Genomic DNA, 41,087 nt, shown 5'->3' with positions numbered 1-41,087 from the left:
AACTGCCACCGGCACCGCTGAAGCCCCCGCCGCCGCCCCCGCCGCCAAATCCACCGCCACCAAAGCCGCCCCCTCCTCCGGAGCCGCCCCGGCCGGCGGGAAGGATACCGAGCATCTGGCAGACAAAAACAGTCAGGATGAACAACATCACCAGAAATACGAACAACGCCGGGTGCCGCGAGACGAAATCGTCCGCAGGATCGCCGGCCGATTCATACACCGTGGACGGCTCGTCCAGCGGATTGCCACCCAGCACCACCAGCATCGCCGCGACACCGTCGCTGATGCCCTTGCTGAAATTGCCGGCCTTGAACGACGGCGTGATCACCTGATGAATGATCACCGAGCTCTGGGCGTCGGTCAGCCGGTCCTCCAGCCCGTAGCCGACTTCGATGCGTAATTTGCGCTCGTCCCGGGCGACGATCAACAGGGCGCCGTTGTTCTTGTCCTTCTGGCCGATGCCCCAATGCCGGCCGAGTTCGACGCCATAGTCCTCGATGGTGGCGCCTTGCAGGTTCGGCAGTGTCACCACCACCAACTGTTCGCCGGTCGCCTGTTCGTGGGCTTGCAACTGCTGACTCAGTTGCGCGCGCACTGACGGCTCGATCATCTGCGCATCGTCCACCACCCGCCCGGTCAGCGCCGGAAAGGTCAACTCGGCCCGGGCGCTGACGGCAAACAGCCACAGCATCAGCACCAGGCCCATCTTCAACACACGCATGGGCATCCCCGGCTCAGAACTTCACTTCCGGGGCCTTGTCCGCGCCGGGGCTGGTGGCTTCGAAGGTCTCGCGTATCGGCAAATTGCTGTACATCACGCTGTGCCACAGACGACCGGGAAAGGTGCGGATCTCGGTGTTGTATTTCTGCACCGCCAGAATGAAATCCCGACGCGCCACGGCGATGCGGTTTTCCGTACCCTCAAGTTGCGATTGCAGGGCGAGGAAGTTCTGGTTGGCTTTCAGGTCCGGATAACGTTCGGACACCACCATCAACCGGCTCAATGCACCGGTCAGCTGATCCTGGGCCTGCTGGAACTGCTTGAGCTTTTCCGGGTTGTCGAGGGTGCTGGCATCGACCTGGATCGACGTCGCCTTGGCCCGGGCCTCGATCACGGCGGTCAGGGTTGCTTCCTCGTGTTTGGCATAGCCCTTCACGGTTTCCACCAGATTGGGGATCAGGTCGGCACGCCGTTGATACTGGTTCTGCACCTGGCCCCAGGCAGCCTTGGCCTGTTCGTCGAGGGTGGGGATGTTGTTGATGCCGCAGGCGGTCAACAACGTGGCCAGCACCAGCAGGGTGGCGACCTGCAAACGCGAGCGGTAGACAGGACTGACATTCATCGGACGGGTGCTCCCTTGCACATTTCATGAATAATGAATCGCGAAACATTCTCAGCCGACGGTTGGGGCATAATCGCCCCCGCCACTGGATTGCGGCGGGCCGATGGGCTAAAAAGAGGCCCTGCGCGATCACGTCGCCGAAACGTTCGACGTACATTCGGCTGTCGTTTTCTGAATCAGCACCCGAACAACAATAGTCGCTCCCTACATTTTGGCTGGCCGGTGTTGTAACGCCGTTTAGGCCCTTGAGAAAACTATTCATGAAGAAGCTGTGTTTGCTGGGCCTGTTCGTCAGCCTGGCCAGTCATCAAGTACTGGCCGCCACGACCCCGGTCCCCCTGGAAAACAAGGATGCGTTCATCAGTAATCTGATGAAACAGATGACCCTCGACGAGAAAATCGGCCAGTTGCGCCTGATCAGCATCGGCCCGGAAATGCCCCGCGAGCTGATCCGCAAAGAGATCGCCGCCGGCAACATCGGCGGCACCTTCAATTCGATCACCCGCCCGGAAAACCGTCCGATGCAGGACGCGGCCATGCGCAGCCGGCTGAAGATTCCGATGTTTTTCGCGTACGACGTGATCCACGGTCACCGTACGATTTTCCCGATTCCGCTGGCGCTGGCCTCTAGCTGGGACATGGACGCCATCGGCCAGTCCGGGCGCGTTGCCGCCAAGGAAGCCGCCGCCGACAGCCTCGACATCACCTTCGCGCCGATGGTCGACATCTCCCGCGACCCGCGCTGGGGCCGCAGTTCCGAAGGTTTCGGTGAAGACACCTACCTGACCTCACGCATCGCCAAAGTCATGGTCAAGGCCTATCAGGGCGACACGCCGAGCGCGGCCGACAGCATCATGGCCAGCGTCAAGCACTTCGCCCTGTACGGCGCGGTCGAGGGCGGTCGCGACTACAACACCGTCGACATGAGCCCGGTGAAGATGTACCAGGACTACCTGCCACCGTACCGCGCAGCCATCGACGCTGGCGCCGGCGGCGTGATGGTGGCGTTGAACTCGATCAACGGCATCCCGGCCACCGCCAACATCTGGCTGATGAACGATCTGCTGCGCAAGGACTGGGGCTTCAAGGGCCTGGCGGTCAGCGACCACGGCGCGATCTTCGAACTGATCAAGCACGGCGTGGCCCGCGACGGTCGGGAAGCGGCGAAGCTGGCGATCAAGGCCGGCATCGACATGAGCATGAACGACACCCTGTACGGCAAAGAGCTGCCGGGGCTGCTCAAGTCCGGCGAGATCGAACAGCAAGACATCGACAACGCCGTGCGTGAAGTCCTCGCCGCCAAGTACGACATGGGCCTGTTCAAGGACCCGTACCTGCGCATCGGCAAGGCTGAAGACGATCCGGCCGACACCTACGCCGAAAGTCGCCTGCACCGCGCCGACGCCCGTGAAGTGGCGCGTCGCAGCCTGGTGCTGCTGAAGAACCGGAACGAAACCCTGCCGCTCAAGAAAACCGCCAAAGTCGCGCTGGTCGGCCCGCTGGCCAAGGCCCCGATCGACATGATGGGCAGCTGGGCGGCCGCCGGTCGTCCGGCGCAATCGGTGACCCTGTTTGATGGCATGAGCAATGTGATCGGCGACAAGGCGAACCTGATCTACGCCCGTGGCGCCAACATCACCAGCGACAAGAAGGTGCTCGACTACCTGAACTTCCTCAATTTCGACGCGCCGGAAGTGGTCGATGACCCACGCCCGGCCAACGTGTTGATCGACGAAGCGGTGAAAGCCGCCAAGGACGCTGACGTGGTGGTCGCGGCCGTGGGCGAGTCCCGTGGCATGTCCCACGAATCGTCGAGCCGCACCGACCTGAACATCCCGGAAAACCAGCGCGAGCTGATCCGTGCCCTGAAAGCCACCGGCAAGCCGCTGGTGCTGGTGCTGATGAACGGTCGTCCGCTGACCATCCTCGAGGAGAAGGAACAGGCCGACGCGATTCTGGAAACCTGGTTCAGCGGCACCGAGGGCGGCAACGCCATCGCCGACGTGCTGTTCGGCGACTACAACCCGTCGGGCAAACTGCCGGTGACCTTCCCGCGTTCCGTGGGCCAGATCCCGACCTACTACAACCACCTGAGCATTGGCCGGCCGTTCACGCCGGGCAAACCGGGCAACTACACTTCGCAGTATTTCGATGACACCACCGGTCCCCTGTTCCCGTTTGGTTTCGGTCTGAGCTACACCGATTTCAGCCTGAGCGACATGGCGCTGTCCTCGACCACCCTGAACGCCACCGGCAAGCTCGACGCCAGTGTCATGGTCAAGAACACCGGCAAGCGTGACGGCGAAACCGTAGTGCAGCTGTATATCCAGGACGTCACCGGGTCGATGATCCGTCCGGTCAAGGAGCTGAAGAACTTCCAGAAAATCATGCTCAAGGCCGGCGAGCAGAAAGTCGTGCACTTCACCATCACCGAAGATGACCTGAAGTTCTACAACGCCCAGCTCAAGTACGCGGCCGAGCCTGGCAAGTTCAACGTGCAGATCGGCCTGGATTCCCAGGACGTGACGCAGCAGAGCTTTGAGTTGCTGTAAGTAACACTGCGTAAACAATGTGGGAGCCGCCCGGACCAAGCCCGCTCCCACATTAGACTTATGGAATGCTCGGAATCAGAGTTATCCGCGCCTGTCGAGCAAGTTGACCACCACCCGATCCACCCAGCCCCAGATCCGCTGCTTCACCCGCCGCCACAGTGGCCGTTTCCGCCATTCCTCCAGGCTCACCTGCTGACTCAGGCCGAAGTCCTTCTCGAAACTCGCCGCCACCGCTGCCGTCAATGACGGGTCCAGCGCTTCCAGATTCGCCTCAAGATTGAAGCGCAGATTCCAGTGATCGAAATTGCACGAACCGATGCTGACCCAGTCGTCCACCAGCACCATTTTCAGGTGCAGGAAACACGGCTGGTACTCGTAGATTTTCACCCCGGCCTTGAGCAGGCGCGGGTAGTAGCGATGCCCGGCATAACGCACCGACGGGTGATCGGTACGCGGCCCGGTCAGCAGCAGACGCACATCGAGGCCACGGGCGGCGGCCTTGCGCAGGGAACGGCGGATCTTCCAGGTCGGCAGGAAGTACGGCGTGGCCAGCCAGATCCGCTGCTGGCCGCTGTTCAGCGCGCGGAACAGCGATTGCAGAATGTCCCGATGCTGGCGGGCGTCGGCGTAGGCCACGCGGCCCATGCCCTCCCCCGTGTCCGGCACGCGCGGCAATCGTGGCAGACCAAAATGCGCGTTGGGCCGCCAGGCCCGGCGATGGCGGTTGGCGATCCATTGGCGGTCGAACAGTAATTGCCAGTCGAGCACCAGCGGGCCGGTGATCTGCACCATGACCTCGTGCCATTCGCTGGTGTCGTGGCCCGGCGTCCAGAACTCGTCGGTGACCCCGGTCCCGCCAACCACCGCCAGACGCTGGTCGACCAGCAACAGCTTGCGATGATCGCGATAGAAATTGCCGACCCAGCGCCGCCAGTTCAGCCGGTTGTAAAAACGCAGCTCGACCCCGGCTCCGGTCAGCCGCCGGCGCAACGTGAGGGTGAAGGCGAGGCTGCCGTAGTCGTCGAACAGGCAACGCACCCGCACGCCCCGCTCCGCCGCCAGCACCAGCGCCTGCACGATGGTTTCGGCACAGGCACCGGCCTCCACCAGATACAGCTCCAGTTCGATCTGCTCGCGGGCGCGGGCAATCTCGTCGAGCATGCGCGGGAAGAATTGCGGGCCGTCGATCAACAGCTCGAAGCGATTGCCATCACGCCACGGAAACACCGCGCCGCGCATGTCAGCGCGCCGTGAAGATCAGCACCGCACCCACCGGCACCGACAGACTGATGGCCGACAGGCCGGCCATGTTGCGCAGGCTTTCCAGCCCTGGCAGCAGATCGAAATCCTCGGCACTGATCACCAGCGGCTCCAGGGTCACCACCTGAAAGCGTCGGTCATCGAGGCGCGTGGCGAGCAGCTCGGCGGGGTATTCGTGCTGTTTGCCGTGCAGATTGACGGTCAGCGGCAGGCGCAATTCAAGCTGCGCGCCGGGGGCCAGATCGTTGATCGGGCGCAGGTCGATCTGGGTGGTGATGGTCGCTTCGGGGAATTGTTCGATCTGGAACAACTCCTTGCGCATGCGCTCGTCGCGCAGCGGGATGCCGCTGTTGATCGAGTCCAGTTCGACTTCGACCACGGCGCGGCCATCGGGATCGACCTTGCCGTGCAGCACCAGAAAACGCTGCACTTCGGACACGTTGGCGTTTTTCGTGCTGACGAACGACAGCCGCGACGACTCGCCGTCCAGATACCAATTGGCCTGGACCGGCAGCGCAGCGGCGCCCAGCAGCAGGCCGGCGAAGGCGTTGCACAGAGAACGGTTGAACATTGAAAACTCGTGGGGCCGATAAACGTGCACGAACCTTAACTGGCCTTGGCGTTATTGCAAACTGTCAGTCTGTGCAAACACTCAGGCCAATGCCTGCTGCACCTCGCCGATGGTCGACGCGAGGCTGTTGAGGTGCAGGCTCAGCACCCGTTCCACCGGCGCCTGATCCATTGGCCAGTGCAGCGCCATACTGCCGACCAGCCGCCCTTGCGCACGAATCGGCAACGCCACCGCGCGAATCAGGAACGGCAGGCGCACCGGGTATTCCCAATAACCTTCAGTGCGCTGGCCGAAGCCCTGATGCAAGGCTTGTTCGGTGGCCTGCAATACACCGTCATCCGCCAATTCGCGCTCGGCCAGACGTTTCACGTCCTGGCTGTCGAGTTCGCCAAGGCAGGCCCGGCCCATGGCCGAATGAAACAGGCTGGCGTGATGGCCAACGATCTGACAGTTGTTCGGATAGCGTTTGCGCAAGATCTGCGGAATCGCACTTTCCATCACTTCAACCCGTTCGCCGTCGAAGCACGACAGATCCGCCACCAGCCCGGTACGCTCGCTCAGCTCCAGCAGCATCGGCGCGGCGCTTTCCACCAGGTGGCGTTTGAAGCGTTGCTGTCGATCACCGAACAGCCGTTTGGCGCACAACCGGTAGCGGCGGTCGCTGAGGCCGCGATAGATCCAGCCCTGCTCCTGCAAGGTCGCGAGCATGCGCGACACCGTGGCCTTGGGCAGAGTCGTCAGGTAGTGCAACTCTTCCAGCCCCAACGCCTGATGCTCGCCGAGCAACTCGACGATGGCCAGCGCCCGTTCGACCGAGCGCACGCTGCCGGTGTCTGCCTTGCTGCCCATGTGTTCGACCTCCATGGATACGAATGAAAGATCACTTCGTGCAGCAAGATGCGGGCCGCTCAGGCCGATTGCAGGCATGCCGGCGGTCGCCGTTCGACCCAGCGGGTCAGCTGTTCATGAGCATAGGCCAGTTGCAGCACCGCCCGATCCGCCTGGGCCGGGCCGATGATTTGCAGGCCCATCGGCAACGCGGCCGGGTTGAAACCGACCGGCACGCTGATGCTCGGCAACCCCGCCAACGTCGGGCCTATTACCACTTCCATCCAGCGGTGATAGGTGTCCATGGTCTGCCCGCCGACGACTCGCGGCCACGCTTGCTGTGCATCAAAAGGGAACACCTGGGCGGTGGGCAGCAGCAGAAAATCGTAACGCTCGAACAACTCGCTCAACGCGCGATACCACTCGCTGCGCGCGACCGACGCCTGATAGACCTCGGCAGCGGTCAGACGCAGACCGCCCTCGATTTCCCATTGCGCTTCGGGTTTGAGCAGCGCGCGCTTTTGCGGGTCGGCATAGGCCGCGCCGAGGCTGCCCTGAACCAGAAAATGCCGGTGCGTGAGCCAGGTCTGCCACAAACGTTCCATGGAAAAGTCCGGCTGACAGGCCTCAACGTGACAACCCAGGGTGCTGAAATCCGCCAGCGCCGCTTCGCACAGGCTCAACACACCGTCGTCCATCGGCAGATAGCCGTTGTAATCGCCGAGCCAGCCGAGACGCAGGCCTCTGAAGTCCTGTTGCAGATCCAGGCTGAAGTCCCGTGGTTCATCGGCCAGCGACAGCGGCACGCGCGGATCGTAGCCGGCCTGGGTCGAGAGCAATCGCGCGACGTCGGTGACCGTGCGCCCCATCGGCCCTTCGGTGGCCAGTTGCTGGACGAACACTTCCGGCATCGGCCCATGGGGCACGCGGCCTTGGGACGGTCGGAAGCCGAACACGTTGTTGAACGCCGCCGGGTTGCGCAGCGAGCCCATCATGTCGCTGCCGTCGGCCACCGGTAGCAGGCGCAGGGCCAGCGCCACTGCCGCCCCGCCGCTGCTGCCGCCGGCGATCAGGCTCGGATCGTAGGCGTTGGTGGTGGTGCCGAACACGCTGTTGTAGGTCTGCGAACCGAGGCCGAACTCCGGGACGTTGCTCTTGCCGATGATGATCGCGCCGCAGTCGCGAACCCGCGCCACACTGATCGCATCGTGCTGCGGCACTTGCTCGGCGAACAGCGGCGAGCCGAGGGTCGTGCGCAACCCGGCGGTGGCCGCCAGGTCCTTGATCGCCTGGGGCATGCCGTGCATCCAGCCTCGGGATTCGCCGCGATCCAGTTGCCGATCACACTCATCGGCCTCGCGCAGCAGCACGTCTTGCTGACGCAGAGAAACCAGCGCATTGACCGCCGGATTGAAGCGATCAATGTGCGTCAGGTAGGCCTGCATTACCTCGCGGCACGACACCTTGCGGGCATGGATCACCCGGGACAGCGCATCGGCATCGAGGGCGACAATCGGATCAATGGCCAACGGACTCACGGTTTCACTCCCAGGTTGAGCGCAACGGATTTCTTCGCGCGTGGTGCCTCCTGCAAACAGTAAGTACCGAGCAGTGTCAGCAGGCAAGCGAACAAGACATAGAACGACGGCGCCACCGGGGTGTTCAGAACTTTACTCAGCCAGGTGACGATCAGCGGCGCGAAACCACCGAACACCATCACCGCCACGTTGTAGGCCACCGACACGCCGGTGGAGCGCACTTCAATCGGGAATTGCTCGGCCAGTACCGTCGGCGCCGGGCCGAAGAACCCGCCAATCGCCGCGCACAGCAGCAGTTGCATCACCAGCAGGCGCTCGATCGAAGGCGCCGCCGCCACCCACACATACAGCGGATAGACCATGACGAAAAACGCCAGGGTGAAGGCCATCAGCACCGGCCGCCGACCGAGGCGATCCGACAGCGCGCCGGACAATGGAATCACCACGGTCATCAGCGCTACCGCGAGCATTTGCACCAGCAACACCTGATCCAGCGGCAGGCCGAGGTTCTTGTGGGCGAAGGTCGGCATGTTCACCAGCACCACGTAGAACGACACCGTCGCCCCGCACGCCAGGCCCATTGACACCAACAGGCTGCGGCGATGTTCGCGCAGCACCCGCCACAGGCCCGGCGCTGCGCCTTTGGCTTTCTTGCGCGCTTCGAGAAATTCTTCCGGCTCTTCCATGTGCTTGCGAATCCACAAGCCCACCGGGCCGATCAACAGGCCGAGCACGAACGGAATCCGCCAGCCCCAACTGTCCAGCGCTTCTGGGGAAAACAGGTGCGTGACCAGCGCCACCATCGCTGCGCCGCTGAACACCGCCAGGCATTGCCCGACCAGTTGCCACGAACCGTACAAACCCTTGCGATGGGCCGGCGCGCTCTCCACCAGAAACGCCGTGGCGCTCGCATATTCGCCTCCCGTGGCAAAGCCCTGAAGCATCCGCGCCACCACGATCAGCAACGGCGCGCCCATGCCGATGGCGGCGTAGTTCGGCGCGAACGCGATCAGGGCGATGGACACGGTCATCAGGCGGATGATCATCTGCATCGCGGCTTTGCGCCCTTTGCGGTCGGAGTAGATGCCGAGCAGGATGCCGCCCACCGGGCGCATGAAAAAGCCGACGCCGAAGGTCGCCAGCGCCATCAGCAGCGAGGCGTAGTCGTCGTCGGACGGGAAAAATTGCCGGGCGATGATGCTCGCCAGAAAGCCATAAACGATGAAGTCGTACCATTCCAGGGCGTTGCCGATGACGGCGGCGACCACTTGCCGGGTGCGCGAAACGCCTGCGTTCGAAGTCTGCATGGGGACTCTCCAGAAGCTGTGGGTTGACCACGCAGGCGCGTGCGCACCTGCGTTCCAGCGGCAGCAAAAAGTGAAGAAATCAGGCCGGCTTGAGCCAGCTCTCGGTGAGCGCGCCCCAATACGCCGCGCCGGTCAGCAGAATGTCATCGTTAAAATCGTACGCCGGGTTATGCACCATCGGCCGCGCCACGCCGTTGCCGATGAACAGGTACGCGCCGGGGCAGCGCTGGAGCATCCAGGCGAAGTCTTCGCTGCCCATCAGTTTCGGAGTGTTGCCATCGACGGCATCGGCGCCCACCAGTTCGACGCCGACCTGACGAGCGAACTCGGTTTCGGCGGCGTGGTTGACCAGCACCGGGTAGGCCGGGCGGTGTTCGATGGTCGAGGTGCAGCCGAAGCTTTCGGCCTGGGACTCGATGATCGAGCGCACGCGGTCCAGTGTCTGAACGCGGACTTCGGCATTCAACGCACGCAGGCTCAGGCGCAGGATCGCCTGTTGCGGGATCACGTTCGCAGCCTCGCCGGCCTGTAGCGCGCCGACTGTCACTACCGCCGCCTGCTGCGCATCGATATTGCGCGCGACCACGGTTTGCAAAGCCATCACCACACTGGCTGCGGCCACCAACGGATCCACCGCCAGATGCGGCATCGAGCCGTGACCGCCAACGCCTTCGATGGTCACCGTGAGCAAGTCCTGCGAAGCCATCATTGGCCCTTCGCGAAAGCCCAGATGTCCCGCCGGCAGGCCCGGCATGTTGTGCATGCCGAACAGCGCATCACACGGGAAGCGTTCGAGCAGGCCATCGGCAAGCATCGCTTCGGCCCCGCCCTGGCCCTCTTCGGCGGGCTGGAAAATCAGCGTCAGGGTGCCGTCGAACTGACGGGTCGCGGCCAGATAACGCGCCGCGCCGAGCAGCATCGCGGTGTGCCCGTCGTGGCCGCAGGCGTGCATGCAGCCTTGATGCCGGCTGCTGTAGGCGACGCCAGTGTTCTCGATGATCGGCAGCGCATCCATGTCGGCCCGCAGCCCGAGTCTGCGTGTGCTGCTGCCGTTGCGCAGCACGCCGACCACGCCGGTCTTGCCGACCCCGGTGTGAACTTCATAACCCCACTCTTCCAGCGACCTGGCGACCAGCGCCGAGGTGCGGCTTTCCTCGAAACCGAGTTCAGGGTGGGCGTGAATGTCCTGGCGGGTGGCGTGCAGGTCGCCGGCCACATCGTTGAGCCAGGCCAGAATGTGCTGATGTCGGGGCATGACGGATCTCCTCGCGCGGGTGTTCCCGGTCTTGTTGTTCGGTGTTGTTTCACGACACGTGAACGGCAGGTCGTGCTCACCGCCAGATAACCGCGAGACACGCGAGAGGACAATCGAATGTGGTTCCACAGGGTGGAACCGGATCAGGGTTGCAGGCGACAGCCCTGCCGTTCGCCTAACCATTGGGCGCTGTTGCTGCGTCCCAGGCCGCTGGCGGTGACGATTTTTTGCGTGCGGTCATCGGTCAGTTCGCTGGGCAGCCACTGCTTCACGTAGCCCCGGCAATACTCGGCGTCGTTGTTCATGACGTAGCGGCACGAGCAATATTCCTTGGCGGTGTAGGCGCTGATGATGTCCGGGAAGGCCCACAGGTTTTCGCGCTCGTGCCAGCCCCAGCCCAACAGCACGATCAACAGCACCAGCAGGATGCGTCTGAACACTTTCATGGCCGCACCGCCCCGAGCACGCGCTTGAGCAATTCGTTGTGACGATAACTGCCGTCGCGGTCATCGGCGTAGCGCACGATCAGCAGTTTTTCGCTCGGGATCACGTACAGCGCCTGGCCCCAGTGGCCGAGGGCGGCGAAGGTGTCGGGCGGTGCGTCGGGCCATGGAGAGGGCGCGCCGTCTGCCGGGCGATTGAGCCACCACTGGCCGCCGGGCACGGCTTCGTCCTGATGAGCCTTGTAGCCGGCGAAGGGTTGGCGGTTGAAGGCGACCCAATCCTTGGGCAGCAACTGCCGGTCGTTCCAGCGTCCGTCCCGTTCCATCAGCAGGCCGATTCGCGCCAGATCCCGGGCCGTCATATAGGCATAGGAGGAGGCGACGAAGGTGCCCGTCGCGTCGGTTTCCCACGTGGCATGGCGGATGCCCAAGGGATCGAAAAGCGCTGTCCACGGATAGTCCGGATAACGTTGCGGACCGACGATGGTTTTCAGCGCCGCTGCCAACAGATTGCTGTCGCCGCTGGAGTAGCGGAACGCCTGGCCCGCTGGCGCGTAGCGGTCGTGATTGGCGGTGAAGGCGGCCATGTCGCGGTGGCCACGGGTGTAGAGCATCGCCACCACTGAGGATTTCAACGGGGCGTATTCATAGTCTTCCTGCCAGTCGATGCCGGAGGCCCAGTGCAGCAGATCCTTGATCGTGACGGCCGGGTGTTTTTCCAGCACCGGGTAATATTTCGCGGCCGGGTCATCGAGCTTGAACAGGCCTTCGCCGTACGCCACGCCGAGCACCGTGGCCATCAGGCTTTTGCTGATCGACCAGGTCAGGTGCGGCGTGTCGGCGGTGGCCGCAGCGGCGTAGCGTTCGTAGATGAGCTGGCCGTCGCGGATCACCAGCAAGGCGTCGGTGCGGATGCCTTTGCGGGTGCTGTCATCGCGGGTCGGGAAGGCATAGGCCTCCAGTGCCTCGACGGCTGGGCCGGTGAGTTTCGCGCCGGTCGGCCATTGCTCGCCCGGCCATTGTTCGGCCTGAACCGTGAAGCTGATCAGCAGCAGAAACAGGGACAGGCCTTTGAACATGGTGAGAGCTCTGGGGATGAACCTGAGAAGACTAGCCGGCGTTCATGACAGATGTGTTTTGGTTTGCCGCCAACGCCTTGGCCAGGCGTTTGGCCCGCGCACCCGCCGCCAGTTGCATGACCGACTGATCGCGCTGCCACATCGCCGCCCACTCAGGATCGCCGTTGCGCAGGGCCTGATCGACTTCCGTTTTAAGCCCGTCGAACTGCGCAAACAAACCACCGAGCAACACATGCCCGGCGGGATTGTTCGGCGGCTGGCGACTGACCTCCGCGCACCCGGCCAGCAGCGCCAGCAAGCGCAATTGCAGCGGCTGGGGCCAGCCGCTGTCCTGACCGACGCCGTACAACCACGCGGTCATTGCACTCAACACGTAAACGTCTTCAAGGGTGCGGAACGGCTTGACGTAAGCATCCCAGCCATCCCCCGCGAGCAACTCGCACAACGCATCGTCGAGATGCAGCCGGCCATGGCTGACGTCCGGCATCAACGGCAGCGCCGGGAGTTTTTCCACCCGCACGCCGGGTTCGCCGGGGTACACCACCGCCAGGCTCAGGCGCGGTGATTCGCCGGGTTGTTCACTGCGCGCGGCGATCAGCAGCCAGTCCGCCGCATCGCCGGCGGTGACGAAATCCTTTTGCCCGGTGAGGCGCAGATCCGTGAGCCGGGTCTGCATGTCCGCCGGGCGCAGGCTGCGCTGCTCGGTCGCACACATCGCGCCGAGGCTCGGCGGCGCGCTCGGCCAGAGCATGCGCAACGCCGCCTGATAACCCACCAGAAACGCCAGCCCCGGCGTCGCCATTCGCCGCCCTCCCGCCACCGCCAGTTCGAACGGCGTCACGCTGCCCAGTTGCTGCAGCAACGTGGCGAAGCCCTCGGCCAGGTCGGCAACGGCGGGCAGGCGTTCGCGACATTCAAGCAGGGTCGACCAGGTCATCAGAGGCTCCTCGTGGGCTGTCATATAAGCATCACCAAACATTCATGGCGATGACACCGGGGCTACATAGCCTGACTTTGCACAACACGGCTGCATAAAGAAAGTCGATCGGCTGCAACCCATGACGGGTTCAAGGCCCGTACGGAGATTCACATGACTCAGATCGCCCGCATCAGCGACACCGGCAATGAACGCCGCCTGCAAGCCGAACGCCTGATCGGCGCCGAGGCCTTGCAGCAAGCCCAGGCCTTGCGCTTCAACGTGTTCAGCGGCGAGTTCAACGCCAAGCTGAACGGCGCGGAGCTGGGTCTGGACATGGATGACTATGATGTTCACTGCAGCCACATCGGCGTGCGTGACCTGAACACCGGCCGCCTGGTGGCGACCACCCGTTTGCTCGATCACACCGCCGCCAGCAGCCTGGGCAAGTTCTACAGCGAAGAAGAATTCAGCCTGCACGGCCTCGCGCATCTACAAGGCCCGATCCTGGAAATCGGCCGCACCTGCGTCGACCCGGCCTACCGCAACGGCGGCACCATCGCCGTGCTCTGGGGCGAGCTGGCCGAAGTGCTGAATCAGGGCGGCTACAGCTATCTGATGGGTTGCGCGAGCATCCCGATGCAGGACGGCGGCATACAGGCCCACGCGATCATGCAGCGCCTGCGCGAACGCTATCTGTGCACCGAACATCTGCGCGCCGAGCCGAAGAATCCGCTGCCGAGCCTCGACATTCCGTCGAACGTGATCGCCGAAATGCCGCCGCTGCTCAAGGCCTACATGCGCCTGGGCGCGAAGATCTGCGGCGAGCCGTGCTGGGACGAAGACTTCCAGGTCGCCGACGTGTTCATCCTGCTCAAGCGCGACGAACTCTGCCCGCGCTACGCCAAGCACTTCAAGGCGGCCGTGTGATGAGCCGGCTGCGGGTGTACGCGCGGATCGCGCGAGTGCTGCTGGTGGTGACGCTGGGCTTGAGCATGGCCAGTGTCTTCGGAGTATTCGAACGTCTGGGGCTGGCCCATTCGATGGAGCGTCGGCAGCGCTGGTCGCGGTTTTTCATGGCGCGTCTGAGCAATGCCCTGCCCTTTCGCGTGACCGTCCACGGTGAGCTGCCGAAACAGCCGATGCTGTGGGTCAGCAACCATGTGTCGTGGACCGACATTCCGCTGCTCGGGATGCTCACGCCGCTGTCGTTTCTGTCCAAGGCCGAAGTGCGCACCTGGCCGGTGGCCGGCTGGCTAGCGGCGAAGGCCGGCAGCCTGTTCATCCGTCGCGGTTCGGGCGACAGCCAGTTGATCCGCAAACAGATGACCCGTCACCTGCAAACCGATCATCCGCTGCTGATGTTCCCGGAAGGCACCACCACCGATGGCCGTTCGCTGCGTACCTTTCATGGTCGTTTGCTGTCGGCCGCAATCGATTCCGAGGTGAAGCTGCAACCGGTGGCGATCCGTTACCTGCGCGACGGCAAGATCGATTCGCTGGCGCCGTTCATTGGTGACGATGATCTGCTTTCGCACCTGATGCGTCTGTTCAGCAATGACTGCGGCGATGTCGAAATCCATCTGCTCAAGCCGATTGCCTGCCAGGGCCGGGAGCGCGCGGCATTGGCGTACGAGGCCCAGCAAGCGGTGCAGAAAGCCTTGTTCGGTGATGTGGTCAAACCGGTCGAAGCGCAACACGCCCGCGATCTGATCGCTGCCTGATCGGCGACGTCTGCCTACAGCTGCCGGCCGGCAAAGTCCTGCAGCTGTGGGTAGAACAAGCGGAAGTCTTCGCTCAACGGTTCATACAACCGCCGCAACTCCTCCATCGCCCCCGCCAGTTCTTCAGGCCGGGTCAGGCGCCGGGAGATCCCTCGTAACACCTGCTCCAGCACTTCGAACTCCTGATACGAACCCAACCAGTCATTGGCCACCATGTGCGGGGCGATCTTCGCCAGGCGCTCGGGCAATTGCCGCTCGTTCGACAGCACGCGGTAAACGTCGGTGGTGAATTGGCCGAGCGGCCGATCGGCGTACTGCGTCCAGTCGCGGGCCAGGCAATGGTCGAAAAACACGTCGAGGACGATGCCCGCGTAACGGCGGCGAGTCGTTGAAAAGCGCGCCAGTGAGGCATCCACCAATGGGTGGCGATCGGTGAACACGTCGATTTGCCGATGCAGGGCAATCGCCGCTTCGATCTCCGGGTCGAACTGTCCTTGCAGCCGCCCTTTGACGAAATCGCCATACAGACTGCCGAGCAGTTGACCGGGGCGCTGGCCACCGAGGTGTAAATGTGCGAGATAGTTCATGGGCGCAGCTTAGCACCGCGCCCGCGGTTGTTTACACCTCACATATCGTTATAACCCGATATACCGATTTAAGCGGTCGTCAGATCAAATTCATATTGGTGTATCGCGAAGTACCGATATAAAGTTCGCCTCATCGCGATATAGCGCTACACACATCACGAGCACCCAGCCATGAACATTGACCTCGACGAAATAATAAAAGCCCTGGCACACCCAGTACGGCGAGACATCCTCAACTGGCTGAAAGACCCGAAGGCCCAGTTTCCGGAACAGATCCACAACCACGAGTACGGCATCTGCGCCGGGCAGATCGATCAACGCTGCGGCCTGTCGCAATCGACCGTCTCCGCCCACCTGGCCACCCTGCAACGGGCCGGGCTGATCAGCAGCCAGAAGGCCGGCCAGTGGCACTTTTTCAAACGTAACGAGGACGTGATCCAGGCGTTCCTCAGCACCCTCAGCAAAGAGCTCTGACCCTTAACGTCAGCCAGCCGAAAGGATTAAACGATGCCCCTCTCGCTACTCATACTCGCCTTGAGCGCCTTCGCCATCGGCACCACCGAGTTCGTCATCATGGGTCTGCTGCCCAATGTCGCGGCCGACCTCGGTGTGTCGATTCCCGGTGCCGGCTGGCTGGTGACCGGCTACGCCCTGGGCGTGGCGATTGGTGCGCCGTTCATGGCAATGGCCACTGCAAAACTGCCGCGCAAGGCTGCACTGGTTACGCTGATGGGCATCTTCATTATCGGCAACCTGCTCTGCGCCATCGCCACTGATTACAACGTGCTGATGTTCGCCCGAGTGGTTACCGCCCTCTGCCACGGTGCGTTCTTCGGCATCGGTTCGGTGGTCGCGGCCAATCTGGTGGCGCCGAACAAACGCGCCTCGGCCGTGGCCCTGATGTTCACCGGCCTGACCCTGGCCAACGTGCTGGGTGTACCGCTGGGCACCGCCCTCGGTCAGGAAGCCGGCTGGCGCTCGACCTTCTGGGCAGTGACCGTGATCGGTGTGATCGCGCTGATCGGCCTGATCCGCTTCCTGCCGGCCAAGCGTGACGAAGAAAAACTCGACATGCGCGCCGAACTGGCCGCGCTCAAGGGCGCCGGCATCTGGCTGTCGCTGAGCATGACCGCGCTGTTCGCCGCTTCAGTATTCACGCTGTTCACTTACGTCGCGCCGCTGTTGGGCGATGTCACCGGTGTCTCGCCCCGCGGCGTGACCTGGACCCTGATGCTCATCGGCCTGGGCCTGACTGTCGGCAACATCATCGGTGGCAAACTGGCCGACAAGGGCCTTGCCGCGACGCTGATCGGCGTGTTCATCGCCATGGCCGTGACCTCTACCGTCCTGACCTGGACCAGCATCGCGCTGATCCCCACCGAAATCACCCTGTTCCTCTGGGCTACCGCGTGTTTCGCCGCCGTGCCGGCCCTGCAAGTGAACGTCGTGACCTACGGCCAGGCCGCACCGAACCTGGTGTCGACCCTGAACATCGGCGCCTTCAACGTCGGCAACGCCCTCGGCGCCTGGGTCGGCGGCAGCGTCATCGCCCACGGCTACGGCCTGACCAGCGTGCCTCTCGCCGCTGCTGCGCTGGCTGTCCTGGCCCTGCTGGTGACCCTGATCACATTCCGCCAGAACGGCAATCCCGAGCTGGCCACCGCTAACTGATTCACTCACTTACCTCACGAGGGTTGTATCTCATGGCAACAATTTTCGATCCGATCAAACTGGGCGACCTCGAGCTGTCCAACCGCATCATCATGGCGCCGCTGACCCGCTGCCGCGCCGACGAAGGCCGCGTACCGAACGCGTTGATGGCCGAGTACTACGTACAACGCGCCTCGGCCGGCCTGATCCTCAGCGAAGCCACCTCGGTGACCCCGATGGGCGTCGGCTATCCGGACACCCCGGGCATCTGGTCCAACGACCAGGTGCGCGGCTGGACCAACGTGACCAAGGCCGTTCACGCGGCCGGCGGCAAGATCGTCCTGCAACTGTGGCACGTCGGCCGGGTCTCCCACCCGTCGTACCTGAACGGCGAAGCCCCGGTTGCCCCGAGCGCCATCCAGCCTAAAGGCCATGTCAGCCTGGTTCGCCCGCTGGCCGACTATCCAACCCCGCGTGCACTGGAAACCGCTGAAATCGCCGACATCGTCGACGCTTACCGCGTCGGTGCGGAAAACGCCAAGGCCGCCGGTTTCGACGGCGTGGAAATCCACGGTGCCAACGGCTACCTGCTCGACCAGTTCCTGCAAAGCAGCACCAACCAGCGCACCGATATCTACGGCGGCTCCCTGGAAAACCGTGCCCGTCTGCTGCTGGAAGTGACCGACGCCGCGATCGAAGTCTGGGGCGCCGGCCGTGTTGGTGTGCACCTGGCACCGCGCGCCGACTCCCATGACATGGGCGACGACAACCTGGCCGAGACCTTCACCTACGTCGCCCGCGAACTGGGCAAGCGTGGCATCGCCTTCATCTGCTCCCGCGAGAAAGAAGGTGCCGACAGCCTCGGCCCACAACTGAAAGAAGCCTTCGGCGGCGCCTACATTGCCAACGAGCGCTTCACCAAGGACAGCGCCAACGCCTGGCTGGCCGAGGGCAAGGCTGACGCCGTGGCATTCGGCATCCCGTTCATTGCCAACCCGGACCTGCCGGCCCGGCTGAAGGCCGATGCGCCGCTGAACGAGCCGCACCCGGAAACCTTCTACGGCAAAGGTGCGGTCGGTTACCTCGACTACCCAACGTTGTAATCACTACGCCTTGCAATTCAAAAGCCCCGGACTCGTAAGAGCCGGGGCTTTTTGTTTATCAGGGGGGGCGACTACTTGCGAAATAAACCATTACATAGCTCGCATGCACATCGATCTTGGTACTGTTATTTTCGCACCCTCCAACTAAACAAAAAGAGAAACCGTCATGAATGACACAACAAACAACACCGCTTCAAAAGACGAAAACAATCATGAAGAAACTCAAATCAAAACATTCGAAAACACTATTCCAACGTCCATTTTATCAAACTCAACCTATTTAATTAATCCAGTCGCCGCTGGTATTTTAGGCACTGTGCTTTCCAGCATCACCGACGACGAACACACCAAGACCACTAACCACTCAAAACCCGAAGATGAATTTAAAACCGTTATCAAAAAAGCTCAACAACACGAAGAAAAAACCTGGAATACGATTAAACACGAAGGCAATAACAGTATTCTGATCAATATCTACAATGGAACCTCGGAAAAATTTTCACTCACCCAATGCAGCTGGGATACCAGTGGATTCCAAGGAAAGGATTTGGTCATCCACCCTTGGACCTACATGCAGTTCATACTACGCAGCACGCCTCCAGCGATTTCTGGTGGGGCGAAACGGCGTAGATCCACCCCCGTCGGACATGCGTTTACTTACTCCGGTGAAAAACAGGCCTTTCATTTCACAACCTCAGTAAAGTTAACGGCCCCCTATGAACCGTTCGCCTTTGACACGAAAATAATCCCCAAACGCGAACATAACGTTCGTTCTATTGGCGAAAAACCACTCACCTGCGAATCTCATATAACCCGGCAACAGCCCGCTCGCCCTTATAGCTATGCCATAGTGATCAAATTAGGTTAAGTAAGACCGCCCGTATAACCAATTATTGGGCTGTCGTGAACTGAGACTGCATAGTTCGCAACCATTCAAGTAAAAAGATTCCTTTGATCGTAAAGCGGTATGCACTCAAGGATGCTCCACGATCGGCCACATCGACTACCCGACAGTATTCGTCAATTACAGAAACACGAAAAAAGCCCTGGACTCGAAAGAGTCGGGGCTTTTTGTTTATCGTAGGTCTGACGCAGCTCCAATAGGGGATCACGTCAGGATTGATTGTCTGGCACTTACCCTCTCTCACATTCCAGACACAAAATTCCTACAAAATACTGAGCTAGCAATCTGTCAATCAAGTGAACGTGCGTATATAAAAGCAACCCATTACCGCAGCGTGCGTGAAGCACCGTTCATTTTCAACATCACGGTTGACACCCACGGACCAATAACGAATTTTGTTTCATTTGCGCAGGCTGGGGCTCCAGCGCAGCATGTCCAGCCCCGTATCGACCCAACGCTCCGCCTCGGCGTACAGATCGAAGGCGTCCGGCGCCAGGAGCCATCCATAAAGGAGGCCGTCGATATAAGCGTGAATGCTGATGGCTGCCCGGGCGGTGTCGAGGTCCGCCGGCAACTGCCCACGATTGACCGCGTTACTCAGTGTCAGCGCGATCCGCACATTGCAATCGAGGCTGGCGCTCCGGCGCTGCTGACGCAGATCGCACATTTCATCGGTGAACTCGCACTTATGAAACAAAATTTCGTTGATACGCCGGGTCTTCGGATCCAGTGCAACTTTATGAAACAAATGAATCAGCAATTGGCGCATGCAGCCCAGTGGATCGGGTTCGTCCTCGCTTTCGCTGGCCTTGGCCAGTTCGTCCAACGGCTCATGCAGAGTATCGAGCATGGCTTGCAACAGATCGGCCTTGTTGCTGAAGTGCCAGTAGATGGCACCGCGCGTCACCCCGGCCAGGGTCGCGATATCCGACAACGTCGTGCGCGCCACGCCCCGCTCATAGAAGGCTTTCTCGGCCGCTTCGAGAATCTGGCTGCGCGTTTCCTGAGCTTCCTCTTTGGTACGACGGACCATGGCAGTAAAACCTCAAACAGGATGTTTCAGGGATGGCTGAATATCCGCTGAATAAAAAAGGGTCGATCTCTCGCGGATCGGCTCCCCGGCCTACAATTTCAGACCTTGCGACGACTTTTGTAACAGGATGGATACGACGCCAAGGTGTTTACAAACAACCATGAACGTAAGTATATTCATTAGCAAGCTACTTATCCACCCGATAACCCTTTTTTACCCTTCCACACTTCTTGTGCGCTTTTCGCGCGCCTGACCCGAGGATCTTCATGCAATTCAAGCCAGCTGTTACCGCTCTGGTCACTGCCGTCGCCCTGGCATCGCTGCTCAGCGGATGTAAAAAGGAAGAGGCGGCTCCCGCCGCACCACCTCCTCAGGTCGGCGTCGTCACCCTGCAACCACAAGCCTTTACTCTGACTTCCGAACTGCCGGGCCGCACCAGTGCATTCCGCATCGCCGAAGTTCGTCCGCAGGTCAACGGCATCATTCTCAAGCGTCTGTTCAAGGAAGGCGGCGATGTCAAAGCCGGCCAGCAGCTGTATCAGATCGATCCGTCGGTTTATGAAGCGACCCTGAAAAGCGCCGAAGCCAACCTGCGTTCGACCAAGTCGATCTCCGACCGCTACAAGCAACTGGTCGACGAGCAGGCCGTCAGCCGTCAGGAATACGACACCGCCGTGGCCAACCGCCTGCAATCGGAAGCGTCGTTGCAAAGCGCGCAGATCAACGTGCGTTACACCAAGGTCTACGCACCGATCTCCGGTCGCATCGGCCGTTCTTCGGTGACCGAAGGCGCGCTGGTCAGCAGCGGCCAGACCGACGCGATGGCCGTGATCCAGCAACTGGACCCGATCTACGTCGACGTTACCCAGTCCTCGGTCGAGTTGCTGGAATTGCGTCGCGAACTGGAAAGCGGTCGTCTGCAGAAGGCCGGCGACAACGCCGCTGCCGTCAAGCTGACCCTCGAAGACGGCAGCCAGTACAAGCTCGACGGTAAGCTGGAATTCTCCGAAGTGTCGGTCGACCAGACCACCGGTTCCGTGACCCTGCGCGCCGTGTTCCCGAACCCGGATCACACTCTGTTGCCGGGCATGTTCGTCCACGCGCAGTTGCAGGCCGGTGTGAACAGCGCCGCGATCCTCGCGCCGCAGCAAGGCGTGACCCGCGACCTCAAGGGCACCCCGACTGCGCTGGTCGTCGGTCCGGACAATAAGGTCGAGCTGCGTCAGCTCAAGGCCAGCCGCACCGTCGGCAGCCAGTGGCTGATCGAAGACGGCCTGAAGGCCGGAGATCGTCTGATCACCGAAGGGCTGCAATTCGTCAAACCGGGTGTTGAGGTCAAACCGACCGAAGCGACCAACGTCGGCAAAAAGAACCCGGCCCCCGCTCAGGCAGCTGACAAAGCCGCCGGCGGCAAAGGGGAGTAATCCATGTCAAAATTTTTCATCGACCGTCCGATTTTCGCCTGGGTAATTGCCTTGGTGATCATGCTGGTCGGGGCACTTTCGATCCTGAAACTGCCAATCAACCAGTACCCGAGCATTGCGCCACCGGCCATTGCAATCTCGGTGACCTACCCGGGTGCTTCGGCACAGACGGTTCAGGACACCGTGGTGCAAGTGATCGAGCAGCAGCTCAACGGTATCGACAACCTGCGTTATGTGTCCTCGGAAAGTAACTCCGACGGCAGCATGACCATCACCGCGACCTTCGAGCAAGGCACCAACTCCGACACCGCGCAGGTCCAGGTCCAGAACAAGCTGAACCTGGCCACCCCGCTGCTGCCGCAGGAAGTGCAGCAACAGGGTATCCGCGTGACCAAGGCAGTGAAGAACTTCCTGCTGGTGATCGGCGTGGTGTCGCGTGACGGCAGCATGACCAAGGACGACCTGTCCAACTACATCGTGTCGAACATGCAGGACCCGATCTCCCGGACCGCCGGTGTCGGTGACTTCCAGGTCTTCGGTGCCCAGTACGCGATGCGCATCTGGCTCGACCCGGCCAAGTTGAACAACTTCAACCTGACCCCGGTCGACGTGAAAACCGCGATTGCGGCGCAGAACGTCCAGGTTTCGTCCGGTCAGCTCGGCGGCTTGCCTGCCGTGCAGGGCCAGCAGCTGAACGCCACGATCATCGGCAAGACCCGTCTGCAGACTGCCGAGCAGTTCAAAGAAATTCTGCTCAAGGTCAACAAGGACGGCTCGCAGGTTCGCCTCAAAGACGTCGCCGACGTCGGCCTGGGTGGCGAGAACTATGCGATCAGCGCCCAGTTCAACGGCAGCCCGGCGTCCGGTCTGGCGGTGAAACTGGCCAACGGCGCCAACGCCCTCGACACCGCCAAGGCACTGCGCAAGACGATTGACGACCTCAAGCCGTTCTTCCCGCAAGGCATGGAAGTGGTGTTCCCGTACGACACCACCCCGGTGGTGACCGAGTCGATCAAAGGCGTGGTTCACACCCTGGTCGAAGCGATTGCGCTGGTGTTCCTGGTGATGTTCCTGTTCCTGCAGAACTTCCGCGCCACCGTCATCACCACGATGACCGTGCCGGTGGTATTGCTCGGTACTTTCGGCATCCTCGCAGCGGCCGGTTTCAGCATCAACACCCTGACCATGTTCGGCATGGTGCTGGCCATCGGCTTGCTGGTGGACGACGCCATTGTCGTGGTGGAAAACGTCGAGCGGGTGATGAGCGAAGAAGGCTTGTCACCGAAGGAAGCGACCAAGAAATCCATGGGCCAGATCCAGGGCGCCCTGGTCGGTATCGCCCTGGTGCTGTCGGCGGTGTTGCTGCCGATGGCATTCTTCAGCGGCTCCACCGGTGTGATCTACAAGCAGTTCTCGATCACCATCGTGTCGGCCATGGCGCTGTCGGTACTGGTCGCGCTGATCTTCACCCCGGCGCTGTGCGCCACCATGCTCAAGGCGATTCCGCACGGTGAGCACGGCACGCCGAAAAAGGGTTTCTTCGGCTGGTTCAACCGCAACTTCGACCGTGGCGTCAACAGCTACGAGCGCGGTGTCGGCAACATGTTGTCGCGCAAGGCGCCGTATCTGCTGGCGTACCTGCTGATCGTGGTCGGCATGATCTGGCTGTTCACCCGCATCCCGACCGCGTTCCTGCCGGAAGAAGACCAGGGCGTTCTGTTCGCCCAGGTGCAGACACCCGCCGGTTCCAGTGCCCAGCGCACTCAGGTGGTGGTGGATGAAATGCGTGAGTTCCTGCTGCGTCCGACCAAGGACGGCGGTGAAGGCGACGCCGTAGCGTCGGTGTTCACCGTGACCGGCTTCAACTTCGCCGGCCGTGGCCAAAGCTCGGGTATGGCGTTCATCATGCTCAAGCCGTGGGGCGAACGTAACGCCGAAAACAGCGTGTTCAAACTGGCGGCCCGCGCCCAGCAGCACTTCTTCAGCTTCCGCGATGCGATGGTGTTCGCCTTCGCCCCGCCGGCCGTACTGGAGCTGGGTAATGCCACCGGTTTCGACGTGTTCCTGCAGGACCGCGCCGGTATCGGTCACGAACAACTGATGGCCGCGCGCAACCAGTTCCTCGGCATGGCCGCGCAGAGCAAGGTGCTCACGCAGGTCCGTCCGAACGGTCTGAACGATGAACCGCAGTTCCAGCTGGAAATCGATGACGAGAAGGCCAGTGCCCTGGGCATCACCATCTCCGACATCAACAACACCCTGTCGATTGCGCTGGGCAGTAGCTACGTCAACGACTTCATCGACCGTGGTCGGGTGAAGAAGGTGTACGTGCAGGGCCGGCCAGACTCGCGCATGAGCCCGGAAGACCTGAAGAAGTGGTACGTGCGCAACGCCGCCGGCACCATGGTTCCGTTCTCCGCGTTCGCCAAGGGCGAGTGGATCTACGGTTCGCCGAAGCTGGCGCGTTACAACGGCGTTGAAGCGGTCGAGATCCTCGGTGCCCCGGCGCCGGGTTATTCCACCGGTGAAGCGATGGCCGAAGTCGAGGCGATTGCCAAGAAACTGCCGGCCGGTGTGGGTATCTCGTGGACCGGTCTGTCGTACGAAGAACGTCTGTCCGGCTCACAGGCTCCGGCGCTGTACGCCCTGTCGCTGCTGATGGTGTTCCTGTGTCTGGCGGCGCTGTATGAAAGCTGGTCGATTCCGATCGCGGTCATGCTCGTGGTTCCGCTGGGGATCATCGGTGCGCTGATGGCCACCAGCCTGCGCGGTCTGTCGAACGACGTGTACTTCCAGGTGGGTCTGTTGACGACTATCGGTCTGGCGGCTAAAAACGCCATTCTGATCGTCGAGTTCGCCAAGGAATTGCACGAGCAGGGACGCAGTCTGCGCGATGCGGCGATTGAAGCCTGCCGCATGCGTCTGCGACCGATCATCATGACGTCGCTGGCCTTCGTCCTCGGTGTTGTACCGTTGGCTATCTCCACCGGCGCAGGCTCGGGCAGTCAACACGCGATCGGTACCGGCGTGATTGGCGGTATGCTCACCGCGACGATCCTGGCGATATTCTGGGTTCCACTGTTCTTCGTCACTGTGTCGTCCATGGGTCAGCGCAAAAACGCCGGCAAGGATGACGCCATAGAAACTCCTAAAGAGGCTGGCCAATGAGCAAGTCGCTACTCTCCATCGCAGTCGCCGCCTTCGTGCTGAGCGGTTGCTCGCTGATACCGGATTATCAGCAGCCGCAAGCACCGGTGGCGGGCCAATACCCGCAGGGCCCGGCGTACTCGCCGGCCCAGGCACCGGCGCAGGCCGCTGCCGAGCAGGGCTGGAAGCAGTTTTTCCATGACCCGGCCCTGCAGCAGCTGATCCAGGTGGCCCTGGAAAACAACCGCGACCTGCGTGTCGCGGCGCTGAACATCGACGCCTACGCGGCTCAATACCGCATCCAGCGTGCCGACCTGTTCCCGGCCGTGTCGGCCAATGCCAGCGGCAGTCGTCAGCGGGTTCCGGCCCGTGCGTCACAGACCGGTGAAGCGGCCATCAGCAGTTCCTACTCCGCTACCGTCGGCATCAGCGCCTACGAACTCGACCTGTTCGGTCGGGTTCGCAGCCTGAGCGAACAAGCGCTGCAACAATACTTCGCCACCGAAGAAGCGCGCCGCAGCACCCAGATCAGCCTGGTGGCCAGCGTGGCCAACGCCTACCTGACCTGGCAGGCCGACAAGGAACTGCTGAAGCTGACCCAGGACACCCTCGGTGCCTTCGAGGAAAGCTACAAGCTGACCAGCCGCAGCAACGAAGTCGGTGTAGCTTCGGCGCTGGACCTGGCGCAGTCACGTACCTCGGTGGAAAACGCCCGGGCACAACTGGCGCGTTACACCCGTCAGGTGGCCCAGGACGAAAACAGCCTGACCCTGCTGCTCGGCACCGGCATCCCGGCCAACCTGCAAGCGGCCAAACCGCTGTCGGATGACCTGCTGGCCGACGTGCCGGCCGGTCTGCCGTCGGATCTGCTGCAACGTCGTCCGGACATCCTTCAGGCCGAGTACAACCTGAAGGCCGCCAACGCCAACATCGGCGCGGCCCGTGCAGCGTTCTTCCCGAGCATCAGCCTGACCGCCAACGCGGGCAGCCTGAGCCCGGATCTGTCCGGCCTGTTCAAGGGTGGTTCGGGCACGTGGCTGTTCCAGCCGCAGATCAACCTGCCGATCTTCAACGCCGGCAGCCTGCGCGCCAGCCTCGACTACGCCAAGATCCAGAAGGACATTGGCGTGGCGAACTACGAGAAGTCCATTCAAACGGCCTTCCAGGAAGTCGCCGACGGCCTGGCCGCGCGCCAGACCTACACCGAGCAGTTGCAGGCCCAGCGTGATTTCGTTCAGGCGAACCAGGATTACTACCGCCTGGCCGAGCGTCGCTATCGCATTGGCGTCGACAGCAACCTGACCTTCCTCGATGCCCAGCGTCAGCTGTTCAGCGCGCAACAATCGCTGATCACCGACCGCCTCGCGCAGCTGACCAGTGCGGTCAACCTGTACAAGGCCCTGGGCGGTGGCTGGAATGCGCAGACCGCGCAGAACGAGCCGCTCAAAGAAGAAGCGCCGAAGATGAAGTTGTTCTGATCATCTGCTGAATACAAGAAGCCCACCGTTTGGTGGGCTTTTTGTTGCCCGCAAATCTTGCGTTCGATAATCGCCCAAATTCCACTTTCGCCGATTGAATCGCCTCGCCCGCGCCCCGCACCATTCGAGCCACAAAACCAATAACAACAGGTTCGACACCATGCTCCCGCGCCCTGCTCCTCCCGGCTGATCGCCGCCGCTTCGCCTCTGAATCCATCGTATGTCTGCGCCTTGAAAAACGGCCGCAGCGCTCCCGTTTGCCCCAAAAAAAACAAGAGAGACCCGAGCCCATGACAACCTCCCCTGCGCCCTACGCACTTCCCGGTCTGATCGCCCTCGCCCTGGCCGGCATCGCGCTGCCCGCTGCGGCAGAAGAAACCGGTTTTATCGACGGGGCCAAGGTCAACCTGAACCTGCGCAACTTCTACATCAACCGCAACTTCACCAACCCGACCAAGGCTCAGGGCAAGGCTGAAGAGTGGACGCAGAACTTCATCCTCGACGCCAAATCCGGTTTCACCCAAGGCACCGTCGGGTTCGGTCTGGATGTGCTGGGGTTGTACTCGGTGAAGCTCGATGGCGGCAAAGGCACCGGCGGCACGCAACTGTTGCCGCTGGATCATGACGGACGCCCGGCGGACAACTTCGGCCGCACCAACGTCGCCTTCAAGGCGAAGCTGTCGCAAACCGAAGTGAAGGTCGGCGAGTGGATGCCGGTGTTGCCGATCCTGCGCTCGGACGACGGCCGCTCGCTGCCGCAGACCTTTCGCGGCGGCCAGATCACCTCGAAGGAAATCGATGGCCTGACCCTTTACGGCGGCCAGTTCCGCGCCAACAGTCCGCGCGACGACAGCAGCATGAGCGACATGTCGATGACCGGCAAAGCCGCGTTCACCTCCGATCGCTTCAACTTTCAGGGCGGCGAATACGTGTTCAACGACAAGCGCACCCAGATCGGCCTGTGGAACGCCGAACTCAAGGACATCTACAGCCAGCAATACGTCAACCTGATCCACAGCCAGCCGCTCGGCGACTGGACGTTGGGCGCCAACCTCGGTTTCTTCTACGGCAAGGACGACGGCAGCGCCCGCGCCGGCGAACTCGACAACAAGACCTGGTCAGGCCTGTTCTCCGCAAAATACGGTGGCCACACCTTCTACGTCGGCCTGCAGAAACTCACCGGCGACAGCGCCTGGATGCGCGTCAACGGCACCAGCGGCGGCACCCTGGCCAACGACAGCTACAACGCCAGCTACGACAACGCGCAGGAACGCTCCTGGCAGGTCCGCCACGACTACAACTTCGTTGCCCTGGGCATCCCCGGCCTGACCCTGATGAACCGTTACATCAGCGGCGACAACGTGCACACCGGCACCATCACCGACGGCAAGGAATGGGGCCGCGAATCGGAACTGGGCTACACCGTGCAGAGCGGCGCGCTGAAGAACCTGAACGTCAGATGGCGCAACTCGACCATGCGCCGCGACTTCAGCAACAACGAGTTCGACGAGAACCGCCTGATTGTCAGCTATCCGATCAGTTTGCTGTAGGTATCAATCCCCCTTAGGTGCCACCCGTCAGGATGTGTGGCACTTCGGCGGGCGTCGATTAGAGTGGAATCACCTGAAGGACTCAGGTGCCTCATCCTTCCCGCTTCCGTTATCTGTTGATGTTGGTCCCCAAGACTCGAGCCAGGCTGTCATCGGAAGACACTGCTGATCACCGGAGGATCACCTCATGATCACTCGCCTCAACACGCCACCCGACTGGGACGCCAAGGCGTACCAGCAGTTTTCCCGTCTCAGGCAACAACCGGTCGTTGAATTGCTCGGCCGCGTCGAACTGAACGATCCGAAACTCATTTATGACCTCGGTTGCGGCACCGGCATTGCCACGCAACTGTTGGCCGAACGCTGGCCGCGTGCGCAGTTGCGGGGCATCGACAGTTCGGCACAGATGCTCGATCAGGCCCGCAGCCTGCCGATCAAGGCGTCGTGGCAGCACTGCAACCTGCTCGACTGGCAACCCGAGCAATCGGCCGACCTGCTGCTGGCCGCAGCCGTGCTGCACTTTATCGACGACCATGAGCAACTGCTGCCCCGTCTGCTCGGCCACATAAACCCCGGCGGCTGCCTCGCCGCGCATATGCCGGACTGGCGTGATGCGCTGTGGTATCAGCTGATGCTCGACACCCTCAACGATGCCGGACCCTGCGGCCGCCCCATCGGCACTGCGCAATTGCGCCAGCGCATGGCCGCGCGGCCGTTGTTGTCACTGGAGGATTACTACCGGCTGCTGGCCCCGCTGACCCAGTCACTGGATATCTGGGAAACCGAGCAGTTGCAAGTGGTCGACGGCAAATCGCCGGTTTATGACTGGGTGAAGGTGTCGGCGCTGCGGCCGGTGATGCAGGGGCTGACGTCTGAGGAACGGGCGCGCTTCATTTATCACTACCTGATGCGGGTGCACGCGCATTATCCGCAGGAGGAAAATGGCCATACGTTGTTTGCGTTCAAGCGGACTTTCATTGTTGCCAAGGTATGAAGTTCAAAGGATCGCAGCCTTCAACAGGCTGCGACCCCTCGAATTCGGCGATTACTCGCGAGATTCGATACCCAGCTCATCCCACACCGATTCAGCCAGATGGAACGTCGCATTCGCCGCCGGAATCCCGCAGTAGATCGCGCTCTGCATGATCACTTCCTTGATCTCGCCGCGACTCACGCCATTGTTGGCCGCCGCCCGCAGGTGCAACTTGAGTTCACCCTCGCGATTCATGCCGATCAGCATGGCGATGGTGATCAGGCTGCGGGTGTGGCGCGGCAGGCCCGGGCGGGTCCAGATGTCGCCCCAGGCGTGACGGGTGATCATCTCCTGAAATTCCGAGTTGAACTCGGTCAGCGTGGTCAGGCTGCGATCAACGTGCGCATCGCCGAGCACCGCGCGGCGCACTTGCATGCCGTCGTCGTAACGTTGTTTCTCGTCCACGGAAATCCCCTCAATCGGCCAGCAAAAAGGTCAGCACGCGGTCGCTGAACGCGTCGCCGGCCTGAACGTTGGAAAGGTGCGCCGCATAAAACTCGGCGTACTCGGCGCCGCGCACATGCTCCTGAATGAAATGCCCGCCGGACGGTGGCGTCACCGCATCTTCGGTACCGGCGATCACCAGCAGCGGCACCGTGATCGACGCCAACTGCTCGCGGAAATCCGCATCGCGCACCGCTGCGCAGTTGGCGGCGTAACCTTCAGGATGGGTCGCGGCCAGCATGTCGGTGATCTGCTTCGCTGCTGCCGGATGGGCGGCGGAAAAGTCCGGAGTAAACCAGCGGGCAATCGATGCATCACGCAACGCGACCATCGCCGCCGGGCCATCACGCAGCACGGTTTCGATGCGCGGGTTCCACACCGACGGATCGCCGATTTTCGCCGCCGTGTTGCAGACGATCAGTTTGTTCAGCCGCTGGCCGGCGTTGATCCCCAGCCACTGGCCGATCAGGCCGCCCATCGACAGACCGCAGAAATGCGCGCGTTCGATGTGCAGCGCATCCAGCAGCGCCAGCACGTCGCGGCCCAGTTGCTCAATGCTGTAAGGGCCCGGCGTCACCAGCGACTGGCCGTGCCCGCGCGTATCGAAACGCAGCACGCGAAAATGTTCGGTAAAGGCCGGCATCTGCACGTCCCACATGTGCAGGTCGGTGCCCAGCGAGTTCGACAGCACCAGTACCGGCGCATCGACCGGGCCTTCCAATGAGTAATGCAGTTCGCCATCGGCGAGTTGAACGAAAGCCACAGCCCTCTCCTTTCAGTCAGACAATGCGTTGTGTTCGGCCACTGCCCGCTCGACCCAGACCTGTGCCTGGCCGAGGTAATGGGCGGGATCGAGCAGATGATCCAGTTCGGTTGCACTCAATTCGGCGGTCACCTGCGGTTCGTCACCGAGGACCGCACGCAGATGGCGCTGTTCGGCCACCGCCCGTTTGCAGCATTGCTCGAGCAGATGATGCGCGGTGTCGCGGCCGACCCGTTGCGCGAGCACGATGCTCACCGCTTCTGCCAGCACCAGGCCTTGAGTCAACTCCAGGTTGCGGGCCATGCGCGCAGCATCGACCTCCAGACCATCGGCCAGCAGCCGCGCCTGTTGCAGTGCGCCCGACACCAGGCAGCAGATCTCCGGCAGGGTTTCCCATTCGGCGTGCCACAGACCGAGGCTGCGTTCGTGTTCCTGGGGCATGGCGCTGAACAGCGTCGACACCAGCCCCGGAACGCGAGTGGCGGCGCCGATCAGCACCGCCGCGCCCACCGGATTGCGTTTGTGCGGCATGGTCGAGGAACCGCCCTTGCCCGGCGCCGACGGCTCAAACACTTCCGCCGCTTCGGTCTGCATCAACAGGCTGATGTCGCGGCCGAACTTGCCGAGGCTGCCGGCGATCAGACCGAGCACCGCGCCGAACTCGACGATGCGATCACGCTGGGTGTGCCACGGTTGTTCCGGCAGGGTCAGGTGCAGTTCTTCGGCCAGCGCCTGGGCGATCGGCAACGCCTGTTCGCCGAGCGCCGCGAGGGTGCCGGAGGCGCCACCGAATTGCAGCACCAGCAGCCGTGGCTTGAGCTCGCGCAGACGCTGACGGCTGCGAGTGATCGCACCGAGCCAACCGGCGATCTTCATGCCGAGCGTCACCGGCGTCGCATGTTGCAGCCAGGTGCGCCCGGCCAGCGGCGTCGCGGCGTGGCGCTGCGCCTGAATGGCGAGAGCGTCGGCCAGTTGCGCCAGTTCCCCTTCAATCAATTCCAGCGCCTGACGCAATTGCAGCACCAGACCGGAATCCATCACGTCCTGACTGGTGGCGCCCAGATGTACATAGCGCTCGGCTTCGGCATCGGTCGCGGCAATCTGTTTGCCCAATGCCTTGACCAGCGGAATCGCCGAATTGCCGGCCGTGGCAATCGCCTCGCCCAGCGCTGCGAAATCGAACAGTCCGGCGCGGCAGGCGTTTTCGATCGACTCGACGGCGCCCGCCGGAATCAACCCGACACGCGCTTCGGCCCGGGCCAGCGCCGCTTCGAAGTCGAGCATCGCCTGCACCCGACCCTGATCGCAGAACACGTCGCGCATATCGCAGGCAGTAAAGTAGGCATCGAACAATTGATTGCCCGGTCGCTGAGTCATAAACAGTCCTTGCCGGCGCGGGCCGTTGTGGCCCGCGCGCATCGGTTTAAAGATCGTGGTGCAGATACTTCGCTTCTTTGGGCAGGCGCAGGCTGAACAGGAACGCCACGGCCATCATGATCGTGACATACCAGTAGAACGCGTTTTCCATGCCGCCGGCCTTCAGGCTCAGGGCGACGTATTCTGCCGAACCGCCGAAGATCGCGTTGGCCACTGCATACGCCAGACCGACGCCAAGGGCGCGGACTTCCGGCGGGAACATCTCGGCTTTCACCAGACCGCTGATCGAGGTGTAGAAACTGACGATCGCCAGCGCCACGGTGATCAGCACGAAAGCCAGGAACGGGCTGCCGACACTTTTCAGGCTGAGCAGGATCGGCACCGTGAACAACGTGCCGAGGCCACCGAACCAGAGCATCGAGTTACGCCGGCCGATCTTGTCGGCGAGCATGCCGAACAGCGGCTGCATGCACATGTACAGGAACAGCGCGCCGGTCATGATGTAGCTGGCGGTCTTGGCGTGCATGCCGGCGGTGTTCACCAGGTACTTCTGCATGTACGTGGTGAAGGTGTAGAAAATCAGCGAGCCGCCGGCGGTATAGCCGAGCACGGTGATGAACGCAGCCTTGTGATCGCGGAACAGTGCGCGGATGCTGCCGGCGTCCTTGTTCTCGCGCATTTCCTTGCTGGTGGTTTCTTTCAGCGAACGGCGCAGGAACAGCGAAATCAGCGCGGCGGCCGCACCGACCACGAACGGAATCCGCCAGCCGTAGGCACGCAATTCTTCTTCAGAGAGGAACTGTTGCAGGATCACCACCAGCAGCACCGCCAGCAGTTGCCCGCCGATCAGGGTCACGTACTGGAACGAGGCGAAGAACCCGCGCTGGCCCTTGAGTGCGACTTCGCTCATATAGGTCGCGGTGGTGCCGTATTCACCGCCCACCGACAGGCCTTGCAGCAGACGCGCGAACAACAGCAGCAGCGGCGCCCAGACGCCGATGTCCTTGTAGGTCGGCAGACAGGCGATCAGCAACGAACCGAAGCACATCATCAGGATCGAGATCAGCATCGAGTTCTTGCGCCCGTGCTTGTCCGCGACCCGGCCGAAAATCCAGCCGCCGATCGGTCGCATCAGGAACCCGGCGGCGAATACGCCTGCCGTGTTGACCAGCTGCACCGTGGGATTGTCGGAGGGGAAGAACGCCGGGGCGAAATAGATCGCGCAGAAGGCGTAGACGTAGAAGTCGAACCATTCGACGAGGTTGCCGGACGACGCGCCGACAATGGCAAAGATGCGCTTGCTGCGCTCTTCACCCGTGTAATGGGAGGTGAGGGTTGTCATTGTTTTTCACTCGATAGGGACAGTGAGAGTCTAGACACACTTTGCAACAGCCCCGTTCCACAGACACTCTGCGCCGCAAATCTCTGTGGGAGCGGGCTTGCTCGCGAAGGCGTTGGATCAGCCAACATCACTGTCGACTGACACACCCTCTTCGCGAGCAAGCCCGCGCCCACAGGGGATGTGTAATGACTTTAGTAATCGAAGAACACAGTTTCCGCATCAGTGCCCTGCAGGATCACATTCCACTGATAGACACCCGCCGCGTCCGGCTTCGCCAGCAACGTATCGCGGCGCTCGGCCGGTACGCATTCGAGCAGCGGATCATTGACGTTCGCCGGATCACCCTCGAAGTAGATCCGCGTCAGCAAGTGCTTCACCAGACCGCGCGCAAACACCAGCACCACCAGGTGCGGCGCCTGGGTCGAGCCCTTCAGGCCTTCAACCGTGCCCGGCTTGATGGTGGTGAAACGAAAGCGCCCTTCCGCATCCACCGGCACCCGGCCGAAGCCTTCGAAATTCGGATCGAGCGGCTTGGCCTGCTCGTCCTCCGGGTGGTCATATTTGCCGGCGGCGTTGGCCTGCCAGACTTCGAGCATGGCGTCGTTGACGACATCGCCGTTGCCGTCCACCACTTGCCCGGTGATCGCCACGCGCTGGCCGAGGGTCAGTTCGTTGGCGAGGTTTTCACGGTTCAGCCAGGTCAGGCCGATGTGGTAATACGGCCCGACGGTGTGGGACGTGGTCGCAGTCAGGGTCATCTCATTTCTCCATCGGCGTGGCTTCGCGGCCGCGCAGCACAATGTCCCAGCGATAAGCGAGGGCGTAGGACGGAATGGTTTTTTCCAGATCGAAAGCGGCGATCAGGCGTTCCTTGGCCGAGGTGTCCGGCACGCAGTTGTAGATCGGGTCGTAGGCCAGCAGCGGGTCGCCCGGGAAATACATTTGCGTGACCAGGCGCGTCAGGATGCTCGGCCCGAACAGCGAGAAATGCACGTGGGCCGGACGCCAGGCATTGTGGTGGTTGCCCCACGGATAGGCGCCGGGCTTGATGGTCTGGAACTGATACCAGCCGTCGGCGTCGGTCACGGTGCGGCCGGTGCCGGTGAAATTCGGGTCCAGCGGCGCGTCGTGCAGGTCACGGGCATGGTTGTAGCGACCGGCGGCGTTGGCCTGCCAGATCTCCACCAGAATTCCCGGGACCGGCAGACCGTCTTCGTCGAGCACACGCCCGTGAATGATGATCCGCTCACCGAGGGGTTCACCCTGATGCTGGGCGGTCAAATCGTTGTCGGTATCGGCCACACGCTCGGCACCGATGGTCGGCCCAGTGATTTCCGACAGCGAATGCGGCAGAAACACCAACGGCTTGGACGGCGAGCGCAGATTGGTGGATTGATAGGTCGGGTGCAGGTACGGCGGCTGGGTGCCTTCCTGCGGGCGGCGGTAACCAGGCTTGTCAGTCATTTCGCTTTCCTCTGTTCTTTTTCGTCACGGCTTGCGTCAGACGCGTTCGATGGCCAGGGCCAGGCCCTGGCCGACACCGACGCACATGGTCGCCAGACCTTTCTTGCCACCGGTCTTTTCCAGCTGATGCAGCGCAGTCAGCACCAGCCGCGCGCCGCTCATGCCCAACGGGTGGCCCAAGGCAATCGCGCCGCCGTTCGGGTTGACCTGGGCCGCGTCGTCCGCCAGTCCCAGTTCACGCAGCACCGCCAGGCCCTGACTGGCGAAGGCTTCGTTGAGTTCGATCACATCGAAATCGCTGACCGCCACGCCGAGGCGTTCGGTGAGTTTGCGCACCGCCGGCACCGGACCGATGCCCATCACCCGTGGCGCGACCCCGGCACTGGCCATCCCGAGCACTTTGGCGCGAGCGGTCAGGCCGTGTTTTTTCACCGCTTCGGCCGAGGCCAGAATCAGCGCGGCGGCACCGTCGTTGACGCCCGAAGCGTTGCCGGCGGTGACGGTCTTGTCCGGGCCGTTGACCGGTTTCAGTTTGCTCAGCGCTTCTAGCGTGGTGTCGGCGCGGGGGTGTTCGTCCTGGCTGACCACGGTTTCGCCCTTCTTGTGGGCGATCCGCACTTCAACGATTTCCTCGGCGAAGTAGCCGGCAGCCTGGGCAGCGGCAGTACGTTGCTGACTGCGCAGGGCGAAAGCGTCCTGATCCTCGCGGGAAACTTCGTAGTCGTCGGCGACGTTGTCGGCGGTCTGCGGCATCGCGTCAACGCCATACTGGGCCTTCATCAGCGGGTTGATGAAACGCCAGCCGATGGTGGTGTCCTCCAGCTTCATGTTGCGCGAGAACGCCGCATCAGCCTTGCCCATCACGAACGGTGCGCGGGACATCGACTCGACGCCGCCAGCAATCGCCAGCTCCATTTCACCGCTGGCAATGGCGCGGAACGCGGTGCCGATGGCATCCATGCCCGACGCGCAGAGGCGATTGAGGGTGACGCCCGGAACGCTGTCCGGCAGACCCGCCAGCAACAACGCCATGCGCGCGACGTTGCGGTTGTCTTCACCGGCCTGGTTGGCGCAGCCGAGGAATACTTCGTCGATGGCGCTCCAATCCACCGACGGGTTGCGCTCCATCAGGGCCTTGATCGGCACGGCGGCCAGGTCGTCGGCGCGAACAGCCGCCAGACCGCCACCGAAACGACCGATGGGGGTACGAATCGCATCGCAGATATAAACGTCGCGCATCATGCTTCTCCCGGTGCCTGGCCGTGGGCCGCTGCGGTGCGGGCTTCGAGATCGCGCAGGGCGGTCAGCTCGACTTCGGTCGGCTCGGCGGTGGTGTCAACGTTGTCAGCAAAACGGATTGCCCAACCGGTGGCGGCGACCACTTGCTCGCGGGTCACGCCCGGGTGCAGTGCGGTAACCACGAATTCGTGGGTGCCCTCTTCTGGCTCCATGATGCACAGGTCGGTGATGATCCCGACCGGACCGGCGCCCGGCAGGCCCAGACGTTTGCGCGAATCACCACCCTCACCATGGCCGACCGAGGTGATGAAATCGAGCTTGTCGACAAACGAACGCGCCGACTGTTTAAGGATGATCAGCACGCTTTTCGCGGAACCGGCGATCTCCGGCGCGCCACCGGCACCCGGCAGGCGTACTTTCGGCTGATGATAGTCGCCGACCACGGTGGTGTTGATGTTGCCGAAACGGTCGACCTGGGCTGCGCCGAGGAAACCGACGTCGATGCGCCCGCCCTGCAGCCAGTAGCGAAAAATCTCACCGGTCGGCACGACGGTGTCAGCGGTTTCCGCCAACTCGCCGTCACCGATCGACAGTGGCAATACGCTGGGTTTGGCGCCGATAGGGCCGGACTCGTAGATCAGCACCACGTCCGGCGACGAGGTCAGGCGCGCCAGGTTGGCGGCTTTCGACGGCAGGCCGATGCCGACGAAGCACACCGAGCCGTTCTTCAGGCGACGGGCTGCGGCGACGGTCATCATTTCATTGGTGGTGTAGGTCATTACTTGGCCTCCGAAGCAGCGGCCAACTTGGCCTGGAACTCGCTGAAGTCAGCGCAGCCATGGATGTATTCGTTGATCCACGCGGTAAACGTCTCACGGTCGCGAGCGATCGGGTCCCACGCCTGGTAGAAGCGGTTGTCACGCTCGGTGTAACCGTGGGCGTAGGACGGATGCGCGCCACCGGGTACATGGCAGACCGCGCTCAAGGCCCAGGTCGGCAGCACGCAGGCGTTCATCGGGGCGTTGAGGTTGTCGACGATTTCTTCGACGGTGACGATGCAACGCTTGGCGGCCAGTGCGGCTTCTTTCTGCACACCGAGAATGCCCCACAGCAGCACGTTGCCCTGACGGTCGGCTTTCTGGGCGTGGATCACGGTCACGTCCGGACGCACCGACGGCACCGCCGCCAGCACTTCGCCGGTGAACGGGCAAGTCACGGATTTGATCAGCGGGTTGACCTTCGGCAGGTCGGAACCGGCGTAGGCCCGCAACACCGCGAACGGCAGGCCGGAGGCGCCGGCGACGTAGGCATTGGCCAGGTCGGCGTGGCTGTGTTCTTCGATTTCCAGCGCGTGCGGCCATTGCTTCTCGACCGCGTCGCGCAGACGGTGCAGCGAACCCACGCCAGGGTTGCCGCCCCAGGAGAAGATCAGCTTGCGTGCACAGCCGGCGCCGATCAGTTGGTCGTAGATCAGGTCAGGCGTCATCCGCACCAGGGTCAGATCTTTCTTGCCCTGACGAATGATTTCATGACCCGCCGCCGTAGGGATCAGGTGAGTGAAGCCTTCGAGCGCGACGGTATCGCCGTCGTTGACGAATTGCTTCACCGCGTCGTGCAGCGAAAGGATCTCAGCCATGGAGCGGGCTCCCGTTTTTGTAATGAATCGCCAGTGAATAAAAAGGCGCGAGGTTCTGCGCCGGAGTCACTGAAGATTAAGCCGCTGATTTTCACCAAACAATCCGATAATCGACTGAGTGTTCGTTTATCGAACAGATTGTTATCTGCCTAATGATCACTCCCGCACTGCGTGCGGGAGAGCCGCTGATCGTTCCCACGCTCTGCCTGGGAATGCAGCCCGGGACGCTCCGCGTCCCTTCCGAAGCCGAACGCGGAGCAACCTCTGCGGCCAGTTCGACGCGGGAACGATCCTGCAATGAAACTCAGGTCGCGTCCGCGTGACTGACCAAACCCTTGATCACCACCGCTGCGGTGGCCAGGCCCGCCGGAATCACCAGCGCCGTCAGCACTTGCTCGAAATTCCAGCCCAGGCCCAGCAGGGTCGCGCCCATCCACGCTCCGAGAATCGCGCCGAAGCGGCCGATCCCGAGCATCCACGACACACCGGTCGCCCGGCCCTGCGTCGGATAAAACCGCGCTGCCAGGGACGGCATCGCCGACTGCGCACCGTTGACGCACATGCCCGCCACCAGCACCAGGGTCGCCAGCAGCGTGATGTTGCCCAGACTCTGCCCGACCGCGTAGGCAAACACCCCGGCCAACAGGTAGAAAATGCCGATGACCTTGTGCGGATTGAAGCGGTCCATCGCCCAGCCTACGCCCACCGCACTCAGCACCCCACCGAACTGGAACAACGCGCCGATGAAGGCCGCCTGCTCCATGCTTGCGCCGCTGTCGCGCATCAGGGTCGGCAGCCAGCTGGTCAGCAGGTACACGATCACCAGACCCATGAAATAGGTCAGCCACAGCAGCAACGTGCCGACGCTGTAGGTGCCGGAAAAAATCACCGCAAACACGTTGCGCGCTTTCACGGTTTTCTGTTCCGGCACGCTGAAACTCGCGGCCTGCGCGACGATGGCAGGATCAATGGGTGCGAGGGTCTTGCGCACCTTGTCGGTGCCGCGATTGCGCACCACCAGATAACGCGCCGACTCCGGCAGCCAGAGCAGCAACACCACGGTGAGGATCAGCGGCAGGATCCCGCCGATCAGCAACAGACTGTGCCAGCCGAATGCCGGGATCAACTTGGCCGAAATAAACCCGCCACCGGCCATGCCCAGGTTGAAGCCGCAGAACATGCTGGTCACCAACAGGGACTTCTTGCGCTCCGGGGTGTATTCCGACAGCAGCGTGGTGGCGTTCGGCATCCCGGCGCCCAGTCCCAGACCAGTGAGGAAACGCAGCACCAGCAACTGATCGACATTGGTGGCGTAGGCCGACGCCAGGCTGAAAGCACCGAACAGAAAAACCGCGCCGACCAGTACGACTTTTCGCCCGAAGCGGTCAGCCAGCGGCCCGGAGCCCAGCGCACCGAAGACCATTCCGATCAGCGCGGCACTCATCACCGGGCCGAGGCTGGCGCGGTCGATGCCCCAGTCCTGGGACAGGGCCGGCGCGATAAAACCCATGGCCGCGGTGTCGAGGCCATCGAGGAACACAATCAGGAAACACAGGATCACGACGCGCCACTGATAGCGCGAAATCGGTTGGGCATTGATGAAGGACTGCACGTCGAGGCAGTGACCTACAGCGGACTGAGGCTGGTTCATTATTTTTATTCCACGCAAGAAAACGCAGTCGAACGGCGGCCGGCCAGAGAGCGGCACGGTCACAACTATATAAGGAAGAAATCAGGCGTTGCGCTAATACCGGCAACAGGAACGGGAGCGGCGACAGTCGGGGAACGTGCGCATGGGAAGTTGCCTCTTGTCATTATTATGGGAGTCGACGATCCGGCGGGCTCATTCACATACGCGCCGGATGACGCTGCCGCGACATTAATGATCCGGGGGTTTTAGCGTCAATTCGATAAACGCAACTCTGTGCGTTTATCGAACAGCTTCATCAGGCGAACAACTGCGCACTGAGGTCGCGACTGGCGCTCAACAGGCCCGGCAGAAAGCGCTGCTCGAGCTCGGTACGACTGACCCGACCGGCGTGGGTGCTGACATTGAGCGCGGCCACCACCTGGCCGGAAGCGTCATACACCGGCACGGCAATCGAACGCAGACCTTGTTCCAGTTCCTGATCGACGATGCACCAGCCCTGCTGCCGGACTTCCTGCAGACATTCGAGCAAGGCGTCGGGGGTGTGAATCGTGCGGCTGGTCTTGGCCACCAGTTCGGCGTGGTCGAGGTATTCGCGCAGCGAGGTGTCGTCCAGCGCCGCCAGCAGGATTCGCCCCATAGACGTGCAGTACGCCGGCAAGCGCCCGCCCACCGACAGGTCCACCGAAATCAGACGCTGGGTGGTGGCCGAACGGGCAATGTAGAGAATGTCGTCGCCTTCCAGCGTGGCCATGTTGCAGGCCTCGTGCAGTTGCTCGCTCATGCGGTCGAGGTACGGCTGGGCCGAGACCGCCAGCGGCGTCGACGACAGATAGGCGTGACCGAGGGTCAGCACTTTCGGCAGAAGCGAATAAGTGCGCCCGTCGGTGGTGGCGTAGCCGAGCTTGATCAGTGTGTGCAGGCAACGGCGCACGGCGGCGCGGGGAATTTCCGTGCGGTGGCTGATCTGGGCGATGGTCAGGTGGCGCTTGCGCTCCTGAAACGCCTGCACCACCGCCAGGCCACGGGCCAGGGAGGTCATGAAATCCGGATCGCCGGTCAGGGCCTGGATACGCTTGGCCGGCGAAGCGACGATCGGCGGCGCTACCGAGGTGAAGGAATTGCGCATTTGATCGTTCATGTCAGGTCCTTTTTTTCTTGTTCGGATCAACGGCTATACAAGCGGCTCGTCGGCAGATACACAAGCGACAGACCGCCAACACCGGGCGATTATCGAACCGTCGACCGATAATCGCAATCGCCCTCACCTCCTCGTTTGGATTGTGCGCAACAGATTTGAACTTGGAACGCCGGTGCGGTTTAAGCGCCTTAGTTGTCCGACTAAATGGCGCCAGAAATCAAACACTGCGCAACGGCGATGCAACTATTGATGAAAGTTGGACGTCACAAAACAATCACACATCCAGAACCGTTTTTAACTTGGCAAAGATAGGCAATCCCGATTCGGCCGCTATAATGCACCTCAGTGACACCGCGCTTTTATTTGCCGACGGTGCCACCCGCTGGCGCGATGTCCATCGCTGCCGGCCCCGGCCAGCGCCTGATGCTCATTATTCATGCACCGCCAGCGCGCTCGCTGAAACAGGAAACTGATGCTGCGTCAGTTTTAATCTGGTGCCGTAGCCGCCTGCTACATGGAAGTCCTGACCGTCTTCCCGACAACACCGCTGCCTGTACAGGCAAGTCCTTGTTGGCGATTCGGTTAAATGATTCGTGCAGTGCGTTCACCAGACATTTTTCTCAACTCATACAGGTAGCACTGTGACGAAAGACGAACTGCGCGCGGAACTTGAGCGCCAGGAACAACGTTACAAGGAAGTTTACGGCGGGGAAGTCACCACCTACGCCGCCCAGCCCGAACCAGAACGCAAAGCCTGGCGTAAACGCCCTACCGTTCAGGATCAGGTCTTCCAGCAAGAACTGAAAAAAATGGAAGAGGAACTCAAAGCCGAAGAGCCTTGACGCCGTCCTTTGCATCTTTCGAGGGTAAGCGTACTCACCGGGTTACAAGCACGGTGGGCTGACGATGCCTTGCGCGCCCGCTACCCGCGGGCAGCGGCCAACTCCCCCTGTATTGCACAGGCTGGGAGCATGTCAGACGCGTTTCTCAGATATTTCATACAAGTTTCAGCCCCCTCCCGACAACCGGCCAACCCCCCGACTCCTCGCATTTTTCCCAATAGAATCAAAGGCTTGAAAATCCCTGCAAAAAGCTTGGGTAATGCCCCCTGATACAAATTAATTCGTTGAAGAATGTTACCGATGAGCAGGTAGGGGATCGATTTCCAGTCTTTTCTGGCATAATCGCGCCCCCTTATGACCGGGTCAGAAAACCTTCATGATCGATTTATTCAGCGGACTGGATGCCTGGGTGCTTGTGAGCCTCCTGCTCGCCCTGACATTTGTCCTCGCCTTCGAGTTCATCAAT

The 41,087-nt window shown here is 62.0% G+C and carries 38 protein-coding genes (1 of these 38 running past the window's edge); 14 read left to right on the top strand and 24 right to left on the bottom strand.

The features are described 5' to 3' along the window. Nucleotides 1-721: YgcG family protein (locus CAG25_RS17980; RefSeq protein ID WP_085690984.1), on the bottom strand; the 721-nt coding region annotated here is incomplete at its 3' end. A 13-nt stretch (nt 722-734) separates the two neighbouring features. Then, the gene (locus CAG25_RS17975; RefSeq protein WP_039771481.1) at nt 735-1,343 is read right to left on the bottom strand and encodes a LemA family protein; all 609 of its coding nucleotides are present in this window, start codon (nt 1,341-1,343) and stop codon (nt 735-737) included. A gap of 260 nt (nt 1,344-1,603) precedes the next feature. On the opposite strand from CAG25_RS17975, the gene bglX reads away from it, so the two are divergent. After that, nucleotides 1,604-3,895 carry a beta-glucosidase BglX gene (bglX, locus tag CAG25_RS17970; protein WP_085612396.1) on the top strand — a complete coding sequence of 764 codons (2,292 nt, stop codon included), beginning with the start codon at nt 1,604-1,606 and terminating at the stop codon, nt 3,893-3,895. A gap of 81 nt (nt 3,896-3,976) precedes the next feature. Here bglX and CAG25_RS17965 read toward each other — a convergent pair whose 3' ends face one another. The 9 genes from CAG25_RS17965 to CAG25_RS17925 all read right to left on the bottom strand — a co-directional run bounded on the left by CAG25_RS17965 (nt 3,977) and on the right by CAG25_RS17925 (nt 13,113). Continuing rightward, the gene (locus tag CAG25_RS17965) at nt 3,977-5,134 is read right to left on the bottom strand and encodes a phosphatidylserine/phosphatidylglycerophosphate/cardiolipin synthase family protein (RefSeq protein WP_064594021.1); all 1,158 of its coding nucleotides are present in this window, start codon (nt 5,132-5,134) and stop codon (nt 3,977-3,979) included. A gap of 1 nt (nt 5,135) precedes the next feature. Next, nucleotides 5,136-5,726: a YceI family protein gene (locus CAG25_RS17960; protein WP_085612395.1), complete on the bottom strand. Its 591-nt coding sequence runs from the start codon at nt 5,724-5,726 to the stop codon at nt 5,136-5,138. A gap of 81 nt (nt 5,727-5,807) precedes the next feature. After that, nucleotides 5,808-6,575, bottom strand: a complete 768-nt coding sequence (locus CAG25_RS17955; protein WP_085612394.1) for an IclR family transcriptional regulator — start codon at nt 6,573-6,575, stop codon at nt 5,808-5,810. A 59-nt stretch (nt 6,576-6,634) separates the two neighbouring features. Further along, entirely contained in the window at nt 6,635-8,092 is a 1,458-nt protein-coding gene (locus CAG25_RS17950; protein ID WP_085612393.1) for an amidase, read from the bottom strand. Continuing rightward, nucleotides 8,089-9,399, bottom strand: a complete 1,311-nt coding sequence (locus CAG25_RS17945) for a citrate-proton symporter (RefSeq protein WP_085612392.1) — start codon at nt 9,397-9,399, stop codon at nt 8,089-8,091. The genes CAG25_RS17950 and CAG25_RS17945 overlap by 4 nt, the downstream gene beginning before the upstream one ends. A 79-nt stretch (nt 9,400-9,478) precedes the next feature. Beyond that, a complete protein-coding gene (locus CAG25_RS17940; protein ID WP_064594011.1) occupies nt 9,479-10,654 on the bottom strand; it encodes a M20 aminoacylase family protein in 1,176 nt (391 codons plus the stop codon). 143 nt (nt 10,655-10,797) lie between these two features. Continuing rightward, on the bottom strand, nt 10,798-11,100 hold the full coding sequence (locus tag CAG25_RS17935; protein ID WP_039771461.1) for a hypothetical protein: 303 nt from the start codon (nt 11,098-11,100) through the stop codon (nt 10,798-10,800). Further along, on the bottom strand, nt 11,097-12,176 hold the full coding sequence (locus CAG25_RS17930; RefSeq protein ID WP_085612391.1) for a serine hydrolase: 1,080 nt from the start codon (nt 12,174-12,176) through the stop codon (nt 11,097-11,099). Before CAG25_RS17930 ends, CAG25_RS17935 begins: the two co-directional genes overlap by 4 nt. Nucleotides 12,177-12,207: 31 nt before the next feature. After that, entirely contained in the window at nt 12,208-13,113 is a 906-nt protein-coding gene (locus tag CAG25_RS17925) for an acyl-CoA dehydrogenase family protein (protein ID WP_085612390.1), read from the bottom strand. 153 nt (nt 13,114-13,266) lie between these two features. Between CAG25_RS17925 and olsB the strand changes: the two genes are divergently transcribed. Next, nucleotides 13,267-14,022 (top strand): L-ornithine N(alpha)-acyltransferase, encoded by a 756-nt coding sequence (gene olsB / locus CAG25_RS17920; protein ID WP_064594004.1) that lies wholly within the window; start codon nt 13,267-13,269, stop codon nt 14,020-14,022. Then, the gene (locus CAG25_RS17915) at nt 14,022-14,816 is read left to right on the top strand and encodes a 1-acyl-sn-glycerol-3-phosphate acyltransferase (RefSeq protein WP_085612389.1); all 795 of its coding nucleotides are present in this window, start codon (nt 14,022-14,024) and stop codon (nt 14,814-14,816) included. Before olsB ends, CAG25_RS17915 begins: the two co-directional genes overlap by 1 nt. 14 nt (nt 14,817-14,830) lie before the next feature. On the opposite strand, the gene CAG25_RS17910 is transcribed toward CAG25_RS17915, so the two are convergent. Then, nucleotides 14,831-15,403, bottom strand: coding sequence for an ACP phosphodiesterase (locus CAG25_RS17910; RefSeq protein ID WP_085612388.1), 573 nt, complete (start codon nt 15,401-15,403; stop codon nt 14,831-14,833). A gap of 171 nt (nt 15,404-15,574) precedes the next feature. On the opposite strand from CAG25_RS17910, the gene CAG25_RS17905 reads away from it, so the two are divergent. The 4 genes from CAG25_RS17905 to CAG25_RS28430 all read left to right on the top strand — a co-directional run bounded on the left by CAG25_RS17905 (nt 15,575) and on the right by CAG25_RS28430 (nt 19,024). Then, a complete protein-coding gene (locus CAG25_RS17905) occupies nt 15,575-15,877 on the top strand; it encodes a helix-turn-helix transcriptional regulator (protein ID WP_007957866.1) in 303 nt (100 codons plus the stop codon). A 33-nt stretch (nt 15,878-15,910) separates the two neighbouring features. Then, complete coding sequence (locus tag CAG25_RS17900; protein WP_011332833.1) at nt 15,911-17,074, top strand: MFS transporter; 1,164 nt, start codon at nt 15,911-15,913, stop codon at nt 17,072-17,074. 32 nt (nt 17,075-17,106) lie between these two features. After that, entirely contained in the window at nt 17,107-18,156 is a 1,050-nt protein-coding gene (locus CAG25_RS17895; RefSeq protein ID WP_007957862.1) for an alkene reductase, read from the top strand. A gap of 166 nt (nt 18,157-18,322) precedes the next feature. Next, a complete protein-coding gene (locus tag CAG25_RS28430; protein WP_143492951.1) occupies nt 18,323-19,024 on the top strand; it encodes a hypothetical protein in 702 nt (233 codons plus the stop codon). A 436-nt stretch (nt 19,025-19,460) separates the two neighbouring features. Here CAG25_RS28430 and CAG25_RS17890 read toward each other — a convergent pair whose 3' ends face one another. Beyond that, on the bottom strand, nt 19,461-20,093 hold the full coding sequence (locus CAG25_RS17890) for a TetR family transcriptional regulator (protein ID WP_085612387.1): 633 nt from the start codon (nt 20,091-20,093) through the stop codon (nt 19,461-19,463). Nucleotides 20,094-20,359: 266 nt separating this feature from the next. Between CAG25_RS17890 and emhA the strand changes: the two genes are divergently transcribed. The 5 genes from emhA to CAG25_RS17865 all read left to right on the top strand — a co-directional run bounded on the left by emhA (nt 20,360) and on the right by CAG25_RS17865 (nt 28,686). Beyond that, nucleotides 20,360-21,517 carry an efflux RND transporter periplasmic adaptor subunit EmhA gene (emhA, locus tag CAG25_RS17885; protein ID WP_039771445.1) on the top strand — a complete coding sequence of 386 codons (1,158 nt, stop codon included), beginning with the start codon at nt 20,360-20,362 and terminating at the stop codon, nt 21,515-21,517. Between the two features lie 3 nt (nt 21,518-21,520). Further along, complete coding sequence (emhB, locus tag CAG25_RS17880) at nt 21,521-24,685, top strand: efflux RND transporter permease subunit EmhB (protein ID WP_085612386.1); 3,165 nt, start codon at nt 21,521-21,523, stop codon at nt 24,683-24,685. Beyond that, the gene (emhC, locus tag CAG25_RS17875) at nt 24,682-26,142 is read left to right on the top strand and encodes an efflux RND transporter outer membrane subunit EmhC (protein ID WP_064593991.1); all 1,461 of its coding nucleotides are present in this window, start codon (nt 24,682-24,684) and stop codon (nt 26,140-26,142) included. Before emhB ends, emhC begins: the two co-directional genes overlap by 4 nt. Nucleotides 26,143-26,432: 290 nt before the next feature. Continuing rightward, nucleotides 26,433-27,692, top strand: a complete 1,260-nt coding sequence (locus CAG25_RS17870) for an OprD family porin (protein ID WP_085612385.1) — start codon at nt 26,433-26,435, stop codon at nt 27,690-27,692. Between the two features lie 187 nt (nt 27,693-27,879). Continuing rightward, nucleotides 27,880-28,686 carry a methyltransferase domain-containing protein gene (locus CAG25_RS17865; protein ID WP_085612384.1) on the top strand — a complete coding sequence of 269 codons (807 nt, stop codon included), beginning with the start codon at nt 27,880-27,882 and terminating at the stop codon, nt 28,684-28,686. Nucleotides 28,687-28,737: 51 nt separating this feature from the next. On the opposite strand, the gene pcaC is transcribed toward CAG25_RS17865, so the two are convergent. From pcaC to pcaR, 11 genes are all read right to left on the bottom strand, one after another. Continuing rightward, nucleotides 28,738-29,130 (bottom strand): 4-carboxymuconolactone decarboxylase, encoded by a 393-nt coding sequence (gene pcaC, locus CAG25_RS17860; protein WP_041070503.1) that lies wholly within the window; start codon nt 29,128-29,130, stop codon nt 28,738-28,740. Nucleotides 29,131-29,140: 10 nt separating this feature from the next. After that, nucleotides 29,141-29,932 carry a 3-oxoadipate enol-lactonase gene (pcaD, locus tag CAG25_RS17855; protein WP_085612383.1) on the bottom strand — a complete coding sequence of 264 codons (792 nt, stop codon included), beginning with the start codon at nt 29,930-29,932 and terminating at the stop codon, nt 29,141-29,143. A gap of 12 nt (nt 29,933-29,944) precedes the next feature. Further along, complete coding sequence (locus tag CAG25_RS17850) at nt 29,945-31,309, bottom strand: 3-carboxy-cis,cis-muconate cycloisomerase (protein WP_085612403.1); 1,365 nt, start codon at nt 31,307-31,309, stop codon at nt 29,945-29,947. Between the two features lie 46 nt (nt 31,310-31,355). Next, entirely contained in the window at nt 31,356-32,651 is a 1,296-nt protein-coding gene (locus CAG25_RS17845) for an MFS family transporter (protein WP_039771430.1), read from the bottom strand. A gap of 191 nt (nt 32,652-32,842) precedes the next feature. Beyond that, on the bottom strand, nt 32,843-33,409 hold the full coding sequence (gene pcaG, locus CAG25_RS17840; protein WP_039771428.1) for a protocatechuate 3,4-dioxygenase subunit alpha: 567 nt from the start codon (nt 33,407-33,409) through the stop codon (nt 32,843-32,845). Between the two features lies 1 nt (nt 33,410). Beyond that, on the bottom strand, nt 33,411-34,115 hold the full coding sequence (gene pcaH / locus CAG25_RS17835) for a protocatechuate 3,4-dioxygenase subunit beta (RefSeq protein WP_011332820.1): 705 nt from the start codon (nt 34,113-34,115) through the stop codon (nt 33,411-33,413). Between the two features lie 36 nt (nt 34,116-34,151). Continuing rightward, nucleotides 34,152-35,357, bottom strand: a complete 1,206-nt coding sequence (gene pcaF / locus CAG25_RS17830) for a 3-oxoadipyl-CoA thiolase (protein ID WP_178076480.1) — start codon at nt 35,355-35,357, stop codon at nt 34,152-34,154. Next, nucleotides 35,354-36,133 carry a CoA-transferase subunit beta gene (locus CAG25_RS17825; protein WP_085612381.1) on the bottom strand — a complete coding sequence of 260 codons (780 nt, stop codon included), beginning with the start codon at nt 36,131-36,133 and terminating at the stop codon, nt 35,354-35,356. The genes pcaF and CAG25_RS17825 overlap by 4 nt, the downstream gene beginning before the upstream one ends. Then, nucleotides 36,133-36,990, bottom strand: coding sequence for a CoA transferase subunit A (locus CAG25_RS17820; RefSeq protein ID WP_003222404.1), 858 nt, complete (start codon nt 36,988-36,990; stop codon nt 36,133-36,135). Before CAG25_RS17820 ends, CAG25_RS17825 begins: the two co-directional genes overlap by 1 nt. Nucleotides 36,991-37,294: 304 nt before the next feature. Continuing rightward, nucleotides 37,295-38,641 carry an MFS transporter gene (locus tag CAG25_RS17815; RefSeq protein ID WP_011332817.1) on the bottom strand — a complete coding sequence of 449 codons (1,347 nt, stop codon included), beginning with the start codon at nt 38,639-38,641 and terminating at the stop codon, nt 37,295-37,297. Between the two features lie 295 nt (nt 38,642-38,936). Further along, on the bottom strand, nt 38,937-39,779 hold the full coding sequence (gene pcaR / locus CAG25_RS17810; protein WP_007917109.1) for a pca regulon transcriptional regulator PcaR: 843 nt from the start codon (nt 39,777-39,779) through the stop codon (nt 38,937-38,939). Nucleotides 39,780-40,420: 641 nt separating this feature from the next. Between pcaR and CAG25_RS17805 the strand changes: the two genes are divergently transcribed. Both CAG25_RS17805 and CAG25_RS17800 read left to right on the top strand, forming a co-directional pair. Further along, nucleotides 40,421-40,621: a hypothetical protein gene (locus tag CAG25_RS17805; RefSeq protein WP_007957826.1), complete on the top strand. Its 201-nt coding sequence runs from the start codon at nt 40,421-40,423 to the stop codon at nt 40,619-40,621. Nucleotides 40,622-40,997: 376 nt separating this feature from the next. Beyond that, nucleotides 40,998-41,087 carry the 5' portion of an inorganic phosphate transporter gene (locus CAG25_RS17800; RefSeq protein ID WP_039771417.1) on the top strand. It continues 1,386 nt past the right edge of the window, so only the first 90 of its 1,476 coding nucleotides appear in the window; the start codon lies at nt 40,998-41,000; the stop codon falls past the right edge of the window.

It is taken from the genome of Pseudomonas sp. B16(2017) (genome assembly GCF_002113205.1).
GTDB lineage: Bacteria > Pseudomonadota > Gammaproteobacteria > Pseudomonadales > Pseudomonadaceae > Aquipseudomonas > Aquipseudomonas pharyngis.
The sequence above is the reverse complement of the archived record's forward strand: the minus strand, read 5'-3'. Positions and strand labels throughout refer to the sequence as shown.

Excerpts from the sequence above, each read along its gene's own strand:
- CAG25_RS17820 (WP_003222404.1), bottom strand. The coding sequence starts at position 36,990 with ATGGCTGAGATCCTTTCGCTGCACGACGCGGTGAAGCAATTCGTCAAC.
- CAG25_RS17845 (WP_039771430.1), bottom strand. The coding sequence starts at position 32,651 with ATGACAACCCTCACCTCCCATTACACGGGTGAAGAGCGCAGCAAGCGC.
- pcaH (WP_011332820.1), bottom strand. The coding sequence starts at position 34,115 with ATGACTGACAAGCCTGGTTACCGCCGCCCGCAGGAAGGCACCCAGCCG.
- CAG25_RS17975 (WP_039771481.1), bottom strand. The coding sequence starts at position 1,343 with ATGAATGTCAGTCCTGTCTACCGCTCGCGTTTGCAGGTCGCCACCCTG.
- CAG25_RS17900 (WP_011332833.1), top strand. The coding sequence starts at position 15,911 with ATGCCCCTCTCGCTACTCATACTCGCCTTGAGCGCCTTCGCCATCGGC.
- CAG25_RS17915 (WP_085612389.1), top strand. The coding sequence starts at position 14,022 with ATGAGCCGGCTGCGGGTGTACGCGCGGATCGCGCGAGTGCTGCTGGTG.
- emhB (WP_085612386.1), top strand. The coding sequence starts at position 21,521 with ATGTCAAAATTTTTCATCGACCGTCCGATTTTCGCCTGGGTAATTGCC.
- pcaG (WP_039771428.1), bottom strand. The coding sequence starts at position 33,409 with ATGACCCTGACTGCGACCACGTCCCACACCGTCGGGCCGTATTACCAC.
- CAG25_RS17905 (WP_007957866.1), top strand. The coding sequence starts at position 15,575 with ATGAACATTGACCTCGACGAAATAATAAAAGCCCTGGCACACCCAGTA.
- pcaF (WP_178076480.1), bottom strand. The coding sequence starts at position 35,357 with ATGATGCGCGACGTTTATATCTGCGATGCGATTCGTACCCCCATCGGT.
- CAG25_RS17965 (WP_064594021.1), bottom strand. The coding sequence starts at position 5,134 with ATGCGCGGCGCGGTGTTTCCGTGGCGTGATGGCAATCGCTTCGAGCTG.
- CAG25_RS17850 (WP_085612403.1), bottom strand. The coding sequence starts at position 31,309 with ATGACTCAGCGACCGGGCAATCAATTGTTCGATGCCTACTTTACTGCC.
- bglX (WP_085612396.1), top strand. The coding sequence starts at position 1,604 with ATGAAGAAGCTGTGTTTGCTGGGCCTGTTCGTCAGCCTGGCCAGTCAT.
- emhC (WP_064593991.1), top strand. The coding sequence starts at position 24,682 with ATGAGCAAGTCGCTACTCTCCATCGCAGTCGCCGCCTTCGTGCTGAGC.
- emhA (WP_039771445.1), top strand. The coding sequence starts at position 20,360 with ATGCAATTCAAGCCAGCTGTTACCGCTCTGGTCACTGCCGTCGCCCTG.
- CAG25_RS17955 (WP_085612394.1), bottom strand. The coding sequence starts at position 6,575 with ATGGGCAGCAAGGCAGACACCGGCAGCGTGCGCTCGGTCGAACGGGCG.
- CAG25_RS28430 (WP_143492951.1), top strand. The coding sequence starts at position 18,323 with ATGAATGACACAACAAACAACACCGCTTCAAAAGACGAAAACAATCAT.
- CAG25_RS17930 (WP_085612391.1), bottom strand. The coding sequence starts at position 12,176 with ATGTTCAAAGGCCTGTCCCTGTTTCTGCTGCTGATCAGCTTCACGGTT.
- CAG25_RS17870 (WP_085612385.1), top strand. The coding sequence starts at position 26,433 with ATGACAACCTCCCCTGCGCCCTACGCACTTCCCGGTCTGATCGCCCTC.
- CAG25_RS17925 (WP_085612390.1), bottom strand. The coding sequence starts at position 13,113 with ATGACCTGGTCGACCCTGCTTGAATGTCGCGAACGCCTGCCCGCCGTT.
- pcaR (WP_007917109.1), bottom strand. The coding sequence starts at position 39,779 with ATGAACGATCAAATGCGCAATTCCTTCACCTCGGTAGCGCCGCCGATC.
- CAG25_RS17865 (WP_085612384.1), top strand. The coding sequence starts at position 27,880 with ATGATCACTCGCCTCAACACGCCACCCGACTGGGACGCCAAGGCGTAC.
- CAG25_RS17825 (WP_085612381.1), bottom strand. The coding sequence starts at position 36,133 with ATGACCTACACCACCAATGAAATGATGACCGTCGCCGCAGCCCGTCGC.
- CAG25_RS17910 (WP_085612388.1), bottom strand. The coding sequence starts at position 15,403 with ATGAACTATCTCGCACATTTACACCTCGGTGGCCAGCGCCCCGGTCAA.
- CAG25_RS17890 (WP_085612387.1), bottom strand. The coding sequence starts at position 20,093 with ATGGTCCGTCGTACCAAAGAGGAAGCTCAGGAAACGCGCAGCCAGATT.
- CAG25_RS17815 (WP_011332817.1), bottom strand. The coding sequence starts at position 38,641 with ATGAACCAGCCTCAGTCCGCTGTAGGTCACTGCCTCGACGTGCAGTCC.
- CAG25_RS17935 (WP_039771461.1), bottom strand. The coding sequence starts at position 11,100 with ATGAAAGTGTTCAGACGCATCCTGCTGGTGCTGTTGATCGTGCTGTTG.
- CAG25_RS17940 (WP_064594011.1), bottom strand. The coding sequence starts at position 10,654 with ATGCCCCGACATCAGCACATTCTGGCCTGGCTCAACGATGTGGCCGGC.
- CAG25_RS17945 (WP_085612392.1), bottom strand. The coding sequence starts at position 9,399 with ATGCAGACTTCGAACGCAGGCGTTTCGCGCACCCGGCAAGTGGTCGCC.
- CAG25_RS17895 (WP_007957862.1), top strand. The coding sequence starts at position 17,107 with ATGGCAACAATTTTCGATCCGATCAAACTGGGCGACCTCGAGCTGTCC.
- olsB (WP_064594004.1), top strand. The coding sequence starts at position 13,267 with ATGACTCAGATCGCCCGCATCAGCGACACCGGCAATGAACGCCGCCTG.
- CAG25_RS17960 (WP_085612395.1), bottom strand. The coding sequence starts at position 5,726 with ATGTTCAACCGTTCTCTGTGCAACGCCTTCGCCGGCCTGCTGCTGGGC.